This window comes from Pseudogemmobacter bohemicus (assembly GCF_003290025.1).
Classification (GTDB): domain Bacteria; phylum Pseudomonadota; class Alphaproteobacteria; order Rhodobacterales; family Rhodobacteraceae; genus Pseudogemmobacter; species Pseudogemmobacter bohemicus.
Map to the genome: position 1 here is coordinate 391,557 of NZ_QNHG01000004.1, position 54,309 is coordinate 445,865.

Annotated in this window: 62 protein-coding genes, 1 tRNA gene and 1 riboswitch (2 of these 64 running past the window's edge); of the genes, 16 read left to right on the forward strand and 47 right to left on the reverse strand. The window is 63.3% G+C overall.

All coding sequences use genetic code 11. The annotated features are described in order from the left end of the window. A protein-coding gene (locus DRF71_RS20905) for a GcrA family cell cycle regulator (protein ID WP_112312465.1) crosses the window boundary here: on the forward strand, positions 1-475 show its 3' portion. 149 nt of this gene lie to the left of the window's left edge; only the last 475 of its 624 coding nucleotides appear in the window; its start codon lies off the left edge, out of view; the stop codon is at positions 473-475. 188 nt (positions 476-663) lie between these two features. Here DRF71_RS20905 and DRF71_RS20910 read toward each other — a convergent pair whose 3' ends face one another. From DRF71_RS20910 to miaB, 11 genes are all read right to left on the reverse strand, one after another. Then, a complete protein-coding gene (locus DRF71_RS20910; RefSeq protein ID WP_157971215.1) occupies positions 664-1,245 on the reverse strand; it encodes a hypothetical protein in 582 nt (193 codons plus the stop codon). A gap of 107 nt (positions 1,246-1,352) precedes the next feature. Beyond that, the gene (gene aroA / locus DRF71_RS20915; RefSeq protein WP_112312726.1) at positions 1,353-2,699 is read right to left on the reverse strand and encodes a 3-phosphoshikimate 1-carboxyvinyltransferase; all 1,347 of its coding nucleotides are present in this window, start codon (positions 2,697-2,699) and stop codon (positions 1,353-1,355) included. A 176-nt stretch (positions 2,700-2,875) separates the two neighbouring features. Then, entirely contained in the window at positions 2,876-3,589 is a 714-nt protein-coding gene (trmB, locus tag DRF71_RS20920; RefSeq protein WP_112312467.1) for a tRNA (guanine(46)-N(7))-methyltransferase TrmB, read from the reverse strand. A gap of 121 nt (positions 3,590-3,710) precedes the next feature. Continuing rightward, the gene (gene metK, locus DRF71_RS20925) at positions 3,711-4,877 is read right to left on the reverse strand and encodes a methionine adenosyltransferase (protein WP_112312468.1); all 1,167 of its coding nucleotides are present in this window, start codon (positions 4,875-4,877) and stop codon (positions 3,711-3,713) included. A gap of 8 nt (positions 4,878-4,885) precedes the next feature. After that, positions 4,886-4,935: riboswitch (SAM-SAH riboswitch) on the reverse strand. Between the two features lie 33 nt (positions 4,936-4,968). Next, a complete protein-coding gene (gene lnt / locus DRF71_RS20930) occupies positions 4,969-6,492 on the reverse strand; it encodes an apolipoprotein N-acyltransferase (protein ID WP_112312469.1) in 1,524 nt (507 codons plus the stop codon). 12 nt (positions 6,493-6,504) lie between these two features. After that, positions 6,505-7,407, reverse strand: coding sequence for a transporter associated domain-containing protein (locus DRF71_RS20935; protein ID WP_112312470.1), 903 nt, complete (start codon positions 7,405-7,407; stop codon positions 6,505-6,507). Positions 7,408-7,446: 39 nt separating this feature from the next. After that, entirely contained in the window at positions 7,447-7,950 is a 504-nt protein-coding gene (ybeY, locus tag DRF71_RS20940; RefSeq protein WP_112312471.1) for an rRNA maturation RNase YbeY, read from the reverse strand. Positions 7,951-8,144: 194 nt separating this feature from the next. Further along, positions 8,145-9,149: a PhoH family protein gene (locus DRF71_RS20945; RefSeq protein WP_408634561.1), complete on the reverse strand. Its 1,005-nt coding sequence runs from the start codon at positions 9,147-9,149 to the stop codon at positions 8,145-8,147. Between the two features lie 274 nt (positions 9,150-9,423). Beyond that, positions 9,424-9,804: a hypothetical protein gene (locus tag DRF71_RS20950; protein WP_112312472.1), complete on the reverse strand. Its 381-nt coding sequence runs from the start codon at positions 9,802-9,804 to the stop codon at positions 9,424-9,426. Between the two features lie 12 nt (positions 9,805-9,816). Continuing rightward, on the reverse strand, positions 9,817-10,404 hold the full coding sequence (locus DRF71_RS20955; RefSeq protein WP_232831639.1) for an OmpA family protein: 588 nt from the start codon (positions 10,402-10,404) through the stop codon (positions 9,817-9,819). Positions 10,405-10,619: 215 nt separating this feature from the next. After that, positions 10,620-11,924, reverse strand: coding sequence for a tRNA (N6-isopentenyl adenosine(37)-C2)-methylthiotransferase MiaB (gene miaB, locus DRF71_RS20960; RefSeq protein ID WP_112312729.1), 1,305 nt, complete (start codon positions 11,922-11,924; stop codon positions 10,620-10,622). Positions 11,925-12,216: 292 nt separating this feature from the next. On the opposite strand from miaB, the gene DRF71_RS20965 reads away from it, so the two are divergent. Then, on the forward strand, positions 12,217-13,107 hold the full coding sequence (locus DRF71_RS20965; RefSeq protein WP_198672302.1) for a glycosyltransferase family protein: 891 nt from the start codon (positions 12,217-12,219) through the stop codon (positions 13,105-13,107). 195 nt (positions 13,108-13,302) lie between these two features. On the opposite strand, the gene DRF71_RS27655 is transcribed toward DRF71_RS20965, so the two are convergent. Continuing rightward, positions 13,303-14,781 (reverse strand): type ISP restriction/modification enzyme, encoded by a 1,479-nt coding sequence (locus DRF71_RS27655; protein ID WP_157971216.1) that lies wholly within the window; start codon positions 14,779-14,781, stop codon positions 13,303-13,305. A gap of 140 nt (positions 14,782-14,921) precedes the next feature. On the opposite strand from DRF71_RS27655, the gene DRF71_RS20975 reads away from it, so the two are divergent. After that, positions 14,922-14,997: transfer RNA gene (locus DRF71_RS20975), tRNA-Lys, on the forward strand. Between the two features lie 63 nt (positions 14,998-15,060). Here DRF71_RS20975 and DRF71_RS20980 read toward each other — a convergent pair. Further along, on the reverse strand, positions 15,061-15,291 hold the full coding sequence (locus tag DRF71_RS20980; protein ID WP_157971217.1) for a hypothetical protein: 231 nt from the start codon (positions 15,289-15,291) through the stop codon (positions 15,061-15,063). A gap of 80 nt (positions 15,292-15,371) precedes the next feature. Between DRF71_RS20980 and DRF71_RS20985 the strand changes: the two genes are divergently transcribed. From DRF71_RS20985 to DRF71_RS21015, 7 genes are all read left to right on the forward strand, one after another. Further along, positions 15,372-15,554, forward strand: a complete 183-nt coding sequence (locus DRF71_RS20985; protein WP_112312475.1) for a site-specific integrase — start codon at positions 15,372-15,374, stop codon at positions 15,552-15,554. 16 nt (positions 15,555-15,570) lie between these two features. After that, positions 15,571-15,843 (forward strand): tyrosine-type recombinase/integrase, encoded by a 273-nt coding sequence (locus DRF71_RS20990; protein ID WP_157971218.1) that lies wholly within the window; start codon positions 15,571-15,573, stop codon positions 15,841-15,843. After that, on the forward strand, positions 15,840-16,121 hold the full coding sequence (locus DRF71_RS27660; protein WP_157971219.1) for a hypothetical protein: 282 nt from the start codon (positions 15,840-15,842) through the stop codon (positions 16,119-16,121). Before DRF71_RS20990 ends, DRF71_RS27660 begins: the two co-directional genes overlap by 4 nt. 243 nt (positions 16,122-16,364) lie before the next feature. Continuing rightward, positions 16,365-16,907, forward strand: a complete 543-nt coding sequence (locus DRF71_RS20995; protein WP_112312477.1) for a hypothetical protein — start codon at positions 16,365-16,367, stop codon at positions 16,905-16,907. Between the two features lie 5 nt (positions 16,908-16,912). Continuing rightward, entirely contained in the window at positions 16,913-17,293 is a 381-nt protein-coding gene (locus DRF71_RS21000; RefSeq protein ID WP_232831618.1) for a capsid cement protein, read from the forward strand. A 13-nt stretch (positions 17,294-17,306) separates the two neighbouring features. Beyond that, complete coding sequence (locus DRF71_RS21005) at positions 17,307-17,498, forward strand: hypothetical protein (RefSeq protein WP_112312478.1); 192 nt, start codon at positions 17,307-17,309, stop codon at positions 17,496-17,498. 254 nt (positions 17,499-17,752) lie between these two features. Continuing rightward, positions 17,753-18,787, forward strand: a complete 1,035-nt coding sequence (locus DRF71_RS21015; protein ID WP_157971220.1) for a tyrosine-type recombinase/integrase — start codon at positions 17,753-17,755, stop codon at positions 18,785-18,787. Positions 18,788-19,024: 237 nt separating this feature from the next. On the opposite strand, the gene DRF71_RS21020 is transcribed toward DRF71_RS21015, so the two are convergent. The 34 genes from DRF71_RS21020 to DRF71_RS21180 all read right to left on the reverse strand — a co-directional run bounded on the left by DRF71_RS21020 (position 19,025) and on the right by DRF71_RS21180 (position 52,033). Further along, complete coding sequence (locus DRF71_RS21020) at positions 19,025-19,171, reverse strand: hypothetical protein (RefSeq protein ID WP_232831619.1); 147 nt, start codon at positions 19,169-19,171, stop codon at positions 19,025-19,027. 16 nt (positions 19,172-19,187) lie between these two features. Continuing rightward, positions 19,188-19,463, reverse strand: coding sequence for a hypothetical protein (locus DRF71_RS21025; protein WP_112312482.1), 276 nt, complete (start codon positions 19,461-19,463; stop codon positions 19,188-19,190). Continuing rightward, on the reverse strand, positions 19,460-20,011 hold the full coding sequence (locus tag DRF71_RS21030) for a hypothetical protein (protein WP_112312483.1): 552 nt from the start codon (positions 20,009-20,011) through the stop codon (positions 19,460-19,462). The genes DRF71_RS21025 and DRF71_RS21030 overlap by 4 nt, the downstream gene beginning before the upstream one ends. Positions 20,012-20,125: 114 nt before the next feature. Continuing rightward, positions 20,126-20,521: a hypothetical protein gene (locus DRF71_RS21035; protein ID WP_112312484.1), complete on the reverse strand. Its 396-nt coding sequence runs from the start codon at positions 20,519-20,521 to the stop codon at positions 20,126-20,128. After that, positions 20,518-23,313, reverse strand: a complete 2,796-nt coding sequence (locus DRF71_RS21040) for a hypothetical protein (RefSeq protein WP_112312485.1) — start codon at positions 23,311-23,313, stop codon at positions 20,518-20,520. The genes DRF71_RS21035 and DRF71_RS21040 overlap by 4 nt, the downstream gene beginning before the upstream one ends. Further along, positions 23,310-25,853 carry a hypothetical protein gene (locus DRF71_RS21045; RefSeq protein WP_112312486.1) on the reverse strand — a complete coding sequence of 848 codons (2,544 nt, stop codon included), beginning with the start codon at positions 25,851-25,853 and terminating at the stop codon, positions 23,310-23,312. The genes DRF71_RS21040 and DRF71_RS21045 overlap by 4 nt, the downstream gene beginning before the upstream one ends. Then, positions 25,850-26,467: a hypothetical protein gene (locus DRF71_RS21050; protein ID WP_112312487.1), complete on the reverse strand. Its 618-nt coding sequence runs from the start codon at positions 26,465-26,467 to the stop codon at positions 25,850-25,852. Before DRF71_RS21050 ends, DRF71_RS21045 begins: the two co-directional genes overlap by 4 nt. A gap of 11 nt (positions 26,468-26,478) precedes the next feature. Continuing rightward, positions 26,479-29,877: a nucleotidyltransferase family protein gene (locus DRF71_RS21055; RefSeq protein ID WP_112312488.1), complete on the reverse strand. Its 3,399-nt coding sequence runs from the start codon at positions 29,875-29,877 to the stop codon at positions 26,479-26,481. Beyond that, complete coding sequence (locus tag DRF71_RS21060; protein ID WP_112312489.1) at positions 29,867-31,954, reverse strand: hypothetical protein; 2,088 nt, start codon at positions 31,952-31,954, stop codon at positions 29,867-29,869. The genes DRF71_RS21055 and DRF71_RS21060 overlap by 11 nt, the downstream gene beginning before the upstream one ends. Positions 31,955-31,957: 3 nt before the next feature. Continuing rightward, positions 31,958-32,401, reverse strand: a complete 444-nt coding sequence (locus tag DRF71_RS21065) for a hypothetical protein (RefSeq protein ID WP_112312490.1) — start codon at positions 32,399-32,401, stop codon at positions 31,958-31,960. A 1-nt stretch (position 32,402) separates the two neighbouring features. Then, positions 32,403-34,874: a hypothetical protein gene (locus DRF71_RS21070; RefSeq protein ID WP_112312491.1), complete on the reverse strand. Its 2,472-nt coding sequence runs from the start codon at positions 34,872-34,874 to the stop codon at positions 32,403-32,405. Continuing rightward, positions 34,874-35,491 (reverse strand): hypothetical protein, encoded by a 618-nt coding sequence (locus DRF71_RS21075; RefSeq protein ID WP_112312492.1) that lies wholly within the window; start codon positions 35,489-35,491, stop codon positions 34,874-34,876. Before DRF71_RS21075 ends, DRF71_RS21070 begins: the two co-directional genes overlap by 1 nt. Before the next feature lie 10 nt (positions 35,492-35,501). Beyond that, positions 35,502-35,969 (reverse strand): hypothetical protein, encoded by a 468-nt coding sequence (locus DRF71_RS21080; protein ID WP_112312493.1) that lies wholly within the window; start codon positions 35,967-35,969, stop codon positions 35,502-35,504. Positions 35,970-36,047: 78 nt separating this feature from the next. Then, positions 36,048-36,977: a phage capsid protein gene (locus DRF71_RS21085; protein WP_112312494.1), complete on the reverse strand. Its 930-nt coding sequence runs from the start codon at positions 36,975-36,977 to the stop codon at positions 36,048-36,050. Positions 36,978-37,277: 300 nt separating this feature from the next. Further along, positions 37,278-37,646, reverse strand: coding sequence for a hypothetical protein (locus DRF71_RS21090; RefSeq protein ID WP_112312495.1), 369 nt, complete (start codon positions 37,644-37,646; stop codon positions 37,278-37,280). After that, positions 37,639-38,472 carry a hypothetical protein gene (locus tag DRF71_RS21095; RefSeq protein ID WP_112312496.1) on the reverse strand — a complete coding sequence of 278 codons (834 nt, stop codon included), beginning with the start codon at positions 38,470-38,472 and terminating at the stop codon, positions 37,639-37,641. The genes DRF71_RS21090 and DRF71_RS21095 overlap by 8 nt, the downstream gene beginning before the upstream one ends. Then, the gene (locus tag DRF71_RS21100; protein ID WP_112312497.1) at positions 38,469-38,705 is read right to left on the reverse strand and encodes a hypothetical protein; all 237 of its coding nucleotides are present in this window, start codon (positions 38,703-38,705) and stop codon (positions 38,469-38,471) included. Before DRF71_RS21100 ends, DRF71_RS21095 begins: the two co-directional genes overlap by 4 nt. Before the next feature lie 10 nt (positions 38,706-38,715). Then, positions 38,716-39,822 (reverse strand): M15 family metallopeptidase domain-containing protein, encoded by a 1,107-nt coding sequence (locus DRF71_RS27665; RefSeq protein ID WP_157971222.1) that lies wholly within the window; start codon positions 39,820-39,822, stop codon positions 38,716-38,718. Continuing rightward, positions 39,782-40,117, reverse strand: a complete 336-nt coding sequence (locus tag DRF71_RS21110; protein WP_112312499.1) for a hypothetical protein — start codon at positions 40,115-40,117, stop codon at positions 39,782-39,784. The genes DRF71_RS27665 and DRF71_RS21110 overlap by 41 nt, the downstream gene beginning before the upstream one ends. Then, on the reverse strand, positions 40,117-40,332 hold the full coding sequence (locus tag DRF71_RS21115) for a hypothetical protein (RefSeq protein WP_112312500.1): 216 nt from the start codon (positions 40,330-40,332) through the stop codon (positions 40,117-40,119). Before DRF71_RS21115 ends, DRF71_RS21110 begins: the two co-directional genes overlap by 1 nt. Continuing rightward, entirely contained in the window at positions 40,332-42,026 is a 1,695-nt protein-coding gene (locus DRF71_RS21120; RefSeq protein ID WP_112312501.1) for a portal protein, read from the reverse strand. Before DRF71_RS21120 ends, DRF71_RS21115 begins: the two co-directional genes overlap by 1 nt. Beyond that, complete coding sequence (locus DRF71_RS28785) at positions 42,023-42,634, reverse strand: hypothetical protein (protein ID WP_157971223.1); 612 nt, start codon at positions 42,632-42,634, stop codon at positions 42,023-42,025. Before DRF71_RS28785 ends, DRF71_RS21120 begins: the two co-directional genes overlap by 4 nt. A gap of 5 nt (positions 42,635-42,639) precedes the next feature. Further along, positions 42,640-42,813: a hypothetical protein gene (locus tag DRF71_RS27670; RefSeq protein ID WP_157971224.1), complete on the reverse strand. Its 174-nt coding sequence runs from the start codon at positions 42,811-42,813 to the stop codon at positions 42,640-42,642. A gap of 2 nt (positions 42,814-42,815) precedes the next feature. Then, positions 42,816-43,343 (reverse strand): hypothetical protein, encoded by a 528-nt coding sequence (locus tag DRF71_RS21130; RefSeq protein ID WP_112312503.1) that lies wholly within the window; start codon positions 43,341-43,343, stop codon positions 42,816-42,818. Continuing rightward, on the reverse strand, positions 43,340-43,756 hold the full coding sequence (locus tag DRF71_RS21135) for an ASCH domain-containing protein (RefSeq protein ID WP_112312504.1): 417 nt from the start codon (positions 43,754-43,756) through the stop codon (positions 43,340-43,342). The genes DRF71_RS21130 and DRF71_RS21135 overlap by 4 nt, the downstream gene beginning before the upstream one ends. Further along, positions 43,756-43,980, reverse strand: a complete 225-nt coding sequence (locus DRF71_RS28790; protein WP_112312505.1) for a hypothetical protein — start codon at positions 43,978-43,980, stop codon at positions 43,756-43,758. Before DRF71_RS28790 ends, DRF71_RS21135 begins: the two co-directional genes overlap by 1 nt. After that, complete coding sequence (locus tag DRF71_RS21145; RefSeq protein ID WP_112312506.1) at positions 43,980-45,662, reverse strand: hypothetical protein; 1,683 nt, start codon at positions 45,660-45,662, stop codon at positions 43,980-43,982. The genes DRF71_RS28790 and DRF71_RS21145 overlap by 1 nt, the downstream gene beginning before the upstream one ends. Before the next feature lie 279 nt (positions 45,663-45,941). Continuing rightward, positions 45,942-46,514, reverse strand: coding sequence for a hypothetical protein (locus DRF71_RS21150; protein ID WP_112312507.1), 573 nt, complete (start codon positions 46,512-46,514; stop codon positions 45,942-45,944). A 492-nt stretch (positions 46,515-47,006) separates the two neighbouring features. Then, on the reverse strand, positions 47,007-48,980 hold the full coding sequence (locus DRF71_RS21155; protein ID WP_112312508.1) for a hypothetical protein: 1,974 nt from the start codon (positions 48,978-48,980) through the stop codon (positions 47,007-47,009). Then, a complete protein-coding gene (locus DRF71_RS21160) occupies positions 48,977-49,672 on the reverse strand; it encodes a hypothetical protein (RefSeq protein ID WP_112312509.1) in 696 nt (231 codons plus the stop codon). The genes DRF71_RS21155 and DRF71_RS21160 overlap by 4 nt, the downstream gene beginning before the upstream one ends. After that, positions 49,669-50,889: a DUF7146 domain-containing protein gene (locus DRF71_RS21165; RefSeq protein WP_112312510.1), complete on the reverse strand. Its 1,221-nt coding sequence runs from the start codon at positions 50,887-50,889 to the stop codon at positions 49,669-49,671. The genes DRF71_RS21160 and DRF71_RS21165 overlap by 4 nt, the downstream gene beginning before the upstream one ends. Further along, a complete protein-coding gene (locus DRF71_RS21170) occupies positions 50,886-51,311 on the reverse strand; it encodes a hypothetical protein (RefSeq protein ID WP_112312511.1) in 426 nt (141 codons plus the stop codon). The genes DRF71_RS21165 and DRF71_RS21170 overlap by 4 nt, the downstream gene beginning before the upstream one ends. Beyond that, complete coding sequence (locus tag DRF71_RS21175; RefSeq protein WP_112312512.1) at positions 51,304-51,609, reverse strand: hypothetical protein; 306 nt, start codon at positions 51,607-51,609, stop codon at positions 51,304-51,306. Before DRF71_RS21175 ends, DRF71_RS21170 begins: the two co-directional genes overlap by 8 nt. 133 nt (positions 51,610-51,742) lie before the next feature. Continuing rightward, positions 51,743-52,033, reverse strand: a complete 291-nt coding sequence (locus tag DRF71_RS21180) for a hypothetical protein (protein WP_157971225.1) — start codon at positions 52,031-52,033, stop codon at positions 51,743-51,745. Between the two features lie 96 nt (positions 52,034-52,129). Between DRF71_RS21180 and DRF71_RS21185 the strand changes: the two genes are divergently transcribed. From DRF71_RS21185 to DRF71_RS21210, 6 genes are all read left to right on the forward strand, one after another. Further along, a complete protein-coding gene (locus tag DRF71_RS21185; RefSeq protein WP_112312514.1) occupies positions 52,130-52,729 on the forward strand; it encodes a LexA family protein in 600 nt (199 codons plus the stop codon). An 88-nt stretch (positions 52,730-52,817) separates the two neighbouring features. Continuing rightward, the gene (locus DRF71_RS21195) at positions 52,818-53,294 is read left to right on the forward strand and encodes a hypothetical protein (protein WP_157971226.1); all 477 of its coding nucleotides are present in this window, start codon (positions 52,818-52,820) and stop codon (positions 53,292-53,294) included. A gap of 111 nt (positions 53,295-53,405) precedes the next feature. Next, positions 53,406-53,660, forward strand: coding sequence for a hypothetical protein (locus DRF71_RS21200; protein WP_112312517.1), 255 nt, complete (start codon positions 53,406-53,408; stop codon positions 53,658-53,660). Further along, complete coding sequence (locus DRF71_RS27675; protein ID WP_157971227.1) at positions 53,660-53,836, forward strand: hypothetical protein; 177 nt, start codon at positions 53,660-53,662, stop codon at positions 53,834-53,836. The genes DRF71_RS21200 and DRF71_RS27675 overlap by 1 nt, the downstream gene beginning before the upstream one ends. After that, the gene (locus DRF71_RS21205) at positions 53,836-54,159 is read left to right on the forward strand and encodes a hypothetical protein (RefSeq protein WP_112312518.1); all 324 of its coding nucleotides are present in this window, start codon (positions 53,836-53,838) and stop codon (positions 54,157-54,159) included. The genes DRF71_RS27675 and DRF71_RS21205 overlap by 1 nt, the downstream gene beginning before the upstream one ends. Continuing rightward, positions 54,156-54,309: the 5' portion of a hypothetical protein gene (locus tag DRF71_RS21210; protein WP_112312519.1), read on the forward strand. It continues 68 nt past the right edge of the window; only the first 154 of its 222 coding nucleotides appear in the window; it begins with the start codon at positions 54,156-54,158; its stop codon lies beyond the right edge, outside the window. Before DRF71_RS21205 ends, DRF71_RS21210 begins: the two co-directional genes overlap by 4 nt.

Consider the following 54,309-nt stretch of genomic DNA (forward strand, 5'->3'; position numbering starts at 1 on the left):
CGGCAAGGAAGATGAAGAGGCCGCGCCGGCTCCGGCAGCAGCCGCTGCACCACCGCGCCCCGAGCCGGTCGCCGAGGCGCCCCCTGCCCAGCCGGCGCCGCCGCTGCGCGACGAGCCGGTACATGCCGCGCCGCGCAGCGCCGCCCCGGCGCAATCGGCGCCGCCGGTGTCTAATGTGACGCCGCTGCCCCTGCGCAAGGCCATTGTGCCCGCCGGTCAGCCGCTGCCGCCCCAGCCCTCGCAAAACGAGATCAGCCCGGAGGCGCTGGCCTCGGTGCGCGAGGTGGAAAAGCGCGCCCGCAAGCTCAGCCTGATGGAACTGACCGAACGCACCTGCAAATGGCCGATCGGCGACCCGGCGACCGATGATTTCTGGTTCTGCGGCCTGCCCTCGCTGCCCGGAAAACCCTATTGCGAGGCCCATGTCGGCGTCGCCTTCCAGCCGATGAGCGCGCGCCGCGACCGCCGCCGCTGAGGCTGAGGCTGAGGCTGAGGCTGAGGCTGAGGCTGAGGCTGAGGCTGAGGCTGAGGCTGAGGCTGAGGCTGAGGCTGAGAAAAGGGTAAAAACAAACGCCGCCCCATTCCGGGCGGCGTTTTCATTTGCCTGTCTTCTTTTTCTCGCCAGGCCGGTTCCCTATCCTGCCGGTCTCAGTCCTGCCGGTCTCAGAAGGCCTTATGCAGCGCAGACTCGAAACTGCCCGAAACCGGCTGGCAATTCGCCGGATCGGGCTCTTCCGAATCGATCCCCGCCACCAGACAGATCCGGCCCTGGAAGGTGCCACTGGCATAGCCGGACTGACCGTCGAATTCAAAACGGGTAAAGGTGATCTCCGGCAGATCACCCGGCGAGGTCAGGCTGGCCCAGAAGGGTTGCTCATCGCCATCCGGATACCAGACCAGCACCGGCGGATCGAACAGACCTCCGGTTTCACCGGCATCGGGATGCTCGCGATAGCCGATGCTCAGGTGAAAGGAATTGCCGCTGCCATCGGGATTGCCGAGCGCGCTGATGCCCAGGATATTGCCGAAACTGCCGCTGCCCTCCTGCACCGAGGCAGACCCGACGCGTACCGTATCGAACAGGTAGCTGACCGTGTGATAACGGTATTCCGTGCCCGCGATCGCGAAACTGATGCCGCCATCGGTCTGCAGGCCAGGGATCTCCTCCTCCGGTCTGTCCTGCGCAAAGGCGGCGGGTAAAGCGAGGCTCGTAACGCCCAGCAAAGCAGCAAAGAACGTCTTCATCATGTGATCCTGAGGCAATCTCCCTCCAGCCTGACCGGGCCCGGAGGGGAAGTAAAGCGCCGGGAGGGGCAGGAATTCCGCCCCCTTTCCCCTGGCCCGTACAAGGATCAGCCGCGACGGATCGCAGCCCCCAGCCCATTCATCAGCGTCTCGAAAATCGGGAAAGAGGTCACGATGGGCGAGCCGTCATCGACGGTGATCTCGCGCTTCGCGGCCATGCCGGCGACAAGGAAGCTCATCGCGATGCGGTGATCGAGATGGGTCTTGCAGGTGGCGCCGCCGGGTATGCCGCCCGCACCCATGCCATGGACGATCAGCGTATCCTCATCCTCTTCGATCCTGACGCCGCAGGCTTCCAGCCCGCGTGCCATGGCGTCGATCCGGTCGGATTCCTTGACCCGCAGCTCTTTGACGCCGCGCATGATGGTGACGCCTTCGGCGAAAGAGGCGACGACCGAGAGGATCGGATATTCGTCGATCATCGAGGGGGCGCGTTCTTCGGGCACCTCGATGCCCTTCAGGTCGGGCGAGAAACGGACGCGCAGATCGGCGACCGGCTCGCCGCCCTCTTCGCGCGGGTTCTCGAAGTCGATCAGGGCGCCCATCTCGACAAGGGTGATGTAAAGCCCGTTGCGGGTGAGGTTCTGGCTGACGCCGGGTACACGGATATCGGACCCCTCGGTGATCAGCGCAGCGCAGACCGGGAAGGCGGCAGAGGACGGGTCGCGCGGCACGGCAACAGTCTGCGGCCGCAGCTCGGGGCGGCCCTTGAGGGTGATGACATGACCCTCGGCGGTCTTTTCCACCGTAAGATCGGCGCCAAAGCCCAGCAGCATCCGCTCGGAATGGTCGCGGGTCGGCTCGCGCTCGATCACCACCGTCTCGCCGGGCGCGTTGAGCCCCGCCAGCAGCACCGCCGATTTCACCTGGGCCGAGGCAACCGGCAAAGCGTAGCGCACCGGCACCGGATCGGCAGCCCCCACTACGGTCATCGGCAGGCGGCCGCCCTTGCGCCCGTAAGCCTCGGTTCCGAAAAGGGAAAGCGGGTCCGTGACCCGCCCCATCGGACGTTTCCTCAGGCTCGCATCGCCGGTGAAGGTGGCCGATATCGGCGTGGTCGCCATCGTCCCCATAATCAGCCGCACACCGGTGCCGGAATTGCCACAATCGATCACATCGGCGGGCTCCTGAAAGCCACCGACGCCGACGCCATTCACCGACCAGTTACCCTCGCCATGGCGGGTCACGGTGGCGCCAAAGGCGCGCATTGCTTTCGCAGTGTCGATCACGTCCTGGCCTTCCAGAAGCCCGGAGATCCGCGTCTCCCCCACCGCCATCGCGCCGAAAATCAGCGAGCGATGCGAGATCGACTTGTCGCCCGGGACGGCGGCCTCGCCTTTCAGCGGCCCGCTTTTGGCGGAAATCATCCCCTGTGCTTCACCATGGCCCGACATGTCGCTCTCCCGTCCCGCAAATGCCCCCGCCTGATAGCGCAAGCAGACGGGGCGGTCCAGCATCGCAGCGGTGTGGAGGGTGGAAAGCGGGGAAGCCTCCGGCGGGAGTATTTAGATCAAGAGGAAATGCCGGCTTCCTCTTGACTTAAATACTCCCCGCGGAGCGTTCCGCAGGCTCAGTCCCGCCGGAAGGTCAGGTAATGCGGGAAACGGCCCTCACGAAAGGCCTTCTGCTCATAGCGCGTCGAGATCCAGTCTTCCCAGGCACCGCCTTCGCCTGCCTCACGTTCCAGCCGGAAGCCGGCAACGGGAACTTCCTCATGCGCCTGGCGGACATAGTCGGGAATATCGGTGGCGATACGGAACTCGGTTCCGGGTGCCATGACGCGGTGGAGTTCGGTCAGATAGCCTTGCGTCACGAAACGGCGGCGGTGGTGGCGGGCCTTCGGCCAGGGGTCGGGGTAGTTCAGGAAGGTTTTCGTGATCACCCCATCCGGCAGCACATCGAACAGGTCGCGCACATCGCCCGGGTGGATCGAGAGGTTCTTCACTCCTGCGGCACGGATCTTACCCAGGAGCATGGCAACGCCGTTCACAAAGGGCTCACAGCCGATCAGATGGATCTGCGGGTTCCGCACCGCCATATGCACCAGATGCTCACCACCGCCGAAGCCGACCTCAAGCCAGAGCGGGCGGCTGCCGAATTGCGCGAGGTCGATCCTTGCGCGCCCCGGATTCTCGTCGCGCGTCACGCCGCGCGGGCGCAGCGCGTCGAGGTCATTGGCGAGGTAATCTTTCTGGCTCGCGCGCAGCGTCTTGCCTTTCGAGCGGCCATAGAAGTTGCGGCGCGGCTCGGTTTGGGTCTGTTCCGGGGTGTCGGGTTCGGACATCGTGCCTTGCCTCTGGCGGTTGTCAGTCAGGGCGCGCGTCTATGGCGCCCAGGCGGGCGGGTCAAGCGCGGGCATGAAAAAGGGCGCCGCAAGGGCGCCCTTTTCCGAAAGAAGAAAGGTCTCAGACTGCGGCTTTGAGGGCGGCAACAAGATCGTCGCGCTCCCAGGAGAAGCCGCCATCGGCTTCGGGCGCGCGGCCGAAATGGCCGTAGGCCGAGGTACGGGCATAGACCGGGCGGTTCAGACCCAGATGGGTGCGGATGCCGCGCGGCGTCAGGTCCAGCACTTTCGGGATCGCCAGTTCGATCACCGCGTCCGGAACCGAGCCGGTGCCATGGGTATCGACATAGATCGATTGCGGCTCGGCCACACCGATGGCGTAGGAGACCTGCACGGTGCAACGATCTGCCAGACCCGCCGCGACGATGTTCTTCGCGAGGTAGCGCGCGGCATAGGCGGCCGAGCGGTCAACCTTGGTCGGATCTTTCCCCGAGAATGCACCGCCGCCATGGGGGGCTGCGCCGCCATAGGTGTCGACGATGATCTTGCGCCCGGTCAGACCCGCATCCCCGTCCGGACCGCCGATTACGAAAGACCCGGTCGGGTTGACGTGCCAGATGGTCTTGTCGGTGATCCAGCCCGAAGGCAGCACGTCGCGGATATAGGGCTCCACGATGGCGCGTATATCATCCGAGGACTGGCTGATGTCGGAATGCTGGGTCGAGAGCACGATCGAGGTCGCCTCGACGGGCTTGCCGTCCTCATAGCGCAGCGAGAGCTGCGATTTCGCATCCGGGCGCAAAGTCGGCTCTTTGCCGGATTTGCGGACCTCGGCGAGGCGGCGCAGGATCGCATGGGAATACTGGATCGGCGCCGGCATCAGCTCGGGCGTTTCCCGGCAGGCATAGCCGAACATGATGCCCTGGTCTCCCGCACCGTCCTTATCGACGCCCTGCGCGATATGGGCGGATTGCGGATGCAGCAGGTTGGTCACTTTCAGCGTGTTCCAGTGGAACTCGTCCTGTTCGTAACCGATATCCTTGACGCAGTCGCGCACGATGGTCTCGACGCGCTCCAGCATCGTTGCCAGTGCCGCCTTGTCGGTCAGACCGACCTCGCCGCCGACAACCACGCAATTCGTCGTGGCGAAGGTTTCGCAGGCAACACGGGCATTGGCTTCCTCGGTCAGGAAAGCATCCAGCACGGCATCGGAAACACGGTCACAGACCTTGTCGGGATGCCCCTCCGAAACCGATTCGGAGGTGAAGACATAATTCTTGCGGCTCATAGGGGAAGTGCTCCGTTGGAAAGGTCCGCGTCACGCCAGGAAGCCGTTGTGACGGTTGTGTCCATGCGCTTAGCGCCCATAGGGGGAACAATCAAGCGCCTGTTCGGATATCCCTGCGGCGATGGTCGGAAAACGCCAGGGTGAGAAGGGCCAAAAGCAGGAAAAGCAGCAAAGGCCATTCGCCGGCGGTCGCCAGCATCCGGGCATAGGGGGGGGGCGCCAGGGCGCCGGGCAGCTGCGCGTCGATCACGCCCTGCGCGCCCAGCTCAAGCCGCGCAGGCCGCCCCTCGAGATCCGGGGCCAGGAAACCGCGCGCGTCGATCACCGCCGAGATGCCCGTATTGGCGGCGCGGATCAGCGGCAGACCCTGTTCGACCGCGCGCAGCCGCGTCTGGGCAAAATGCTGGTAAGGGCCGGTCAGGGTGCCGAACCAGGCGTCATTGGTGGCCTGGAGGATCCAGTCCGGCCGCGCCTCTGTCACCAGATCGCCGGGAAAGATCGCCTCATAGCAGATCAGCGGCAGCGCCCGCCCGCCCGCGAGCCCGAAATCAAGAAGGTTGCGGCTCAGCCCCGCCGAATAGCCCGCCCCGACCTGGCTCGCGAAAGCGCGGATGCCGAAACGGTCAAAAAGCAGATCCCCCATCGGCATATATTCCCCGAAAGGCACCAGATGGATCTTGTCGAAGGTCTGGGTGATCTGCCCGCCAGGACCGAAGACGCCCAGCGTATTCCAGGCCGCCGCCCCCTCATCGCGCTGATAGCCGGCAACGACCAGCGCATCCCCGCCCGCTTCCGAGATCGACAGCGCGGCGCCGTCGCCCTCCTCCACCAGATAGGGCACCGAGGTCTCGGGCCAGATCACCAGGTCCGCCTGCGCTCCGGCAGTCATCGAGAGAAGGCGGGTGAAATTGCTGCGCGCCTCTTTCGGGTCCCATTTCAGGTTCTGGGCGATATTGGGCTGGACGACGCGAAGGGTCATCTCGCGCGGGGTGGGCTCGGGCAGCGAAAGCCGTTGCGCTGACCAGAGGGCGGCAAGCAGCAGGATCGCGGCAGAAACCGCCCCCCCCCGCCAGCGCCCCAGAGAAAACGGCGCCGCCAGCGCGATCAGCGTCAGCGTGGTCATGCCATAGCCGCCGGTCAGCGCCCCCATCTGGATCAGCGGCGTCTCAAGCCAGATATGGCCGGGAAGCGCCCAGGGGAAACCGGTCAGCACATGGCCGCGAGCAAGCTCGGTCAGCGAGAGCGCGAGGGCAAAGGCCAGGGCGCCGCCTCCTGCCCGCCGTGCAATCAGCCCGGCCAGCGCCCAGAACAGGCCCAGCCCGAAAGCGATCAGCAACAGCGCGAAAGGCGCCATCCAGCCATGCCGCCATGGATCGATGAGAAACGGCTGCACGATCCAGCTAAGCGAAAGCCCGAACCAGCCCGCCCCGGCGAAAAGCCCGCGCCAGAAGGCCTCGCGCCCGGAAGGCGCCGCGCCCACGCGTCGCAGGATCAGCGCCAGCCCCACCAGCGCCACCGGCCAGAGCCCGAAAGGCGCCAGCCCAAGTGCTGCAGCCGCCCCGGTCACAAAATCACGCAGCCTCTCACGCAAGAGGCGGGTGCGCACTGACTGCATGATGCAAGATCCTTATTCAGCCACCGCGCCGGCCTGAGGCAACCGCAGCCTGAGCCGCTTGATACGGCGGACATCGGCATCGACCACCTCGATCGTGGCGCCGTTTTCCAGCACCACCGTCTCGCCTTTGACCGGCACATGGCCGGTGCGCAGGAAAACCAGCCCGCCCAGCGTGTCGATATCGTCATCCTCCGCAAGGCCACGCAGACGAATGCCGTAAGCAGCCTCCAGATCCTCCAGCTCGGCGGTGGATTGCGCGAGGATCACGCCCGGGCTTTCCTCTTTCCACAAGAGGCCCGCGACCTCGTCATGCTCATCCTCGACCTCGCCGATCACGGATTCGATCAGGTCCTCGAAAGTGGCCAGCCCGTCAACACCGCCATATTCGTCGATCACCAGCGCCATATGGGCGCGTTCCTTCTGCATCTTCTGCAAAAGCACCGCCGCCGGCATCGAAGGCGGCGCGAAAAGGATCGGTCGCAGCAGGTCTTTCAACACAAACGTCCCCTCGGCGCCAAAGCCGAAACGCAAAGCGACATCCTTCAGCAGCACCAGACCCAGCGGATGGTCAAGGCTTTCCGCATAAACCGGCAAGCGCGAAAAGCCATGGCTTCGAAAGACATGGACCAGATCCTCCAGCCCGGTATCCAGGGCCACCGCCACGATTTCCGCCTTGGGAATGGCTACGTCATCGACGCTGACCTCGGCCAGCAACGCAAGCGCCTGCGATGCGCCCTCCCCCTGGCTCAGGCCCGCACCATCGCCATCGGTGCCGGAAAAGGCCGAGATAAGCCGGCCGAAAAAGCCCTTTGCTGCATTCTGGCCGCCCTGCCCCGCGTTCTCTTGCGGAACTGCCGCCCCTGATATTGCCGCCGCATCCTGCGCCGCAACCGGCCCGTCGCTGCTACTGCCCATCGTCCCTTTGTCCAGAGCCACCCGTGATGTGGGTGCGTTTCAGTATGGGTCAGGAATACCCAGCCCCGCAAGTATCCGCGTCTCGAGATTTTCCATCAGCGCGGCGTCTTCATCATCAATGTGATCATAGCCGAGAAGATGCAGGATGCCGTGAACCAGAAGATGGGTGACGTGATGGCGCGGATCCTTGCCCTGAAGGGCGGCCTCGGCCATGCAGGTCTCAAAAGCGATGGCGATATCGCCCAGCTCTTCGGGATCGTCCTGATCCCCAGGCTCCGGCAGGTCCGGCACGCCGCCCGGCTCTTCCGCCGCACGTTCGTCAGACGGCCAGGAGAGAACATTGGTCGGCACCGGCTTACCGCGAAATTCGGTGTTGAGCGCCGCAATGCGCGCATCATCGCAAGCCAGCAGCGAGATCATAAAGCCGGAACCGGCAAGCCCGAACGCCTGAAATACCGCATGCGCAGCCGCACCGGTCAGCGCCTCCAGCCCGAATGCCTGCCAGCGGTCATCCTCGAAAACGGTCTCGACACTTTGTTCCATGGGCATCGCGCTATCGTGACGCCGTGGTTCTGGCAAGGTCGAAAGAGAGGGGGCCAGCCCCCTCGCGGCCCTGCCGCTCACCCCCGGGATATTTAAGGACAGATGAAAACCGCTCACTCTTGCTGATTTCATCTGTCCTTAAATATCCCCGCCGGAGGCATCCCCGGAGCCCTGGCTCCGGGGAGTTCTTTTGTTCAGACCGAAGCCTCGTCCTTGTCCCAGGCCTCGATGATGCGGGCGACCAGCGGGTGGCGCACGACATCAGCCGAGTTGAAGTAGTTGAAGCTGACGCCCTTCACCCCTTTCAGAATGCGCTCGGCCTCGGCGAGGCCGGAGGTCACGCCGCGCGGCAAATCGACCTGGGTGCGGTCGCCGGTGATCACCATACGCGAGCCTTCGCCAAGCCGGGTCAGGAACATCTTCATCTGCATCGCGGTCGCGTTCTGCGCCTCGTCCAGCACCACGAAAGCGTTCGACAGCGTGCGGCCGCGCATGAAGGCCAAAGGCGCGATCTCGATGCGTTTCTCGGCAAAGAGTTTCTCGACCTGGCGCGCCGGCAGGAAGTCGTTCAGCGCGTCATAAAGCGGCTGCATATAGGGATCGACCTTCTCCTTCATATCGCCGGGAAGGAAGCCGAGCCTTTCGCCCGCCTCGACCGCGGGGCGCGACAGCACGATCTTTTCCACCGCGCCCGAGATGAACATCGTCACCCCCACCGCCACCGCGAGATAGGTTTTACCGGTGCCTGCCGGCCCGATGCCGAAACCCAGCTCATGTTTGAACAGGTTCGCCACATAGGTCTTTTGCGCCTCGGTGCGGGGCTCGATCGGTTTCTTACGGGTTCGCAGCTCCATCCCGGGCGAGAAAAGCTCGATCTGTTCCCCCTCACGCGGCTGGGCCGGCACCGAAAGACGCAGCGCCCCGTCGACATCGCCTGCCTCAACGCTGCGGCCGGCCTCAAGCCTGGCATAGAGCGCGCGCAGAACGGCCGCTGCCTGCTCCCTCGCGCCGGGTGCTCCCACCACGGTCAGGCGATTGCCACGCCTGAGCACATGGACCCCCAGCTGATGCTCGATCTGGGCAAGGTTGCGGTCATATTCGCCGCAAAGCCCGATCAGAAGCCGGTTGTCGGGAAATTCCAGGACGGTTTCCACCATATCCTCGGGGCTGGTCGGGGGGGTCAGCGCGCTGATGCCCAAATGGGCCTCCTTCCTGCAAGAGCCTTAATCACGATGCTGCGCCTGAACGCGGCATCTGGCAAGACTTTTCATCGCCACCACCACATCTTGCGGAGAATGATGAGAATTTGATGACAACTTGCCCGATATGGGGCGCCGGCCCCGTAAATGAAAGAGGACGGCACGGAAACGGGCCGCAGGAATGCCTGCGGCCCGTTATCTCTGGCTTCACATCTGCAAGAGGCCGCGCGCGCGGGCCTGGCCGTCTCGGTGCGGCCATCTCAGTTCGGCCAAATCAGTTCGGGCGGCGCACAACGACCGTCTTACGGCCGGGGCCGGGAACGCGGTCCTGGATGCCCGGATTGGCAGACTGGTAATCGCCCAGCACGGTGCCCGGCGGATATTTGTCATTGCATATCGGCAGGCCCGATACCGGATCAAAACGCGGCGTCGAATAGCCTTCGAGACCGTCATCAATGATCCAGTTCTGGCATCCATCCGGGTCATAGGCGATAGCGGCGCGGCCGTTTTGCAGCACACCCCGGTCACGGCCCTTGTCCACGCCGGTCGCGATCACCGAATCCGGACCGGAATAGCGGCCGGTTCCCTCGAAACTCTCGGCACAGCCTGCCAGCAGGCCGGCCCCGAGCAGCACTGTCACAAGTTTCACGCTCATGCTCATGCCCCCTTACCAGCGATAGCAGACGATTTCGACGCGGCGGTTCTTCGCCATGCCGCCAGCCGAGGCATTCGAGGCAATCGGGTTGCGCTCGCCAAAACCGATCTCGCGCTCGACCGAGGCGCCCACCGAACGGGCGACATCCGCCACCGCCTTCGCGCGGCGCTGCGAGAGGCTCATATTATACTCATCCGAGGCGCGGCTGTCGGTATGGCCGTAGATCGCATAGCCGAAAGCATCGGTCGAAGAGAAGAACTGCGCCAGGCGCTGACGACCGGCTTTGGTCAGGTTCGCGCTGTCGGTAGCGAAAAGCTGATCGGTATTCTCGGTCAGGCAGAGGTTCTTTTTCAGGCAGACCGGCATGCCGGTTTTCGGGTCGCGGCGCGGCACCATATAGCCTTCGAGACCGCCATCGGCCCACCAGTGCATACAGCCGTCATCATCGACCCAGACGCCCCATTCGATCTGGCCGGTCACGACCCTGCGGTCGATCGTGCTCTGGGACAACGCGGCTGTGCCTCCGGAAATCGCGATTGCAAGCGCGGTCGCAGCCGGCACCAGCCCGGCGCCCATCATCCGCGCGGCGCGTGAAAACATGTTCACAGCCAGCCCCCTATATGTCTTGTGCAGCAGGTGCAGATTTGACCCGGGGTCACGCGCAAGTAAAGAAAAATTTACCGCAACCGTTTCATTTATGTGGAGTTCAACTTTCAGTTGCACACAAGATGATGTGTTCGCGATGCCCCATTCGCGGGCCGGGAAACAATGGCACAGGCCGCTGGAAATTGTCGTTTTCACGGCACGGAGACCGTTCAGAAAAGCCGTTCGGCCGCAAGGGAGTTAGAGGACGAAGCTGTCACCCGCGCCCGCACAAGGTCTCCTATTCGTCCCTGTGAATCGGTAACGTGAACCGCCATCAGATGATCGGATTTGCCGACCATCTGCCCGGGCAGCCGCCCCGGTTTCTCGTAAAGGACGGAAATCTCGCGCCCGACCATCGCCGCCTGGGCCGCATGTTGCTGGTCAAGGATCAGCTTTTGCAGCGCCTGCAGCCGGGAATCGGCCAGGGCTGCCTCGACCGGCGGTTTCTCGGCCGCAGGCGTGCCCGGACGGGCGGAATATTTGAAGGAGAACGCCGCGCCATAGCCGACACGGGCCACCAGATCCATGGTATCGGCGAAATCCTGGTCGGTCTCGCCCGGGAAACCCACGATGAAATCCGAGGTCATCAGAATATCGGGCCGCACCGCCCGGATGCGGTCGATCAGGCGGAAATACTGATCGCGGGTGTGTTTGCGGTTCATCGCCCTGAGGATACGGTCCGAACCCGATTGCACCGGCAGATGCAGATAGGGCATCAGCTGCGGCACATCGCCATGGGCGGCGATCAGGTCGTCATCCATGTCATTTGGATGGCTGGTGGTATAGCGGATGCGATCCAGCCCGTCGATTTCCGCCAGTTCACGGATCAGCCGGGCCAGCGTCCAGTCCCTGCCCTCCCCCTCGCCGTGATAGCCGTTGACGTTTTGCCCCAGAAGCGTGATCTCGCGCACGCCGCGTTCAACCAGTTCACGCGCCTCGCGCATCAGGCGGGCGGCAGGCCGCGAGACCTCGGCGCCCCGCGTATAGGGCACCACGCAAAAGGCACAGAATTTGTCGCAGCCCTCCTGCACGGTGAGAAACGCCGTCGGGCCCCGATAGCCCTTCCGCTGCGGCAGATGTTCAAACTTATCCTCGACCGGGAAATCGGTATCGACCTGGGCACCGCCGGCCTCGACCATTGCCGGCAGCCGGTGATAGGCCTGCGGGCCAACCACGATATCGACCAGCGGCATCCGGCGACGGATCTCCTCGCCCTCGGCCTGGGCGACGCAGCCCGCGACCCCGATCTTCAGATCCGGCTTTTCCCGTTTCAGCGGCTTCAGCCGCCCCAGATCGGAATAAAGCTTTTCCGAAGCCTTTTCGCGGATATGGCAGGTGTTGAGCAGCACCATATCGGCATCATCCGCCGTTTCGGTCAGCACATAGCCCTTCGCGCCCATGGCCTCGGCCATGCGCTCGCTGTCATAGACATTCATCTGACAGCCATAGGTCTTGATGAAGAGCTTCTTCACCATTTCCGTGCCGGTTTCACCGCCCGTTGCGCCGCCGGCGGCGCTGTCTGCGGTCTGGGTCAGGCTTTCGGGGTTCGACATTGCGGGCCTCCTGGAGGGCGCTTTTACACGCGGGCAGCGGTCGGGGCAACGCCATGCCCGGGCAGCCCCGATGCTGCGCCCCGGTGATGCCCCCCCCGATGCAGCCCCGGTGCAGCCACAGCCAGACAGGCTTCGGCGCTCTTGTCTTCGACGCCGGGATAGCGGACTCTGCCGCAAGGCCCGAACGGTGCCGCCAAACCATCCCGGGCGTAAGATGCAATATAGTTCAATCAGCGAGTTTGTGGAAAAGGTGAGGCCCATTGCGGGAGGCGCCTCCGGCAAAGCGCTGAAAGGCCCGGTCGCCCTGATCCTCGCCGAGGATAATTGCGAGCTGGCGGCGACGTTGCGCCATCACCTCGATCTGGGTTTTGGCCGGGTTGTGTTGCTGGCCGGCGAGGAGATCATCGTCCCCCCCGAGCTGGAAGAGCAGATCGATCGCGTCCTGGCCGATGCCTTTGTCGAGGACGCGCTGGTCAATGCGGTGAACCAGATCGCGCTGGCGATCCCGGGTGAGTGGATCTTTTACTGCTACAACGCGGAATTCCTGTTCTTCCCCTTTTGCGAGACCCGCTCGATCCGCGATCTGACCACGTTCCACACCGAAGAGCGCCGCTCCGCGATGCTGAGCTATGTGGTTGATCTTTATGCCTGCGATCTGATTGCCCATCCCAATGCCGTGTCGCTTGAGGATGCCCATCTCGACCGTGCCGGCTATTACGCGCTGCAGCGCAAGGATCCCGAAAAGGACTGGACGGAAAAAGAGCGCCAGATGGATTTCTTCGGCGGCCTGCGCTGGCGGTTCGAGGAACATGTCCCCTGGACGCGCCGCAAAATCGACCGCATCTCGCTGTTCCGTGCGACGAGAGGCGCAAAGCTGCGGCCCGATTTCACCTTCTCGGATGAGGAGATGAACACCTATTCCTGCCCCTGGCACCACAATCTGAGTGCGGCAATCTGCTCCTTCCGCACCGCCAAGGCGCTGCGCACCAATCCCGGCAGCCGCAGCGAGATCCGCAGCTTCCGCTGGCACAGCTCGGAACCCTTCCGCTGGGGCAGCCAGCAACTGATGGATCTGGGCCTGATGGAGCCCGGTCAGTGGTTCTGACCGGCGTTGTTGCTGTTGTCAGCTGCGGGCTAACTTGCCGCAATTGACAGGTTTCGGTCCGCATTTGCCATTCACGGCGTCCGCAACGGTCTTTTCAGAGCTTTTGGGGATCTTCCAGCGAGCGGCAGACAGGTAATGGTCTCAAGTTGGGTGGAGAGCCGCTAGCCTCGTTGACGGAGGCTACTCGTCTATAATTTACCGCCCACATGACTTTGCATCGTCAAGATTTCCTGCATATAGCAAGCAGGTCTCGATTTCATCCAGGCGGGTGGCCATACCTCTCGCCAATTCGAGGTTCTCGTTGAAATCGTCGACCAGCTCGTTGTGCTTTCTCAGCAGTGCATCATGGGTCTCGGCACATTCCGTGACGTTCGATTTGCAGGTGAACCCCTCGTAGTTGCATTGATACTTGTCGAAACAGGCGGCGTTCTGATCGACGCACATACCGCTGCTTGAACAGACCTTGTCGCCATAGTCGAGGCAGGCGGGTTGCGTGCCGATCCGGCAGGAAAAGTTCTGGCCCAACGCGGGCGAGGCGAGCGTCAGGGCCAGCAGCAGGATCGGCAAGGGCACGTCCTGCATGGTGATGTTGGCGTTGTAGATAACGGTGGTCTTGTCCTTTTCCTTGCCGTTCTTGCCGAAGGCCCATTTCGTGACGCGGTAGAAGGCCTCGGGGTTCTTGATGTCGGCGAGGCGCAGATCGCCTTGCTTGATCGTGACCGGGTAGGGTTCGACGGTTTCATAGTTCACATGCAGGTCGCCGAGGGTGCGGCCCGCGCGGCTGAAGGCCCAGAAGTCGGCGGCGGTTTTCACGCGGGGGATGCGGGGCAGTTCCTTGGACAGGTTGTCGGCGTATTTCGCCCGGTAATCCTCGGAATGCAGCAGGCCATAGACGTAGTAGAAAAGGTCTTCCTTGGTGATCGCCTCGCCGGGGTAGGCGTCTAGGAAGTGCTTTAGGCCCGTGTCAGTGATCGCATAACGCTGTGTGGTTTTGCCCGACTGATCAGCGAAAAACCCGCCTTCATCGCCCTCTCCGCTATCAAAAAAATGGAGGGGAAAGCACTGCGTCCCTGCTTTGGCAGCGGTCACTGAAAGATCTTGCATTGAATCGGTCATGAGGGCCGAGAATGGGGTTACATTGCCCGGCGAGGGCACACTTATGATAAGGTTGGGGACATTTGGTTCAGGAAAGATGCTCGACATCTGTCCTGGGCGATGAATGAACATCTTGTCGTAGTAAATCCATGCCTTTTGGAACGGGCGATAGGTCGAAACGACCATGTTTTCGGTCGAAAAGACCCCCAGTTGTCCCCGTTCGAGACGAGAAACGAGGCTACTTGACCATTTTATTCTGCGCGGATCGGAAGTAACGAACTCGGCCGTCGCGAGGGCTTCAGGCTTGAGCGGCAATCTTGCGACTTCGGCGTTGTAGGTCGCAATCATCGACCGCATGTTTTCCCCGAGCAAATCGCGCGAGGAATTGTAGGCCCAAACATCTCGGTTTGAATTAACGCCCAGACGCGACCGTAGAGGATGTGTAGGCGAAGGCATCACGCACAACTTCCCACCTGTCCAGAAGTGGCGCCGCGGCCAGCCCGCCGTCACATTCAGCCTGAGCAACGGCGATGTCCGGATCGCCGGGCCTTTCAGGATCAGATGGAGTTCGAAGCACATGCTAAGCTGGCTTAACCCGCTGTCCACGAAACCGGCAGCAGCTCAAACCAACAAAAAACTGTGGTTCGGAAAAATGTTTAAAAAAGGCGCTGCGGGACTTGACCCTCCCGACGACCTTCCTTAAACGCCACAACCACGGTGGGCCCGTAGCTCAGTTGGTAGAGCAACTGACTTTTAATCAGTGGGTCACAGGTTCGAATCCTGTCGGGCTCACCACTGAAATAGAGTAATATCAGCCTGTTACGATGGACTGATCAAAAACCTATGTTATTCCCTGCGTTACGCCTGTGTTAAGGCGAAACCAAGACGTCGGCTTCTCGTTCCATTGCGCAGCTGAATGACCTTGTTCGCGCCCTCGTCGCGGCTCCGGATATAGCGCTCCGTCATCTCGAACCACTTATGCTTCGCGGCGTGTTGCAGATCCAGTTTCCCCGCCCGGTGCCGAAGTGCGTCGTTGATGGCGCAGGCCCGCGTGTCCATCAGCCAGATTTTATCCGGTACACCGGTCACTGGCGCGCCTGGCAAACCCACTGGAAGGGATCGAGAAAAGCACCGCGAAACGGCGGCTGGACATCTTCACCCTGGACGACATGGGCGCGCTCTCAGATCGCCTGACGGCGGTGCAGGATAAATATCCTGTAGGTGTTGCGCTGATCCGGTTCCTGATGCTGATCCCGGCGCGCGGTATCGAGGCGCGGGAGATGCGCTGGGCTGATCTGGATCTTACGGCGGCGACATGGACCATCCCGGCGGCGCGCTACAAAAACAGATGAGGACAAGGTTTTCGGGTTGCCGCCCTATGTGGTGCAGTTTCTCGCCGCCCTGCCCCGCCGCTCCACGATCTACGTCTTCCCAGCGCCGAAGGATGCCGGAGCGCAGGTCAGGAAAGAGCATCCGAGAGATGTATGGGAAAAAGTCCGGCCAAAGCCGCTGGGCGCTCACACGCTGCGAAAGACCATCGCCACCGCCATGCTGAACAAAGGCGTTCCGCTGGAAGCGGTGAGCAAGTTGCTCGGGCACCAGAGGCCGCACGGCTCTCGGGCGGTGCGGTGGACGACATGACCCTGTCGCTGATCAAGCAACAGGAAGAAGCCCAGCGGCTCAATGATCAACTGAAAGTGCTCGCCGCCGACCCTCTGCAAGAGTGGCTGGACGGTGTGCCCACCTGGATCGAGGCTGGGCAGCCACCATCCACCCCGGTCCCAAACATGGCCTTGCGCTCGGCAGGCGTGGCAGGGCGCAACCAACATTCTCGATCAGGAAAACGGCGGGCGAAACGGCGATCAGCCTTGCAAGCGGCTTCTAGACTCATGGGGGCGCCCTCTCTTGTCCTCACATGAAAACGCCCTCTCGAACTGACGGCCCCGTATTGCCGGATCGAGAGGGCGCTAACCGCCAGGTGTTCGGTGGAGGACGAAACCGCCCGGCAGCGTTGGTGGTAGGGGCGATCTGCAAACCGCCCCCGCCGTTTGCAAGGAGAAACTATGGAACCCACTTCTGGGATGTGAAGTGTATGGCAGATTATTCTGGACTCTACAACTCAAAAGTGAGATAATGAGCCAAGAAGCTGCGGAGTAGCACCGATGAACACTTATACCCTGGCCGACATTGCCGCGAAATTCGCACGGCTTGATGCCATTGAAGACGACACGCACGCCCAATTTGAGAAGGGGCTGCGCAACCTCGTGCAACGCCACTTCTTGCCCCCGACCTCTCAGCAAGGCCGCGTCTTCCTCTATGACGCTGCCGCTGCCGTCACCATCCGTTTCGCACAGATTGCCGCTGAATTCGGCCTGCCGCGTCCCACGATTGACACCTTGGCGCGCTGGCTCAGCGGGTCAGGCGAGCGGACTAAGAAGCAGGGTTCCGGCTTTCGTGGGGTATTGCGGAGCGAGGAAGCAATTGACCGCGTGGAAGCGGGCGAGACCTTCGCTGTCCATATTGTGATGCGCGCTGACGGCAGTGTCACCGTCAAATCGGACTGGCAAACCGACCGTGGTGCTGACGACCGTGTGCGCAATGCTGCGCTCAGCGCGGGGCTCGTAAATGTCAGCCCGGAAGTGGCCCGTTTCTCTCTGCCCGCTTCGCGCCTGATCGCGGAAATCCTGCCGCTGCTGAAAGGCTGATCTGCATGGGCCTGCTTTCGCGCATCCTTAACCGAAACACCACGCCACCGCGCCCCGCCGCCGTCCGAATGCTGGAAGGCGCTTCCGGCAAGCGGTGGAGCAACACCCCGGCTTTCGGTGCCACTGGTGCCGAGGTGCTGGCGGGTATCGTCGGCATCGCATCGGGTGACGCTGCCAGCGGTGCCCCTGTCGATGTGGCAACGGTCGGTGTGTTCGAACTGCCCAAGGTTTCCGCCAATTCCTTCGCTGTCGGTGCCGCTGTCTATTGGGACGCCACCGCTGAACTGGCGACCACCACTGCCACCAGCAACACCAAACTGGGCGTGGCTGTAGCCGCTGCTGCCGCTTCGACCGCAACCGTCACCGTCCGCCTGAGCGGCTTCTGAGGAGATCCAGACAATGGCGAAACTCTACGCAAAGCATCAGATCGTGCTACCCGATGAGGTGATCGTGCCGCCGAAATCGGTTTTCGATGCCACCCCGGCCCAAGCCAAACAGTTTGACACGTTGGGCGCGGCACGGCCCGCCACCGCTGCCGAGATCAAGGCGGCAGAAGTTGCCGAAGCCGCAAAGAACGGCGTGGCAATCTGACCCGATGGAGACTCAAGTTCGCCCCTCTTCGCCGATTGCACCGCCCACTCGGCGTGGGCTGTCGCGTGGAGAGGCGGCGGCTTACATCGGAGTCAGCCCTTCCACCTTCGATAAGATGGTGCAAGCTGGCGAAATGCCCGCCCCCAAGCGCGTGTATGCCCGGACAATCTGGGACGTGCGCGCTTTGGATCTGGCGTTTGATGCCCTTCCGGGTGACGATTCAGCCCCCGAAACCAATGACTGGGACTGAAAGGATGAAACTCTTACGCAAACCGCCCCGATACTGTCAGGGCTTCGAAGATCGCCACGGCACGTTCCGCTGGTATTATCGCCGCCCTGGCTTCCCCCGTTGCGCGCTTCCGGGCCTGCCATGGACGCCAGAGTTTATGGCGGCATATGAGAAGGCCGCAAATGGCGAGAAGCTGGAAATCGGCGTGAAGCAAACCATTGCGGGCAGTGTGTCCGCGCTTGTGGTCAGCTTCTACAAGACCAGCGATTTCACCGGCCTGAGTGATTCCACCAAGGCGACATATCGCGGCATCATCGAACGCTTCCGGGCTGAACATGGTGACAAGAGAGTCGCCCACATGGAACGCAAGCACCTGCAAAAGTTGGTCAGCGACAAGGCGGCAACGCCCGCTGCTGCGAACAACATGCTGCGAATGGTGCATCTGCTGATGCGTCACGCTGTCGAACTGGGCTGGCGTGGTGATGATCCGACTCAAGGTGTCAGGAAGGTACGCAACAAGACTGAAGGCTTCCTGACATGGGAAGAGGATCACATCGCCGCCTTCGAAGAGCACCACAAACCCGGCACCCGCGCGCATCTGGCGCTAATGCTTTTGCTCTACACCGGGCAACGGCGCAGTGATGTTGTGCGCATGGGGCGGCAGCATGTCCGCAAAGGCATTCTGTCGATCACACAGCAAAAGACGGGGCAGGATGTGCATATCCCGCTTCACGCTGACCTGCGGGCAGTTCTCGACGCGCTCCCCCTCGATAATCTTAGCTTCCTGATGACTGCTCAAGGCCATCCATTCACCCCGCCCGGTTTCACGAATTGGTTTAGGGCAATGGTGCGCGAAGCCGGATTGCCGGACGGGCTGTCACCGCATGGGCTGCGCAAGGCGACTTGCCGCAGGCTGGCGGAAGCGGGGTGCTCTGAGCATCAGATCATGGCTATATCCGGCCACAGATCGACTGCTGAGGTGAACCGCTACACTAGGGCGGCAAGCCGAAAAGAACTCGCTGCGCAGGGAATGCTTGCGCTCGAAAGAAAAGAAGGATGACTATCAACTGTCAAACCTTCTAGGATAGTTTGACAAACCGCCCCGCAGGGCTTTGACAAATAACAGATATTTTATGGAAGTGGCGGACCCAGAGCGATTCGAACGCCCGACCCCCAGATTCGTAGTGTTGGGTCACCAGAACAATAACAATCTGTTATCGGAATTACAGCAACCTACACACACTATATAATTCAATAAGTTAGAGAACCAAACGGCCCCAAGTCGGACAGCGTCCGATCAGTGGCGCACCGATTCGGCGGCGGTTTCCAGCTTTTCATTCGCACAAAGCCGCCCGGCACGCTCTGCAGAGGCAGCCCGGGCCAGCTGCCCCTCTGTCTCGGGCGCCGCGCCCATCCAGCCAGGGCATGGTGCAAGGTCAAGCATCGACAGCGCCGAAGGGTCAGGGCCACAGCCGGCGAGCAGCATCACGCAGATAATCAGACAGCGCGCCATCGGCACCCTCCATTGTTGACAACTCCTGATCAAGCGCCACCGCCTCACGCCGCAGCGCCTCCTGCCGGCGGTCCTGATCGGCGCGCATCCGGGCCGCTTCGGCATAGGCTGATACCTTCGCCTCGGCCGCCTCAGCACGATCACGCGCCAGATCGAGGCGCCAGCTCTGCACGCCGGCAGCCAGCGCAGCCAGCAAGGCTACTGCTGCAAGGATCCGGATCATCGCAGCGCGGCCTCGAAGAGACGGGCGCAGCGGGCGATCTCGGCCGCACGGTCGAGGCCATTCACGATCCGGCGGGCGTTGTGATAATCTGGCTGCGGCCGGTCGAGGTAATCCGAAAGCCGCTTGCCGGTGAACCAGCCATCCACGCAGCCCTGCACGAGGATGCGCCCGGCCAGAACCGGATCCAGCGCAAGATCCGGCTCTGCGATCAGATCGAGGCCCAGAAAGCGGCCGGCACGGAGATAGTTGCCCCTGCCCGTGATCTGCACATAGCCGCGCCCCCGGAACAGATAGCCATCGCCTGGGCGGGTATTGCCCAGCCTTTTCCCGATCGGGGTGCCCGGTTCGTATTTGTTGAAATAGCTGCATCTGCCATATTCGGTGATCGGCTGCATGGTGAGGTCTGTCTCGACCACGGGCGTTGCCAGCAGATAGGCGCGCCATGGGCGTGGCAGCCCCTCGGTCACGGCCAGCAGCGCGCCGATACCATCAACCTGTGACTGGCGCAGCCGGCCGCCGAAAATAGGCCTGATCAGTGCATAATCCATCGGATCACCCCGGAAATGAGAAGGATCAGACCCGCGCCGATCAGCCCGACACGGATCCGCTGAAAGAAATCGGCCATCGGGCAGCGGCTTTCCCGCCGCAGGATCTGGTGCGGCTTACCCATCGGCATCACCCTCGCTGCCGCCCGGAGGGCGCCGGCCCATGATACGGCGCAGGATCATCTCAATGATTGCGGGGCCAAAGACGCCGGCGAAGTAAGAGGCACTTGCGCCGGCGCCGATAGCCGGGATCAGATCCGGCGGCACATCAGCGCCTGTCAACCAGCGCATACCAACCACGACGCCGGCGGTAGCAAACGATCCGCTGCCACCCGCTACCAGCGCGCCCAGGGCGATCTGTCTCAGGGCGGAACGCGCCGGCACCTCGACGGCAAGTGCAGATGTCGCGCCGCCAGCGGCCCCCCATGCGGCGGTGGTGATGACGCCGGTGACGGCGCCCGAGGCGAGAACGCCGCGCCAGATCTCCTGCCAGATCGTGAGCTGATCCGTCACAGCGTCCACCCCACGATCATGCCATCGACGACATTCAGCACCGCGGCTGCCGGGATCGCGCCACTTACCGGCGTCTGGCGCTCGCGCGTCTCAACCGCCAGATTGCTGATCCAGGCCGTGAAAGCCCCGAGCGTGGTATTGTTGCTGGCAATACCAATCGCCAGAAGCGTGTCATCAGCGCGGGTGCTGTCCGGGATGACCAGCGGCGACGCCATAAGATCACCATCCAGCGAGACCAGCGCCCGCCCGTCAGCTTTACCAGGCGCACTTTCACGCACCGCGTCCAGCCTGACACGGTAAAGCCGACCCGCCGCCAAAGGCAGGCGCGTCGCGGTGCCCGTGACCTGCGTTGCAGGATTGCCACTCTCACCGCGCACCAGCGCACGCAGGCGCACTTCGGTCGTGGTGATAACCAATTGCAGCCCGGTATGGATCACCCCGTCTCCGATGGTCACAACGTTGATCGCGGTCGAAGAACCGGAGGCGACCAGCCCCACTGTGGCAGGCAACAGCAGATCGAATTCGGCCCTGACGCCCGAACTGAAGGCCAGCGCCCGCGTCAGATAGGACTGGGCCCCGGCAGCAGCCTGGACCCTCAGGGCATTGCCCTGCGGCCCCCCCGCGATCACCGGCGGGGTGCCACCTGTGGTCCAGCCGGCAAAGGAGGCATCAAAGCTTTCCGAGGCCAGCACCGACCAGGCAGCCATGCGCTCTGCGACCGGCACCATACCCTTATCCATATCAGACCAGCACAGCAGGGCCTGATCCGGAACCGGTTCATTCGGGCGCGCCCTGATCAGATAGTGATCGGGGTTGATCGTCGGCACGACGCCGCCTTGCAGCCACTCGCACCAGATATTCGCGATCACGCGGCGGGACGCATAGCTGGTCGCGTGGGTGCCATCCTCAAAATAGACCGGCTGGTCCTCAAGCTTCATTCGCATGGCGACGGCGGCGTCAAAAACCGCAAACCCGCGCGCCTCGCCATATTCGAGGACGGCACTGTTTGCCGCCCAGATCCCGGGCTGCGCGGCCAGGCTGGAAAACTCGCTGGGCGCGGTGGCGAGGATGAACACCGGCTCGCTGGCGCCAGCACCATAGCGCAGCGCACAGTTGCGGTTATAGGCGATAACGAAATCCCAGCCGCCGAAGATGGTGCTGCGGTCAAGCCTGGTGATCACGCCGGCGGTAAAGGCACCGGCCAGCCCCGCGCTGTCATAGGCGATGGTGACATAGTCGCCGGCCACCGCCTCAACCCGGCCACAGGCATAATCAAGTCCGGCAATCCCGGTCACCCGGATCATCGCCGCTTCATCCACTGCAAAGCTATGACCCGGGGCATGGATGGTCGTCTGGGCGCCGATGGTCACGCCGCTTATCGCCCAGTTCGGCGGCGTCAGCGTGCCGGCAGCCTGGAACTGATCATTATGCGCGTGGTCCAGCACCACGAAATCAAACGGCGCCGCCTGCCAGGGCGCCCGGATCCGCGCCTCCACCGTCTGGGCCTGCGCGTGCAGCGGCGCCTTGGCAGGGTCAAAGACCGATCCGGCACCATAAAGCGCGAGACCGGCCGCCACATCCGCATTCGTCATCGACAGGCTGAGGATCTGCGCCTGCACGCCGGACGGGTTGATCTGGGCCAGCGGCAAACAATACACGTGCGACGATCCGAAAGACATATTGACGATCTCGCAGCCAAGGATGCTGGCGATCTGCGCCGGATAGCTGTCCACCGTGCCGCCCTGTGCCGGGATCGAGGTGCCAAGGTGCAGCCCACGCTTGCCCCGAAAGGAGATGATCGGTGATTTGCGCCCGCTGCGCAGGATCTCGCCCTCAGAGTAAGGCGCACGGGTCTTCACCCGGATCGGGCGGTTCAGGTGGTTGCGGGCATAGAGCCTGCCTCCGCTATAGGTATTCGCCAGAGACCCGGCTGCCAGCGTCGTCTGATAGCTGCCGCCCTGCAGATCGACATGCAGCGGGCCGATGGCCTCCAGGGCGGTGATGGTCGCGGTATCGCCCCCGGCCGCAGCCTGCGACGGGAAAGCTCGGGCCGGCTCAAACGGGATCACATAAAGCTTCACACCGCCAGCCGTGACCAGCTGATGGTTGACTGCGCCGGCAGCTGCGACGCGATAGGAAAAGCCCGGCGCCCGCGTCATAACGATCTGCCCGGGCAGGACCTGCGCTTCCGAAACCGCATAGGTCATGGTGCTGTCAGCCAGCAGCGCGGCCAAATCATTGAACAGCGGCCCCCGGTTGAACTGCGCCGCCTGGTCCGCTGCCACCCTTGCGATGGTTGCGTTTTCCGACGCCTCGGCAATGTCGGTGCCATCCGGCCCGGCGACAAACATATCGCCATCCCACATCAGCAGCGCACCGGCATCGCCCGGCACGAAGGGCGGCTGCAACGTGGTCGATCGCAAGCTGCGTTCCAGCCACCAGACCGCCTCCTGCAATAGCAGAGTATGGCGATCCAGCGATTTCTCGACCCCTGTCGCAGCCGGCGGTGCGAGATAAGGCTGGCGGGCAGTGGTCTTGCGCCAGAGCCGCATATGCGTCGCCTCCTCCGGTGGCGCACGCAGCGGCGTCACGGTGCCGGTATTTTCCAGCACATCACCCTCGGGCCAGATCGCGATGTCGATCCCGATCACCGCCGCCCCGAGATATTCGCCATCTGCCAGCCAGTCGGCAGAGTGCTCAGCAATGGCCAGATAGCGCCAGGGGATGGTCGCAGCCCCGGAAAGAGGCAGAGTGAAAACCTCGCAAATATCCGGCGACAGATCCTGTGTCACGGCGCCCCTCCATATCCATACACACTCGAAAAATCGGGCAGCCGCACTGGGCCGCCCGGCGGCGCCCAGCTGCGATTGCCATAGTCCTTGACGCGCTTCTTCTCAGCGGTGGCAAAAGCATCGGCCGCGCCGGGATCCAGCCATTCGGTAATTGTGTCCCAGACCATGCGGTCGATGGCCGAGTTGACCTGCCACAGGTTCGTCGGGCCCCCATAGCGATTGGCGAATTTTACCGCCGACTTCGCCGCCGTTCGGGCGGACTTCTCATCGCGGTTCCAGATCGCACGGGCAACATCCATGGTCAGAAACCCGGTATCAGAAACCAGACCAGCCACCGGCCCGGCCGCCGTCGCGGCAAAACCACCGCCAAAGCGGTTCTCGGATGATCGGATGAAATCGCCGAAGATCCCCAGCCCGCCGCCTTGAAGCAGCGCCTCGGCCCAGAATTCGCCCTTCGTCATGTCACGCGGATCGCGGCCCCTGGTCAGAACCTCTTTCATCTGGATCGCGACAGCGCCGCCGATCACCCCGACCGCCGCGAAGGCCAGCACATTGCCCAGCCGGCTGCCATTGACCTTGTGGTACAGCACCCGGCTCATCAGGTTGAACATCAGCGTCAGCGGGTAGCTTTTATACATCTCGACCGAACGCAGGATCTCGCCGCCGAATGTCCCGGCCGGCGCATTGGCCCGCAACGCGGTCTTGCCCCGCAGCGTCATGGTCGGCACCGCGAATTCCAGTTGCTCCTGGATCGCAGCGCCGATTTTCAGCGACAGATCCAGCGCAAGATCCGGATCGATATCCGTCCGCCGGGCGATGTCGCCCGGAATAAGAAAGGAAGCTTTCGGATCCGCGGCATCGCGGTAAAGATCGGTAGCCCGGATCATGTCCCAGTCAGCGGCCGTGATCCCCCGCGCCTCAAAGACCAGCTCGCGCAGCGACTTCGGCAGATCCGCAAAGGCAAGATGGGCGTTGTCGGCAAGATGGCCATAGAATTCCAGCTTGAACACGCCGCGCGCGATATCGGTCCAGGCCGTCAGGCCCGAGGCCCGCATGACGAATTCCGACAGGTTCGCCATCGAGGCGCCGTTGAAGGTCTCACCGAACATCCGCGCCTGGATCACCCCGGTATTGGCGGCGCTTTCGGCAATGATGCCGGCCCGGCGCAGCTGGGCGCGATTTTCGGGCTTTGCCAGCGTCGCGACAAAGCGCGTCAGCACCTTCTTCGGATCCATCCCGACATGGCGCGAGGCGGTGGCCATGAACCCGACATCGCCCGTCGAAGACAGCATCGCCCCACCCAGTTGCGACGCGATCAGGAAATGCCGCGTCTCCGCCATGACCCCGGCAAAGAGGTCGCTTTCCACCTGATTGGCCGCGCCATTGATCAGGCCCAGCATCCGCTCAGCCTGTGCCGCGACCCCGCCCACCTCCTTTTCGGCCGTCGAATACCAGGGCAGACCCTTGCCCAACATCGTGATCGGCTTCGACGGCGTCCAGGGGCGTTCAACCGCCAGCTTCAGCGCGGTCTGCTTCAGGAATTCCAGGCCCGCCGCCGGATTGGGGCCAAGCACCCGCATCTGTGCCGTGTCGCGCGCCATCCCGTCCAGATGGTTCAGCACCGCCGAAAACGGATCGGCGGTGCCGAATTCATCATTGGCCTTCAGCCAGGCATCGGCGTTTTTGAAATGCAGCACCCGGTGATCAGCGCGCGATTTCGCGACCGAACGCCCGCCGCGCTGGCCCGAAGGCTCGCGCCGGTTCAACCCGCCGGTGCGGATATTGTCATGGATCTGTTCCAGAAACCCGATCCGCCGCGCCCGGCTCGACTGATCGAAGGACAGGCCGGTTTCCCGATCGACGATCCGCGCCCAGTCCTGGGTATCGTGCATGCGCTCGGCCCATTCGCCGCGCGGCACCGCACTGACCTTGGCACGGTCCCAATGCTGTGGCAGGCCGTAGCCTTCCAGCTTGCGGATATCGCCGCCGGCGGCGTTGAACTCGCGCCGCGCGCGCTCGATCGTCTCGCGCGCGGCTTTTGCATTGGCCTTCGCCCGTGCGTCTCCGCTCGCCTCGCCATAAAGCTCGCGCACCATATTGATCAGGCTGGCTTTTGATCGCACCCGGCCAAAGATATTCCGGCTGTGATCCTCGATCAGGCCGCTGATATCGCGGCGATACTGGCTGACCAGCTCGGCAAAGGTGCTCTGCACATTGCCGAACCCGGCATCCTGATCCCATTCGATATGGGCGCGCACCGCCCGGGCACCGTTCGCAACCCCATCAGCATCGCGATAGGCAGCAGTATCCCGCACCATGCGGATCTGCGCCTCGGCCTGCATCAGCACCGACCGCTTCGCCAGGATATGGCGCTCGCGCAGCATCACCCAGACATCCTCGGCCGCCAGATCCGCCGCAGCGGGGCCGGCGCTGGCATGGGCCTGCATCCGCTCAGCGAACAGATCCTGCGCCGCGCGCGCGCGTTTGGGCGGCAGATCGCCGCTGTCAATCGCGCGCTGAATGCAATCATGCAGGCTCATGCCGGATCGACCGGATCAGGCTGATCAACGGGGTCAACCTGATCGAGCGGCTGGCCATCGGCGCCCATCGGGATCACCTGCCAGTCCTGCGCCAGCAGTTCATCTGCCATCTGTTTCGGCTTCCACTCGATCAGGCCCGAGCGTGATCCGGTGATCATGAATTGCAGCTTCGCGCCCGTTCGCCCGCCGGCATCCGCAACCAGCAGCGCATAGCCAGGTGCCCAGGACATCCGGCGCGCACGATCCCCGGAAAGCAGGAAGGCGGCGGGGAAAGAGCCAGTGCCGTCCGGGTTATAGCTCACGTCTTCCGCCTGCCCCGGCAGATCAGCATCGGTCTGGGCGCCGGCATCGGTCTGGTCGCCGGCCTCGGGCTGGTCGCCGGCCTCGGGCTGGTCGCCGGCCTCGGGCTGGTCGCCGGCCTCGGGCTGGTCGCCGGCCTCGGGCTGGTCGCCGGCCTCGGGCTGGTCGCCGGCCTCGGGCTGGTCGCCGGCCTCGGTGACGAGCTCCTGCGTCGCCGTCACCGATGCCTGATCCGCCGTGCCGGCCGCGACAACTTCATTCTCATTTTTCAAAGTAGCTTCAGAAACTTCTTCACCGATCTTCTTACGGCTCATTTTCCTGTTCCTCACAATTTACAGATGGTTTTCAGCGCATCGACGAAATCGGCCTCCTCGCTCAGCTCCGCCATGAACTGGCGCAGCGAGACTTCCGGCGGCAGGATACCCGCCGCGTCATTTTCGCCAGGGCGGATGCGCATATCGAATGCGGGGTCTGCCAGCGCGCGCCCCAGATCGCGATCGAGACGATCAAGGCGCGCGATCTCGACCGGATCATTCAGCGGATCATCGAACTGGCCGGGCTTAAGGCGCACCTGCGCCGCATCAGCGCCAGCGTTGACACCGGGCGCCGAGGTGCCCATATTGAAACTGTCCACTCCAGGAGGGACATCCCCCATGAAACTGCGATCATATTCAGACTGGGATGGCCGACCGGCCGCCCTGTTCTCAACGCCCGAGGGCGGGTTGTTCGCGCTTGCCCAGCTTTCACCCGGCGCCCCCTGGGTGCCAGTCGATGCCGGTGACGTGTTTACCACGTCCGGTTTGCTGTCCGATACGCCCGACGAGGCGGTGCTGCGGCGCGAATTCGGGTGGAGCATCGGCGATGGAGAGGTGCCGACCGAGGCGAATGTCTCGGCATTTTTGCCCGCAGCCGCAGCGGCAGAATAAATCTCGATCTGCCGCGCAAGCAGTGCATCCGCTTCAGGCCCCGCTCGCAGGCTGCGCCACTGCGTATAAAGCGCAGTGCCCAGATCCTGCGCGGCCAGCATCTCATCCGTCCAGATCTGCACCTCCGACAGCATGCCATCCGGGTGGCGGATCAAAAGCTTGCGGTCGATGTAGCCCGCTGGCGCGCGTTTCCATCCCTCATCGACCAGATCAAAAACCCCGGAAAGACGGGCAATCAGATCATCAGCCTGCGCCGCATCAGCGATGACGAAACCGCCGCGCGACACATCGGTCATATTGCGCGGGCTCGCATAGCCCTTGCGCGCAATCTTCTCTTCGACCGTCGGGCGCCTTTTCAGACCGGGGTTCTTCCAGGTCAAACCCAGATCAGATGCGATAATCCGGGCCTCGGCATCCAACCGCGCCTGCGCCGGTTCAGCCTTTGCAAACAACTGGTCAACATCATCAAAGGGCTGATCCAGCGCCAGCCGCGAGACATAGCGCCGCGGCGGAACATCCTTCAGCACTTCAGCCATCGGCGCAGCACCACCCGCTGGCGGCGCAGCACCCCCCGCATCAACTGCACGAACCACCTGCCGCGCTGGCAGCAGCCCAAGGATACGCGCCATGCCCTCGATCAGTGGATCCGCATTCGCCGGCGCCGGGCCCGTCTCGATATCCACCGGCGCACGCTCGGCAAGCTCGCGCCGCGCCTCCGCCCTGGCTCGCCCGATGCGCGGCGCAAGCGAACGCGCGGCCTCCCCCTCCTCTGCCAGCCGGCGCCGAACGATTGCAACATCACCGCCGCTGGCCTTGCGAGGCAGCGACGCCGCCTCTGCCAGCGCCCGGTCGATCTCTTTCAGCTGCTGGCGCAGCCGACCCTTGCCGCCTGTTCGATTGCTTCGGATCTGATCCTCGACATCCGCGCGGCGCTCGCGCAGCTGGCTGACCACCTGATCAACATCGCGCGCCTGCCCGGCATCGAAATCATCAAGCCAGCTGCGAAAACTGCCCTCCCGCGCGGCCGACCTGTCCTGCAGGCGAAAAGCCTCAGGATCGATCTCACGCGCCCGCGCATCGACCGCGATGCGTTCCGCACGACCGGCAAGATCCAGGCGCGGCATGCCGGCAGGAGCCTCGAAGATGGCAGTATCCCCACCGCGCGAACCACGCAAAAAGACGTCTTCATTGGCCCGGCCACCGTCCAGATACCGCGATCCGACCTGCGCAGTGTCGCGCACGGCCTGCCCAGCAGGCCGCAGCAGATCGAAAAAATCCCCCGTCTGCATAAAATCAAACAAAGCGTCTGAGTTACGGGCCACCAACCCGCCAGGGCCAAAGCCCAAGCCCGCGCCGGGACCAGCGCCGGAATAACCCCCTCCGGATGACGGTGTGAAGCTGTCGCGCGGCCCGCGATAACCCTCCCAGGCGCCGGTTCCCTGCTGCCGGTAGATCCATTGGCCCAGACGCTCCTGCGTCTCGATCGTCATCACCTCATTACCGGTCAGACGCAGCCCCTTTTTGGCCGCGCGCAAAGTGGTGCCGACAATCTGATACCCCCCCATAGGGGTGGCCACCCGGCCGATCTGCGCCTTGACCCATTGGCCGTAGGGGCCAGACGGTGCCGAGAAAGCGATGGCCTCATCCACCGTCATCTCGGTCAGCTTCACATCGGCAAAAGGCCCACCCTGCCGGTTCGAATATCCGAACAGCGCATCGTAATCCCCGCCGCTTTCGCCCGCTAAAATCCCGTTCCTGATCCGCGACCAGTTGGCCGGCGCATCCGGCCCCGGATCCGGCAACACCACATCCGGCACCGCCGGCGCATCTGGCAGTCGGTCAGCTATCAGGGCGGCTTCGGCGGCGTCCAGCGCCCCATCCGGCGCAATATCATCACTGACCACTTCACGCGCGAGCGCGCTCCCTGCGCCGCGTTCCAGATCCGTCGCCTCTGGCCGCGCAGCGAAGCCCAGCAATTCCCAATTCTCGGCCCGTCCTTTCGGCGTGAACACGTTGCCAGCAACCTTGACGCCGCGCCCGGCCACCGGCAATGCCGCCCCGACCAAGGCGCCGAACAGGACCTCATTCACAGGATCCGGGCGCTGCCAACCCGCCCAGTCCGCCATCGCATTTGCCTTTGGCAGGTCAACGGCAGATCCCACGCCGCCCACCATCATCTCGTAAAGGATCATACGGCCAAACGAGGCGCCGCTGGTCGCGGGCACAGCCAGAAATGCGGCCTGCATAGGATCGGTCAGCATAGATGAGGCCCCGCCGATAAAGGCCGCGACCCCTCCCATAATCGACGGATCGGACCGATTACCGATCCGGTTCTCGACCTCATTCATCTCATCATTGACCTCAGCCACTGCCCGCTCATAGGCTAATTGGCGCAGTTCCTCGTAGCTGGAAGGCAGATTTGCGACCTCGCCCGGCGCCCTGATCCTTAAGCTTTCCACCGCTTGAAGCATGACCTCGACGGCCGAACGATTGAGGCCATCCGGAAATGCGATGCCCTTTGCCTCAAGCTCAAGCGCCCGGTCGGCATTCGAATTGTTCATAAACGCCAAACGGTCGCCATAGATCTGCTCCGACATCCCGAAGACCATCTCATCCTCGATCTGGCTCTGTCGCCGCTCCGCTACACCTGTGCGATTTCGGCGAAGCTGGTCTTCGTTGAACTGGGCGGGCAACATTTCCCACCAGCTGCTTTCCGGCCCGTCGAATTCCAGCATCGGCAGAGGATCAGCATCGCTGGCCAGCGGGGCGATTTCGACATCTTCATCCTCACTGGCCATCGATCTGCCCCCACCGGCTTGTGCCCAGGGCGAATTCCTCCAGATCGAAAACGAAGATCCCCTGGGGATGACCGGGATCGAACAGGTATTTCACCTCATTATTTTGCTGCCGGGTCCCAAGCGCATAACGGCCATCCCCGACTGGCAGAACCACAAGGTTGCGCCTTTCATCCGGAGAGAAATCGGTAACAGGATATTGCCCCTTCTGGGCATAGCGGCCATAGCCTTTAGGCCTTTCCCACAAGGGCAGATTGCCGGTTTCCGAGGCGCGCTTCCATTGGCTTTCGTCGAAATATCTCAGCGCCTGTTCAACCAGTCTCGCGTCAAGACGCGCCGGCAAGACCGTATCCCGACCATGAACCGTCTGCACCCCGCCAAAGGCCTGGCCGCCACGATTGGTTCGGCTGGCAACAGCCTGCGCCGAACGCCAGACGGCAGCCTTTCCCTCCGCCGATTTCGGATCGGCGATATCCAGCGCGGTCGCAGCATAGTGGTCATCGACCGCCTGCATGAAGGTGGCGAGGGCCTCACTGTCAGACCCGATAATACCGTCAGGCCCCATCCTCGTACCGAACAATGCAGACATTTCGGCCTGCACCGCCGCCCGGTACTCCGACGCCATTTTTGCCTTCGATCCCGGCTCCATCGCCCGACCGCGCAGGATCGCCCGCGAGGCCGCCATGTCGCCAGTATCCAGCGCCAGCCGGCCCGCCAGATGGGCGACCGGATCCTTTTCCCCCAACTGGTCCAGGGCCAGCGGCGCCAGGTCACCAAAACCGCGATCTATGGCTGCGATCACCGCGATAGCCTGGTCCGGGTCTTTTCCGGAAAGAACCGCGCCGAATTTCTCGGCCTCTTCGGCGGTAAAAAACTTCACCGTGGTCGCGCTTGGCGTCCATTCCTGATAGACGCCAAGCGCCATCTCCCGCCGCTCTTTCATGCTGGCAGGATCGGCAAGATCCAGGGTTCCCATATCCACGCCGGACACAGCCGCGACATGCCCCAGCGGATCGCGCGCCAGGGCCTCGACCGTCGCAAGACGCGCTTTTTCCAACCTGTCGCGACGTGAGGGATCATTCGGATCAGTGGTCGGGCGCGCGTCGAACTCAGCCAGCATGGCCTTTTGCTCGGACGGAGTGCCATGAAGGAAGGCGCTTTCCTCTTCGGCAAAGACCACCGCATTGCGCAGTCGATCATATTCCTCGGGATTGCCGCGCGCACGATCCGCCAGATCCATCAGGCCGTCATATTCCAGCCCGGCCTCGATCACCTTTATCGCACTGTCGATATCTGATTTCAGCTTCTGCGCTTCTTTGGCGCCCAGCACCTCAGCCTCTTTCGTCAGCCTGATCTGCTCATCAGCAATTCCCTTGCGCGCCAGCATGCCAAAATCTGACGCCTCTGCCGGGTCCAGAACCGCCTCGAACTCTTTCGCGCGATCAAGATAGGCGGCAGGGTCATCAATGATCAGGCGGCGCGCCTCGATCCGGGCCGTATTTGCCGGCAGGTCCGCCATGATTGCTTCGGCCTCGACCGCCGACAACAAACCGGCATCGACCTGGCGCTGAAGATCACTTTCCACATTGCGGAACACCGCATCCCGGCTCTCGCCATCCGGCGCCGTAGCCGCCAGCCGCTCATAATCCCTCATCGAGGAGTTGAACGCCGCCCGCTCGCGATCCTGGAAAAGGGCGAATTCGCGCCGGCGGATGGCCGAGGTCTGCGGCGCAATGGTTTCGCGCAGACCGATATTGAAGTCTTCGCGCAGATACTCCGGCAGGGACTGGGCGTATTTATCCGCGATGCTACCAGCGGTAGCTTCCCAGCGAGAGGTCAGGCCTTCCAGATTGCCATCGGTCTCGAATTCCAGCCGGGCCTGATCCATGTCATTCATGGCAGAAAGCCGCGTCTCGCGCACCAGACGGTCATTCTCGGCCTGCACTTTGCGGGCCGAGAAGGCGACGAAGTTATCCGCAAGCGCACCCAACCCCTCAAGGCCTGTGGGCGCATTCGGGTTCAGCCGCGGCTGTTCGACCATGCTGAAAGGGGTCTGGGCTTCGGGGATCGTCAGTGCCATGGATCAGGCCCCCAGCTCGGGCCAGAGCTGCAGCGCCTGGGTCATCGAATTGGCGGCGGTGCCAAACATGCCATTCAGGAAGCCGGTACTGGCCTGGTAATCGCTGATCGCGGCTTCGTTCTGTTTCGCGGTGACGCGCTGATTGGTGTTGAACCGGCTGGCCTGTGCCTCAGTAAAGCGCTCATAGGCAGCCTCCTCCCCCAGATCGAGCGCAGATCCGGCGCTGCCATCAACGCCGCGCGCCGCCAGCTGGCCGCGCTGGCGGGCGATCAGTCTGGACATCTTGTCCCGCCCCCGCATCTCATTGAAGGCGCCGATCTCGCGCGTCTGCGCCGCCTCATAGCGCGACATGGCGGCATTGCTTTTGGCCATATTGCGCGAACTGAAAGCGCCGTAGATGCCGGTGACGGCCGAGGTGGCAAATGCAAGAGGAGCAAAACCGCACATATCAGTCGTCCGTGATCATCATGGTGGGGGTGCGGGTCGAGATCGTCAGCGGCGCACCCGGCTCGGGCCGGATCCGCAGCCAGCTCTGATGCGCCCAACCCTTATGGCCGCCCAGCTCCACGACGCCGTCATAAAGGGCCGGCGCTCCGAACGGGTCATCAAGACCCGGGAACAACCGATCTTCACCGGTATCCTCGATCTCACGGCCGTCGAGACTGCGCCGCACCTGGAAAGTGCCGCCGGCCGAGCGATGCACCCGGATCCCGCTCACCCGATGGGTGCGCAGCCGCCCGTCATCGCCACCATCGGGCTGGCCGATCACCACATCCAGCGTGTCGAAATACTGCCGATCGGTTACATCCAGACCGATCCCGGCCCATGTCACGGGCCGGGGAAACGTCACCGAGCCTGCCGGACTAACCAGAAGATCCGTGACCGCGCCGATATCGGTCCAGGCTGTCACCACGGATCCTGCCAGATGATCCAGGCCCGAGACGGTCGACGAGGCCTCGCCCTCCCAGCGAATACCGCACATCTGGAACCATGCTGTGCACAGATCAGCCGGCGTACCGTCCAGGTCGACAAAGGGCGGTTCCATCCGCTCGACACAATGACGGATGACCCCGCCCAACTCGCGCCGAACCACAAGCCACAGGTCCTGTGAGGTGCCGTCATCCGAAGGCAAAATCTCGATATCGGTCACCATCCCGCCCAGATCGTGACGGCTGAACCCAACCACCTGCTGCCCGGGTTCGAAGGTGCAGCAGGCCAGTTGCCCCCCGGAAAGCAGAACCCACAGCAGCGGCAGTGGGGCGGTCTGGCGCACGATCTTGATCGCGCCGCCACCGAAAATATGGCGCGATATCGCCGTCAGATTTTCCGGCTTCAGACGTCCGGTAGCCTGCTCGACCTGCTCGTAAAGCAGCCGGGCCCCATCTTTCGAAAGGAAAACCGGCAAGCCATCAACCAACTCGGGCTGGGCATCAAAGGATCCATGCTCGCTGACGATGGTGTATTTCGCGGTCTCGCGCGCGAAAGCCCGATCCGCATCCGTCGCACGGCCGACGATCTCATCCGCATCGGTCAGCACAAACAGCTCATCCGATCCTTCGACAATAGACCGGATCATACCCTGTTTCGAACGGTTCGCGCTCAACCGGTAGCTGAAACCATCATCATCATTCGGGCCAGTGGCAAAATCCGTGGTGCCGTTGATCACACCATGCCAAAGGCGCCGGGGCTCCATACGCGTGCCACCATAGATATGGCGCTGGCCGAAAGCCCCGATAGCCCTTGGCCAGCCCTTCACATCCGACCAGGCCTGATCCGCCCAGCGATAAGTAGCCTTGTTCACGACGCCGGACGGAATGGCCCGCTCAACCGTTCCGGTAGCGGATACGGGCGAAGCAACCGCCGTGATCCTGATATCGCCAGCACCGTTATGCAGATATCGCCAGATTGGGCCACCCTTGCCCGAAAGCCAATCGCCCTCGGCATGTGTCGGCGCGTTGACACCCGTGGTCTTACCTGCGGACGATGTATAGATGGCAACGCATTCATAGGAGGCAACCCAAGGGTCATTACCTTCGTCGCCGCCACTGCCAGCGTATCTCAGATTGATCCTGTCGCCCAACCTGTATTGGCCGCCATCGACACGGCCGGCGTAGTAAGCGTCATATGTGATCTGCGCCCACTCGATCTCAAAATCGCGAAACGAAGCCGGTGGTGAAATAAAGATGCTGAAACCTGTCCTTACAGTTCCGACCGATCCATCCCAGGCGACGATCTCGTAGCATTTTCCGTCGTAATAGACCCGGTCGCCAATGGCGGCGGCGATGTCCGATGTCCAGTAAGGCGTATCGACAGCGTCAGTCTCGACCACCTGAAACAGGGTCCCGACATGTTCGGCCCCAAATATTGCCCCCGTCGCGGCAATCGTCACCTCACCCGAGGTTCCCGAGACCTGCACCCGCAGATCCTGATCGAGGTTGCGATCCGAGAACGGGCCGCCGTTGAATTGCGTCTGATCGAGGCTCCAGCTGGTCAGGGCGAACCGGCTCAGCGTGCGGGGCGCCAGCTCTCCCTCGGCCAGGTAAATCCTGTCGGACGACTGCAGGCTTTGCAGGCGCCTCGCCTGAGAAAGGGTATAGGGCGAAATGATCGAGAATGGCACACCGCCATCCAGCACCAACACCCCCTGCCGCCAGAAACGCAGCAGGCCTGCCGTCCATTCCAACAGCACCGCATCCTCATCACGAAACACGAAAGCCATGATCCGCGCATCGGCACCGCCCGCTGCAAAGCCCATGAAACGGGTTCCCGGCAGCCGGGTGACCGGCCCTTCAGGCAGCGGGATAAAGCCCCGGCAGGCTCGCGCACCATTCTGAAACCGGGAGAAATCCCGGCGGCCGTGCATCAGCTCGGACAATTCACCGGAAGAGGATGACAGCGCCGGCGGAGAGACCCTGACCATCAGCGCGCCCCCATCCAGGGAAAACTGATCGCATCAGCCCAGGCGCCAGCCTCATAGGCCTCACCGATGTTTGACCGCTCTGCCGCTTCAAGTGCATCGGCCTCCTGCATGACCGCGCGGAAATTCGACAGCATCACATCGGCACGGTTCACCGATCGCGCGAAGACCATGCTGAATTCCGAAGCCAGCAGGAATTCCAGCGCCTGCGTGAAGGCCGGCGCAAACAGAACCGGATTGTGGATATCGCGGGTAAAAACGATCTGAACCGGGCCGTGATCCTCGGTATAGACATATTCCTCGCGACTATGCCGGATCAGTCTGTCGCAACCCATCGGATAGACCGCCCGGATCCGCAGGCATTCCGGCGGCAAGGCCCAGGCGCGCGGCAGCCCGGGCGGGGTCGCCTCTCCGGCCACGTCCTGTCCGACCACACGCCGGCGCGCGAAACCCCAGTCCAGAGCTTCCAGCACCGAGCGCCGACGCGCATCATAGCGCAACCGGGCCTCCTGCGCCTCGCTGGATCTGTCCTCAAGACTGGTGAAACGATTGCGCGCCTCTGCCAGCCCAAGCGCGCGCTGGCAGATGACAACCGGACTTTCAGCCGTGAGGACAGACATGGATCAGCCCTCAGATATGCAGGGCGTAGCGGATGTCGAAATCCGCAGTACCAGCGCCGGTGGCATCGGCTCTGGCAACGAACATCAGCTCGGCAAAGGGCTTGTTCGGCATCTTCGCAAGGCCCAGCTGCTTCCAGAGTGGCTGGTTCCATTTCGCGGTGAAGACATCGAACAAAACGACGCCGGTGGCGCTGGCCCCTTTCGCCGCGTCATAAAGCCCGTCCGGATCCTCCGGCGTGCCGACGACAGCCTGCGCAAAGCCCCAGGCATCGGTGCGGATCCTGCTGTCATGCAACAGGATCGCAGCCCAGGGGATCTGAGCGATCAGATAGGTGGATCCGGTATTGTCGGTCGCGCCATTGGTGACGCGGCCGGCGACACGGTGAAAGACCCCCTGAAGGGCAGAAGAATCCGGGGCCTGGTAGCCATTGACACCAGTGACCCCGAAGATCGTGGATTTAAGTTTGACAACGGCCATGCGGCCCTCCTGTCGCTATGATGCGGGGATCGGGCCGGGCGGGATCCGCCCCGCCCGGATCATTCGGGCAGGTGCGGGTCAGGCCGCCTGCAGATCGCTCTCGATCTCGTTGACGCCGGTTTCATCCAGACGGCGGCAATCCATATTGGCGCAGATGTTCATGTAGAGTTCTTTGAACTTGCCGGTATCCTCCCAGGCATCGGACTTCACATCCTGCCAGACGCCCAGCATCAGATCCGACTTGAAGTAAGCCGGATTGCGCTGCACCAGGCGGTTACCGACGATTTTGGTCGGCAGGTCCTGGTATTCCAGCAGGAAATGGTTCCAGACCTTCGACAGCTTGCCATCGCGCGAAAAGGCCGGCCCGGCCTCCTGGCGGTAATCGGTGCTGGTCAGCTCGATCTCATTCGAGAGATCATCGATCTGCTCGGCCGTCACCAACAAAAAGGGCGTCTCGGCATCAAGGTCCTTCTTCGCGCCCGCGAACTTCTTGCGGCTGGCCTTGATCTTTTCCAGGTTCATCCCGACGGGGCCGGAACCAGCACCCGCCTGCACCCCCACGCCAATCAGCTGGGTCGCCGGGAAGGTGATGACCGTGCCTCCAAGCGCACCCTCATAGGCCTCGCCAAAGATGCCTTCGATGATCACATCCTGGTCGATGAAACGACGCACATTGCCAAAATGGTGGTTCATCAGGGGCGACTGGAAATTCACCATCCCCTGGAATTTGTCGTTGCTGTCGATATATTCGCCGCTGTCAAAGATCGGCTGGTATTTCAGCCAGCGGCGGCGACGGTTCGCCGGATTATCGCGGTTCGACGGCGCGCGGCCCTCACGACGCTGGGCCTTGCCGCTGTCGTAATAGGTCACAGGCGAGGATTGCTCGCCTTCGCAAGGCTGCTCAGAAACCGTATGGCGCAGCCTGCTGTCATTGTAATCGGCCGCCAGACGCGAGGCGTCCTGAAAGTTGATCCTGTGGGTCTGGGAAAATCGTTCAGCGTAGCTCACTGGCCCCTCCTCTGAACATGTTGCGGACAACGGTGTTCGGAGGACCCCCCGGCGAGACGCCGGACCCGACCTGTGCGATGCTGCCCGAAAAAGGAACAGCCGCTCGCGTGAGCGTGAGGACTTTCCCCCCGGTCAGCGGACCCCGGTTTATCGAGACCACCCGCCTTTACAGAATCAGTATTTCTGGCTGGACTTGAAATCTGTCAAGCCCTAAATCTTGATCACTGATCGCGGACCTGTGCAGGGTGTTGCGATCACCGCGCCGGCGAAGCCTCCCCTGGCCCCGCCGGCGCAACCATTTCAGACAGGATCAATCCGGGTGAGCCCCAGCTCTGCCAGTGCGGCAGACACATCCTCGCCGATCACGGCGGTGATCTGGCCCGGGGCTGCCGGGCCGCCGATCCGGATCAGCGCCTGGGCGCGGGCGGCGGCGGCCATGTCGGCGCCCCATTCGGGGGCGGTCAGAGGCGCGGCGGCGTTTGCGGGGTAGACAGCCGCCACCAGTCCAGAGGCCACGCGGTAACGGTTGCCGGCCGCATCCCGATATTCGGGCGAGATCGTAAATGTAGCCTCGTCTGCCGCGCTGTATCCCGTGGCCCGCGAAAACTGCGCGGCATCGTCCAGATGCGCGAGCGGACATGCGATGGTGATGCGGATCTGATCAGGCATAGAGACCCCCCCAATATGCACGGATCTGCGCCTCTTCGGTTGACGTGAACGCCCCCTGGCGCAGGATCACATCGGCCTGTGTCGCGCCCACGGCGGTCGGGATCAGGGCGTTGGTCGGGTTGGTGACCGTATCGACCGTGACGACGCCGGCAGCGCTGACCCAGGCGCGGCCATAGGTGCCGGCGGGCAGCGTGATTGACAGACTATCGCCGCCGTCTGTCTCCAAACACCATTTGCCCCCACTCTGGCTCAGCGTTGGGCGAGCCACCGCGACCTCCTGAGAGGCATGGTTGCCCGCGATCAGCCGCAGCGTCGGACGACAGACGAGGCCTGTCGCCGCATTGGTGTTGATCCGCAACAGGCTGCCCGGGCGGGCGATGACATCGGCCTCCAGAAGTGCGGGGGCGAAACTAAGCGTGTGTGCGATCGAGGGCATAGTCCCCTGCTGCCGCGCCCGCCCGTCACCGCTGACAATCTCCATGTCAAAGCGATAGAGGCCCTCGACTGCCGCCGTATGGACAGGCTGATTGGCGGTACTGATAGTGTATTCTGCGGCAGACAGCTCCGGCCCGAGGGCGCCGCCCTGCGAGCGGTCCGGCACAATCGCAACCTGCTGGCCTGCCGCCGCCACCCGCGCTACCACGCCAGTTGCAGTTTGCCATAGCCTGGCCTGGGTCGGATCGTAGCCGCCCGGCCAGTGACCGGGCTGGCCGGCCGCGAAAAGGTCGGATGGGTGGAACGGCAGAGGCGAGAAGACCCCCCTCTGCCCCAAACCACGCCAGCCCAGATGGCCCTTCTGGTGGCCAAGGTGGCGATCATGCCTCATGCCAGAGCCTCATAATGCACCAGACAGTCAGCACCTGCCCGCAGCCGCACCGTCTTGCCGGAGCCGACCGTCCAGGTCTCCCCCTCACGCCGGTCAAACCCGAAATCGGTATCGGCACCCGGGGCCTCCGTGGTGAACAGACAGGCACCCCGCCGCACCTGAAAATCCGAAGTGGCGGCAAGTGGGCCGATCACGACCCAGCCCGAGGCACTGGTAAGAGATACTTTCGGCATAGGATCCTCCTTATGCGCCGTATTGCGCGATGACGGTATTCAGGCCGTTCAGCTCTTTGGTCAGCTCGTTGATCCGGCGCTGATCCTGGGCACGGTTCGCCGCAGCCATCTCGCCGGTTTGACGAGCCATGATGACCTCTTTGCGCTGCTGCGCCTCTGCCAGCGCCAGCGCCGGGGCATTGCCGCCGCGTGGGATCGCCAGCGTGTCCTCGCCCAGCTTCTCGCCCAGGCTATGGAAGAATTTCAGCAAGGTCGCATCGCCCATGCCGGCATTCAGCTTCTCTGCCACCAGCTTCGCGGTCTCCGGCGCCAGTTTCATATCCGCCGCCAGCGCCTGGAAGGTGCGAACCGCCAGCTGCTGGTTCTGTTTCCAATTGCCGCCCCAGGCGTTCTGCAGATCCTTTGTCAGGTTCTCTTCCGCCGTCGCGGCGCCGGCGGCCAGCGCGGTAAACTTGCCGCCCATCGCCTTCGCCCAGAAATCGACATTCGACTGCACCAGTGCCGGTGGCAGACCACTTTCCAGCGCGAAAGCCCGGTAATCACTCAGCAGCGCGTCGTCGATCGGCATGTCTTTCGGCAGGCCATCGGGCAGCTTGACGTCGTATTTGTCCACCGCATCCGGCACACCGAAGCGAGATCCGTTCGCCTTCAGCCAGTCGCCAAAACTCTGCCCCTCGGCCGGCGCGTCCAGCAGCTGGCCCGGGTTCTTGCCCAGCCGGGTGACGGCCGAGATCTCGCCCTTCAGCGCCTTTTCCAGCGCTTCTTCGGCGGTGCCCTTGTGGTAGCCCGATTTGATCAGGTGCTGCTGCAGGGCGGGATCGGACCAGGTGCGGCCTTCATACCAGGGCCTTTCGCCACCTTCGCCGCCGCCAGCCGCGCCCGTTCCGCCCTCGCCAGCTCCTGCGCCAGCGTTCCCGCCGGCGCCCTGTCCGCCTTCAGCTCCAGCACCATTTGCGCCACTTGCGCCTTGAGCATTGCCAGTCGCTCCGGCTGCGCCGCCTTGCGCTCCTCCCTGAGCTGCAGCTGCACCGCCCTGCGCACCACCGCCAGCGCCATCGGCCTGAAAGAGACGGACATCAGCGGTAGTCCCCATCAGCATCGCCAAAAGTCTGTTCATATCCCTCGTGTCCTTCCCGGATCATATTGAGTTCGTCATGGGTGATTTCCGCCCGGGCCAGCAGGCCCAGGGCAAAGCTCTTGCGGGCGGCGCGCGCGATCAGCTCATCTGTCGGGTAAAGCCGCCCGGTTTCCGGATCGATATCCGGCTCGAACAGGTGACCCAGGACGCAAAGATCCCGGATCACCTGCGGATGCTGGCGCATGCGCCGCCAGCCCTCGGCCAGCGCCGTGGTGGCGCGGCGACCGAAAAGCGCCTGATACGCGGCCATGTATGCAATGCGGATCGCGCGCATCAGAACGGACCCTGATAAGGCAAGGACTTCTGGACGATATAGCCGTCAGAAATCCCGAATGAACGTAGCTTGGCCGCCAGATAAACGGGCAGTATCAGCCCGGCGCCACCATTCAGGTCCGAAGTGGAGGAAACAAAGCTCCTGAGCTTTTTCGCCTCGGCCTTCCTCAGGCGGGCAGCTTGCAGCTTCTTCCGCTTGTTCAGCTTCCTCGGCATCACATCCCCCCTTCCGGCGGCATCATCTGTGCCATGGCCGAGGCCGCATCCTTGCCGGTTGCCGCGAGCTGCTGCGCCATAGCCATCTGCTGCTGTTGCGCGGCGGCCTGCGCCCGCTGTTCGCGCCGGGCCGCGACGGCCTCGGGACTGCGCAGCATCACCGTGGGCGCGCCGCGCGCCTCGGCCAGCACCCCGAGCGCCCGATCGGTATCGACATTATCCCAGATCTCGGCCGCAGCCGAAGGATCAGACTGCGATCCGGCCAGCTTGTAGGTGTCTTCCAGCAGCCGCGCGGCCGCGACGCCCTCCTGCGCCCGCTGCGCCAGTGCCGCCACGCTCGTGAAGCGCATATCCAGCGGCTGGCCGGCCATTTCCTTCGGCGGCGGCGGAAACTGCCCGGCGCGAAACAGCAGCCCGAACCGCCGCTCGAGGAGGACCGACAGCCCTTCGGTCTGCGTCCGCCCGAGGTAGGGTGCCTGAAGGCGAAGCCGCTCTTCCATGCGCTCGATCACCTCGAGGTTCCCGAGGCCGGTGCGCCCGACCAGCGTCAGGAGCTGCGCATGCCAACCGTTTTCAACCTCCTCTTTCGCCTGCCGTTCCATATCGGCGCTGATCGGCAGGCCGTTCGAGGTAATGATCGGGCGCATCAGCTGCTGGCCCTGATGGCTGACAGCGCCATGCAGGAACGCCCCCGGGGCCATTTTCATCCCCTCTTTCACCGCCCGCGTGCCCGTGGTGCCAATGGGCGGGCGCGCCGCCAGCGCGCCGGCGGTGAGATTGTCGCGCGACATCGCCTGCAGCTTGCGCCCCGAGGCGAGCGTCAGATAGCCGAGACCCCTGCCCCAGGGGTTCGACCCATCGACATCCCATCGCGGCACGGCGAAGGGCTGTTCCCGCATACCGCCCTGGCGCACCACCGCCTGCCCCTCTTCCGAGACATGGGTGGAAACGAAAGGCATGCCTTTGGTGCCAAGCCGCCCGGGCGTGAAATCGTCATTCGGCTGCATCGCCTGCAGGAAACGCGTTCGACCATCGGTCTTGCCACTGGCGGCACGCTCGCGCAGCTTTGGCGGCAGCGCCTCTGGCCCGTAATACCGCGCTGCCTGCACCGGGTTCAGCCAGCGTTCAACGATCAGTTCATCCGCCATCCCGTCGGCATCGACCGAAAACACCGCATCGGCGGGGCTGATACAGGTATCGATCAGCTTTTTGCGACCCCGCCCCTCATCGCTGATCATGAAACCGGTGCCGAGGATCGGCACATCGGCAAGCCAGGTCACGGCCGAACTGTAGAAATTCGACACTGCCGGCGAAAAGCTCGCCAGCATCCGGCGCGACACGATATCCAGCCATTCCTTGACCGAGTGCCATTCCGCCAGATCCTTATCGAGCGTCGTCGCCTGGAACCAGTCGTTCGCCGGGTTGCAGAGCGTCGAATAAAGGCTCGAGGTCAGGTTGCCGGCCGCGACCAGCGTGGTCGAATTGAACAGCTCATGCAGGTTCCAGGCGTCCCGCTTTTCCCCGGAAGAAGAAAAGCCCTGGCGCTGCGGCCGGTAGATCCGCGCCACCGCGTCCAGCTCCTGGGCGCGGCCATTGCGGTCGGATTTCATCTCCTCGTATCGGGCGAAGATCTGCTTCGCCAGCGCCGACCCTTCCGAGCCGATCGAGGCAGAGAGGCGGACAGGGGCGTTCATTCGCCACCACCTTTCGCCGCGTCCAGCTCGAGGCGGTCGAGACGGTCGATTTCCGCGATAAGAAGCGCCGCAGCCTTCACAAGATCACGCCGACGCGTCGTCGGCTTCCACCAATCCTGCCGCCACGGCCAGATCAGCTTTGCCATCTGATCGCCCATGACGGTATCGGTCGCATATTGCGAGCGATAGACGGAATAGGCGGCAGCGGCGCCCGCAAGCTCACCCTCGCTGTGAGCGTCATCATGCGCCGCCGTCCAGCCTTCTAGGTGATACTGGCGCTCACGCTCGAAGATGACATCAACCGTCCCCATGGAAAGCTCGCCCGGATTGAGCTCCCAATCCTTTTCCCAATTTGCCGCAGCTGATACAGTCGAGCTGCGCGGCTGCGCACCAGCCCGCTCCTGGATCAATGCCAGCGCGAGCCGCCACATGGCTGGACCAAACCCGCTATCCTCCACCGAAAGCTCAGCCACCCGCAAAGTGTCACCGGTGTCAGGATCATTCAGCGGAAAATCCAGCCCGCATCCCTCTTTCAGGCTGTCGAACAAACGGATGCGATGCGCGCCTCGAGACACCAGCGCATCGGCAGCGTCATAAATCTCGCGCATACCCATCAGCCCGCGCCCCCCACAACGCCCAGGGGCGAGGTCAGCACATCGGCGGCAACGCCGGCGCGCTGGCGGCGGAGCGTCCGTTCCAGCTCGCCCTCACGGCGGGCAATGTCCGAGGTCGGGGCGGCCATACGCTGCACCGCGGGCGTGGAAATCTTCGGGGTCGAGAGGCACATGCTCATTCTCCTTTCGGTGATGTTTCAGGGGGTTGCAGTTCGTCTTTCAGCCAGACGAAACACTGGAAATCCTCGCCCGCACGGCCAAGCGCACGACGCGGCGGGCCTTCGGGCCGCGCGCCTGCGGATTGCAGGAAGCGATGCGCCCAGCGGTATCTGGACAAAGACAGCGCCTCGACCCGGTGCAGGCCCTCGGCAATCATCGCCGGGATAACCAGCAGCCGGATCCGGGCCGCGATCTCGCGCGCCTCGGCCAGACCCAGGTGCTTTGTGCCCACCAGATGCGCGATACCGACCCCGGGCGAGGTAGCCATCACGCCGAAGAAGGCCAGCGGCACCAGCCCGCCAGCAGGCCGCGCGACCTCGAACCACAGATGCGCCGGCTGCGATGCCGCCAGATCGCGGTAGAGCGACCATGCGTCCATATCCGGCCGCATGGCGAAGATCTCCGCCGCGTCCGAGGCGCGCATCTGCTGGCACAGGTAAAGCACCATCAGATCAGAGAAAGCCTCGAAGGAAAGCCGCTTCATGCCGCCACCCCCTCCGCCGGCAGGTTCCGCCGCCAGTCGAAAAACCCGAGCTCGCCCTTGACCGGGATCAGAGCCACCGGCCGCGCATTGCGCAGCACGAAACCCCAGGCACCAAAAAACCACTTACTGCGGCTCTCGCTTACGCAATCGACGATCTCGACCACGCCCACGATCCCGCCACGCGGCAAGTCGCTGTAATCGGCAGGCACCCCGGCCAGATCGAAGCCGAAAAACCCCTCAAATTCGCCGATGTCGCGCCCGGTCATACCCTTGGCGGCATGCAGGCAGACAAGCCCGCGCACCTTTGTCGGCCAGCTGCGGTTTTCGATATCCTTGCCGGCGTTGAACATCGCCCAGATCCAGGGCTGCCGCACAGAAAGCGCGAGCTTCGGAAGGTCGGGATAGGCCTGCATCACAAGCCCTCCGGCGGAAGCGCAGGGCACCCCGCGAAATGCGCATTCCCGACCCGGCCACAATCAGGGCAGGCAGCCCCTTTGCGCGTGACTTTCGGGATCGAGGTCTCGCGCACGATCGCAAACCCCGGCACGGGAACAACCTGCCGTCGCAGCGCGTGTAGCTGCGCCACCCGCGCCTCATGCTGCGCAAAGGCAGCGCCAACACCACCGAAACCGCACATCAGAACCCCTCCAAAGGATTGAAATCGTAACTCTGAACACCCGCGCCGCCCGACCAGCCGCCATCGGACGGGGAGTGATCCATCGCGGAAACCGCCTCCTCGGCCAGCGCGGCGGTCAGCGGGCGGCCATCGGGCAGGCTTTCGGCCAGCATCATGTAGCCGCCGGCGTCGATCACATCGGCCGCCCGGTTGCCGCGCTTTTTCGGCACCCGCTCGGCATTGCCGGCCTTGTCGACCTCCTGCGCCCAGACGTAATCGTTCTCCAGGCCGCGCCGGATCATCTTGCAGCTGGGGTCGATCAGCAGCCCGGGCTCGCCGAAATGGTTGAAATCCATCGCCGCCCGCCAGACCGACAGGCGCGGCTTCAGCCGGTTGCCGCCAAGGCGCTGCGGCTCGATCGGCAGGCGCGCAGCGGCGGAAACCTCGTTGATCCAGGTGACATCCTCGAGGCTTTCATTCGCGTTGCCGGCCAGATCGCAGAAAGCCGGGTCATAGATCGGATGGCCCGGGAACCGCTCATCCAGCAAAGCCCGCAGCGCGCGACCGAAATCCGGCGCGAAGACGCTTTTCTTGAACCAGAGCTCCGCCAGGATCCGCCACTGGAAGGGCGCGAGGAACTGGCCGATCACGGCCGCCCCGAATTGCCCCTGGTCAAGGCCAATCCGCAGCGGCACCCCCGGGATCGCCCGCAGCGGCACCGGCGAATTATGGATCCGGGGCTTGAAGTGATCGAGGAAGACAGGATCCCCGATCCGGATATAGCCGATCTTGTTATAGATCAGCCGGTCAACATCATTGCCCCGCCCCTCGGCCTTCATCGCGGCGATGGCGCGCGGGTAGTATTTCCCCTTCAGGTTATCGAGGTTCTCGCAGCCATCCTCACCAAAGCCCGGCTGCCGGAAAAAGGTGATCTTGATCCCCTGCTCATCCAGCTCGCTGCGCACCGCCTTCGCCTGATCATCCATACCCTCGGCTTCGATGACCCGGACAGTCCAGTTTTCCTCATCCGGCGCGTTGTAGCTGGCCGAAACCTGCCCATAGCTGCGCATTTCCGGCGGCAGGTGCGCAAAATGGTCGGGCGGCGGGTAGCGGTCGATCCGGGTGATCCCTTTGGTGAAAACCGCGACCGGGTTTGTATCGGCCTCCTCCATTGCCAGATCAGTGACCTGCACACCGCGCACATTCGCGTCGATCTCGGCCGGTGCCGATCCGAAGGCCATGAACTCTGCAATGAATTCGATGGGGCCCCACTGATCCTCGAACCTGATCGAGTGGGTCACCGGATCGCCGCGACCGCCAGCCCAGGAGCCGAGCTTCTTCGGCATCACTTCCCACCAGCTGGGGATCGTGGTCGACCAGAGCTGCCGATAGGTCTCGCGCACGATGGCGACCTTGTAGCGCCGGATCCCGTCGATCCCCGAGCGCGGCATCATCTGGGCCCGGCGGATCCTCGAGCGCAAATGCGCCGTGGTCTTGCCAGAGCCGACAGGGCCGCGTATGCCTATGACATCGTCGTCGCAAAGGAAAAACCGATGCGCGACCGGGCCGGGGGGCTTCCACAGATCAACGCGCGGGAATTCACGCGCCTCAGTGACCCCCTGGACAAATGCGTCGAGGGCTTTCGCGCCGTTGAGATCGCGGAAATCCTCTTCCTGCCGCAGCGTGAAAAGATCAAACGCCATAGGCCATACCCCCCACCCCATTGGCCGGTCGGAAATTTCGGCCCATACCCCCCTGCCCTGGCCGCGCCGCGTCCCATTTCCTGAATGGGGTCGGAGGCACGGGGATACGATCAAAGGCGTGGGGGCGCCCCCCGGGTCGGGTCGAGGTCAGGCCCCGCGCGAGGCAAGGCAGGGGGGGGGTGGTCGCGCCGGCACGGCCGAGGATCAGCCCCAGATTTGCGATCTGGGGGGCGACCGATTTTTTACCCTGCCATTTCAGGCACTTAATCATTGCGTCCGTCACTCATCATCCGACGCCGCAGCATCGCCCCCGCTAACCTGTTGATTTTGCTCGATCTGCATCATGCGCACGTCCAACGGCGCGAAGCCCGCGCCAGCGCCAGGCATCGCGCCCTGCACCGCGACCGCAGCCGCATCGCCGGCCATCAGGATGTTGACCGCAGGCGCCTGCACCGCGATGTCAGGCGTGATCTTGGCATGCCAGTAGGGCATCAGCTCCGCCGCAGCCTGCCGCATCTCGCGCGCCACCAGCATCACCGGCTCGCCCAGCGTCGCCGCGATCTGCGCCGCATAGCCCAGCGGATGCAGATCCGGCCGATCGAGGCCCGCCAGCATCGCCAGCTGTTCCGCCGGATCGCGGTAGCCGCGCGCCGCCATCAGCTCGCGGATCTTGCCGCGCAGCTTGTTCGAGGATCCGGCAGGCCTGCCCGGCCCGCGCCGATCCTCGACCGGCACTGCCTCACCCTGATCACCGCCGAACATGTCGAGCTGGCCGCCCGCCTCACGCTCAGCCAGCAGCGCCCGGCCTGCCGCCATGGCGATTTCGCGCGGATCCGGCTTATCACCAGCCATCGCAGGCACCCCGCGACGCAATAAAACCAGAATATTTTATTGTTTTCAGCGGCTTGTCCGAAATCGGCAGGGTCAGAGCCAGCCCAACTACTACGTTGTAGGGGCGACGTAGGGGGCGGCGTAGGGCTTTTTCTTTCTTTTTCTCTTTCAGGAACAAAGAGATAAGAGAAGATACTACGCCACTACGCAAAAAACAGGTGCATACGTGCGCGCATCCGCGCCCGCCTGTGCACACACATGTATATGGTGAATTTTGGCGTAGGGGCGTAGTGGACGGGTCTAAGCCGTTGAAACAGCAGACATAAAAGCCACTACGTCGCCCCCTACGTCCGACGCCCGAAAACGTAGGGGCGTAGGGGATGGATACCGGGAAATTATCCCCCGAACCCGGGTCGAAAGCCCCGCCCTTCGCGCTCTTAATGGCAAGCGTCGGGTGCGGGTCAGGGCAGACACTACTCCGCCGCGCTATGGTCGGGCAAGCCTCCAGCATCGTCAGTAATGATCCTCCGGAATATCGCCGGTATCGCCGCCGGCAACGGGTGCGGGGGCAGGCACAAGGCCGCCATCCTCACTGTCGAGGGCCATCAGGCCCGGAATGGACGAAAACGGGATCTCAGAGCCGCGCGTCTGGATCCCCTCGAGGTAGCGCGAGGTTGCCGAGGCCGTGGCGCCTGGCACGCGCTGCAGGGACTGCGTCCAGGCGCCGCCCGCCCAGTCCGACTTCTCAAACAGCGCCTTCAGCCCTGCCAACTGTTTGGTGGCAACGAACAGGACAGGCTCCTCGGCCGAGCCGATCACCCGTAAGCCGAAGGGCGCCAGATAGCGGTTAGCGATCTTCGCCCGATCAGCATCACCCGCGAAAGCATCCTCGCCAAACATGCGCCGCGCAGCACCAGGGCGCTGCCCTGCCACCTTCAGCCAGCTGGCAATGGTGTGGGCCTGCCCCTTGCGCATCGGGTCGATCATCTGGGTCAGGAGCCATGTGATGACATCATCGGCATCCGACCCGATCTCGGTCAGATCGTTGCGCACCGCCTTAGCCACCTTCAGGGCCCATCCGGCCACGGCCTCGGGTGCGGGGAGATCGGCATTCTCGGCCATATCTGCCATCGCCAGCACCGTGGCCCAGTTGTCGCCGCGCCGGCCATCGATGCCCTTTGCCGCCAGCCCGACGCGCCAGCGATCCAGCCGCTCCGCCCAGGTGGGCCAGCGCCCGATCAGCAGCCGCTTCAGCGCATGACCGCGCTTCGTCCAGATGTCAGATCGCAGGATCGGCGGTGCCTTATGGCCTTCCGGGAAGGGATCGAGATCGAGGATCAGGATGCGCGAGCGATCCTGCGGCTTCAGCTTGCCCGGGATCAGGATCGAGGAGGCGACAAAGGTGGAGCGGATCACCGTCTCAGTGGTGGACTGATCCGGGTTCGACCGGATCCGCCGGCCGCCGGAGCTGGCGATCCGCATCAGCTCGATAATCGCGGCCTCTTTGGTCGATCCCTGATCGCCCGGCTCGAGTTCGTCGAGCGCCACGGGAAGCGTGGACAGCCGCAGGAAGTTCGAGATCGAGGCCGCAGTGGCGTTTTCCGCCTTCAGCAGCCCCTTCTCGCCGCCCATCAGCAGCATGATCAGCCGCTGCAGCCGGCTCTTGCCCGTAGAGGCCCCGCCGGTGAGCCAAAAGCTCGGCCGCCATTCCAGCGCCCCGCCCAGGATCATGCAGCAGATCATCCCGATGGCAATTTGCGCATCCAGATCACCCCGGCGCCAGCGCCAGCTTTCAAACTCTTCCCGGATCGCAGGCATCGGCCCGGGATCTGTCACCGCCGCCGCAGGGTGCGGGATCGGCGGGGCGGCGGGATAGATCTTGCCGCCCATGGCCGAGGGCGGGATCTCATCGCCACCCTTCAGCAGCACATCGCCGCAATGGTAGATCAGATTGCCGTCATCATCGGACCAGGCCCCGACGCCGCGCACCGTGCCGACCGGATCAAACATGCCCTTGTCGGCACAGGCCGAGATGATGTCCGAGGCCGCCGTCGTCGCATCAAACCGCATCGGCTGCGGCTTGTCGCTGCCCCGCGCAAAGGTCGGGTATCGGTGCCACAGGAGGTGCTGGCGGTTCCCGAACAGCTTGGCGATCGACTGAATATCGATCTTCACCAGCGTTTTCAGCTGGCCATGCAGATCGATCAGATACATCCGGTCATCATTGAAACCGAGCGGCGTGACCGGGCAGCCCTTCCAGATCTCGCCCGGCGGCCGCTCGCTGTTCTTGCGCGCGCCCGGCAGGGTTTCCTTCTCGGGCTTCGGTGCCTTGCCTTTGCCGCCATCACCGCCGCCCCCCGAAGGCCGGGGAGGATCCTTCGGCGGCGCGCCGGCGCCACCGCCAGCCCCATCGGCCAGCGGAGCCTGATCGAGATCCCGCGCCAACTGGTCAACAGGGCGCAGCTCGCGGACATTGTCCTCGTTCATGCTGCGCCGCCCTCTGTCAGGGCGGCGCGGATGCGGGCGGCGTAGTCGGCTTGGGCGGCGTCGTGAGCCTCGCCGGGATCTGGGAAAATGGCATCTATGCCGTCAGATGTCGAAAGAAACTCGTCGCAGGTGTGCCACTCGATCCGCACTTTGAAGCCGTCGCCATCCTCGCCGTCGATGGAATATCCGATAGGCAGGCGCGTACTGGCGTAGCCCGTAGACATGTCCAGCCCCTTTACCTTCATCTCCCCGACACGGGCCAGCGCGGCGTCACGCTCGGCCAAGGCAATCGTCAACTCCTCCTGCTTTGCGTCCGCCTCCAAAACGTAGGCATCACGCTCGGCTTCCACCCTCGCGACACGAGCGTTGAGGGCAACCACCTCCTGCTCAGAAGTCAGGATGCTTTCACCCATGATTTTATGAGCATCCCACTCGTCTCTCAGGTCACGCAGCGTATCCGCGTCATTGCTACTCCCGAAAAACTGGCGATCTCCATCATCCTCGATCGCCCCAGCAACCACGGCGACGCGATGATAGACCTTGGCGATGACATTTCGCGCGGTTTTCAGTGCTGCCCTGGACGTTTCAGCGCGACCTTCGGCAACCTCAACGGCGATTTTCTCTTGCCGCAACTGCCCTTGCAGACGCTCGACTTCCGCAGTCAAAACTGCGCTCCGGACAGCTTCGCTCACGCTACCCCCTCCATTTCCTTGAGAACGCGCCGCAGCGCATCATTCAGATCCTCACCCGGGATCCGTGATTTCCAGACCCGCACCACCCGGCCGGCCCGCTTGTGTTTCGCGACCGCCTCGGCCAGCTGCGCCTGCGCCTGGGCGCCCTGGTCATTGTCGGCCGCCAGGATCACTTCCGAGACATTCGCCGGCAGCTCGACCTCACCGAGGTTCCAGATCGACCCCGCCGCGATCACCCGCTCAGGATCGAGGCCGGCCAGATGCCGCAGCATCACGCCTGAAAGCCCGTTCTCGATCCCCTCGGCTATGAAAACCCGCGTCCCGGGCGGGCATTGCGACAGCGCAGCCCCCCGACCACCGCGCGGGCCCAGCCCGTTGCACAGCCGGATCGAGCCGCCGGTGTAATCCGAGAACACCTTTTTCGCGTCCGGCAGATCCGCCTTGACCCAGCCCCGCTCGCCCAGGGCCAGATAGGTCCGGTGGCAGTCGATGATCCGACCCTTCAGCGCGATGGCCGTCAGCATGGCCGGCATCCTCACCGCCTTGCCTTTGACCCGGCGGAAGGAAACTTCACCGCTGTCCGGATCAACATGCTCTTCGCGCACATCCGGCACATAGAAGCATTCCGGGTGATACCGGATCGCGCCCGGGGCATGGCCCAGAAGGGAGAGATCTATCCCCCTGCCTTTCAGGTAGAGATCCACCGGCGAGCCGCGCAGCTCACGCTGGCCCGACAACCAAAGCGCCTCGGCCTTCTTCTGTTTCTTCAGGAGCTGCGCCGCCCGATCGACAACCTGCGCCTCGCGCTCGCGCTTCAGCCGCGCCGCATGTTCCTCGCGCTGGCGCCGGGTGGCAGGATCCTCGGTCTCGAGGCCCAGAAACCGCCGCGCCTCGGCCAGCGCATCCCGCGCATGCGTCAGGCCCAGCGACATCCCGATCAGATCGATCAGATCGCCGGTCAGATATTTGCCGCGCCCGCTGCCCGCCGGCGCACAGGCGAAATCCACCCACCGCCCGGCATCAGGCCCGGACATATGGATGCAAAACGAGCCCACATTATTGTCGACCCGCCCCGGGTTCAGCGTGAAATAGAGGCTTCCCTTGTGAAACGCCCCCGGCGCCTCGGGCGCATAGCGCGACACGACGCTGTCGATCTGCGCCAGCAGCCGATCCTTGATCGTCTCGATCGAGACTTGCTGGCGGGGCTCATAGCTCATCCCGCCTTGCCCCGCATCTGCACCACCTGCCCGGTGGCCTGCGCCTCTTTCATCCGGGTGGCGGTTTGCAGGTCTTCCCAGGCACAGCCGAGCCGCATCACGAAAAACGGCGCCAACACCCGCCACAGGGGGGTATGAACAAACCACCAGTCGCGCGAGGCGGCCAGATCAGCGCCATGCGTCTGCCGGTAGCCCGCGACGATATCCGCCGCGTCCAGCACCTCCTCGAACTTCTGATCCTGGCTCAGCTCGCGCCGCGCCTTCGGCAGCGCCTCGACCAGCAGATCCAGCGCCAGCATATTTGTGCTGTCATCGCGACCGAGCGCCAGCACCGCCAATGCGTTCACCACGACCTGCTGCGCCATGCTCAGCCGGGCCGGGCGCGGATGCGGGATCAGATCTTCTGCACCGACATCAGCCATCGACATCGCTCCGGTAGCGCGCCGGCGCTGTAGCCTCGGGGTTCAGAACCACCCGCAACGCCACCCCCAGCTCCTCGCCCAGCAGGCGCAGCGCATAGGCATCGCGCTTCAGCGCCGGATATCGATCAGCAAAGCTGAGCACCGCCTGGCGCAACGCGTCACCGGGCAGAAGCGCATCCATCGCGCGCTCCTCCATTTCATCGACACGCCAAGGCGAAAGGTTGTTCTGCCGCGCCAGCATCGACACCGACAGCATGGCCGTCATCACACCCACCCGGGCATGAGCTTCATTCGTCATGCAAGACACCCCGCAAAGAAAGGGCGGCGGCCGCAAGGGAGAGCCACGGCCGCCGCAGGTGTCACCCCTGGGATCGACGCAATGGCAGCGCGGATCCATACAGGCTTCTGGGCAGTTACAGGGGCGATTGAATTCATTGCGCCGCCACCTTTCCGGCAGCGCGGTCGGCAAGGATCGCGGCAATATCTTCCTCGCGCGCGCCCCAGATCAGGTGATCCGGGGTCAGGCCGAGACCGTGGCGAGCTGAGTGCGCCAGCAGCAGGCGCATATGGATCGCAGAGGTGATGTCCCCTGCCGCCCGCCCCTTCGCCGGGTGACGCCAGGCGAAAGGAACCTTATCGGCCACGCCGATAGCAGCAGCAATCTGCTCGGGCTTACCGATCAGCGCTTCGCATACTTGCATTGGTGTCAGGTCGCTACTCATGACGCAACATCTAGCGCCGCAAGATTTGCCCCCGCAAGTCATATTTTGCGATTTCGGCAATATGAATTGAGGTAGCAAGTCCCTACTTCAAACCGCATGGATGATAAGTGGTTCAAACAGCAGCAAAAGAAGGCCGGCGTCACGGCAGATCAGATTGCCGCCAGACTGGGCCGCCACCCCTCGGTGGTTTCGAAAATCCTGAACGCAAAACAGAATATGACCCTTGACTGGGCCAAAGCGTTCGCGGACAGCCTCAACCAGCCGCTGGCTACCATCCTTGAAAAGGCCGGCGTCACAGACGAAGCATCCGCCCGACAGATCATACCCGGCTTCGCAGAGAGCGATGTTGCCCCTTTCATATCGCAGGGTGCGGAACAGCGCGGGACCGTCACGATTGCCGAGGCCTTCGGCGCGAAACCCGGGATCGACATCTGGCGCGTAAAGGGCGACGCGATGGCCCTGGCCGGCTATCGAGAGGGCGATTTCATCCTGGTCGATACCTTCCAGGCCGAACGCGCGAAAGCCGGCGATGTGGTGATCGCCCAGATCTATGACCGCCAGGGCAGCGCGACCACGGTGCTGCGCCAGTTCCAGCCACCAGTGCTTGTTTGCCCGAAAGATCTTTCAGTTCATGTCGTTGACAACAACAATGTAGTGATCATGGGCAAAGTCACCGCCAGCTGGAGGACAAATTGAGAGAGGCAATACTCTTTTTTCTATACCCGGCCGGCAGTCTGGGAACCGCGATCTATCTCACGTTTTTCAACGGAGACACATACAACTGGTGGAACTGGCTCATCCTGGTTCCGATCAATCTCTTTCTCGGATCCATCTGGCCGATCTACTGGACTGTGCTGCACTGGGCATTTTGACCTGCAGCCCTCAGCACGCTCAAACCATTCGCCATCAAAATCACCGCCATCCGGAGGAAGGAATGCCCATACTTTTCGAAAATGACTTTATTCAAGTAAAACAACGATTTATTTTTGGATCTTGGCGCGTAGTCAATAAGCGCTCCGGAGCCACCATAACGCCGGAACGCTTCCTCATGGAGAAAGTCGGCCTCACTTGGCCAAAAATTCGCCTTCGCAAGGACATCGACGACGAACTCAGGCGCACAGCAGAAAACTACATGTTTTTCTCATTCGGGATGGCTTCAATCGAGCCTAACGGCCCCGTTGCACTCGTCTTCAGAAAAGAACCGCCCGAAGACTTAGCTATAGCCATCATCCTCCAAGCTCAGGCCGAACTCGGACGGTGACACTCTCGACAGGCGTGATCGGCAAAATTTGCGATTTTGTCAATTCTTGAGTTGACAGTCGCAAGTCGCAACCCCTAACTCTTGTGCATATCCCCTGCACAGGAGTTGCGCATGTCTCAACCTGCCACCCGCAGCATCCCCTCTGCCCGCGCAAGCGCGCAGATCACGGATGCCATGCTCTGCGCCGCGCTCGACGCCGCCCAGATCCTCCAGACCCGCCCCCTCAGCAACGCCGAAGCCGCGCTGCTGGAACTGGTGACCGGCCCCGCACTCGAGGAGCTGCTGCTCCGCCGCGCCCATGACAGTTTCGGCCGCCCGCTGGCCCTTGGCAGCAACGTGATCCCGCTACCCGTGGCGGTGCGCTGATGCAGGTCTCTGTCTCCACCATCCTGCATGTCGCGCGCGGTCACCTGGCAGCGGAAAATCCCGACGCCTATCGCCGCATCGTCGAAGGCGCGATCCGCTGCGCCCACACGCCCCGCGCAGAAGAACAGCTGCGCGAGGCCATGGCGAAGGATCTCCCGGAAGAGGAAGAGGTCTGATGGCCGCGAAACCTGATCTCGAAGGCGCACAGGCCTTCCAGGACGAACTGCGCAAGGCTATGGCCAACATTCCCTTCCCGGATGCGGCCTGTGTAGAACAGTCGATCGAATACACTGAAAGACGCACCCTCGCGCTCAGGGCACTGAAATCGGTGATCGAGAACAATGGTGGTAAGGTGCATGAAGGCTGGGATGGCGCAAGCATCCGGATCTTCGGCCTGCGCGCCACCTCCACCTCGAGCCTCTACCAAGCATGCCGCAACTGGCTGAACCAGCTTACAGTCAAGTCGATGGGCCAGAATATGAAGGGCCCATACACATGACCGACCTCACCAACCTCCTCCCCAAACTGCCGGCACAAGACCTGACCGAGGAACAGGCCTGGGGCTTCCGCCTCGCCTGTTCGATGATGGTGACCGTCGGGCGCCAGCTCGAAAGCGCGCCCTCGCTCGCAGGCACCCCGCCTTATCTGC

What these genes read in the sequence shown, in the direction of transcription:
- DRF71_RS20910 (WP_157971215.1), bottom strand. Translation starts at nt 1,245, where the DNA reads ATGAAGACGTTCTTTGCTGCTTTGCTGGGCGTTACGAGCCTCGCTTTA.
- aroA (WP_112312726.1), bottom strand. Translation starts at nt 2,699, where the DNA reads ATGTCGGGCCATGGTGAAGCACAGGGGATGATTTCCGCCAAAAGCGGG.
- trmB (WP_112312467.1), bottom strand. Translation starts at nt 3,589, where the DNA reads ATGTCCGAACCCGACACCCCGGAACAGACCCAAACCGAGCCGCGCCGC.
- metK (WP_112312468.1), bottom strand. Translation starts at nt 4,877, where the DNA reads ATGAGCCGCAAGAATTATGTCTTCACCTCCGAATCGGTTTCGGAGGGG.
- lnt (WP_112312469.1), bottom strand. Translation starts at nt 6,492, where the DNA reads ATGCAGTCAGTGCGCACCCGCCTCTTGCGTGAGAGGCTGCGTGATTTT.
- DRF71_RS20935 (WP_112312470.1), bottom strand. Translation starts at nt 7,407, where the DNA reads ATGGGCAGTAGCAGCGACGGGCCGGTTGCGGCGCAGGATGCGGCGGCA.
- ybeY (WP_112312471.1), bottom strand. Translation starts at nt 7,950, where the DNA reads ATGGAACAAAGTGTCGAGACCGTTTTCGAGGATGACCGCTGGCAGGCA.
- DRF71_RS20950 (WP_112312472.1), bottom strand. Translation starts at nt 9,804, where the DNA reads ATGAGCGTGAAACTTGTGACAGTGCTGCTCGGGGCCGGCCTGCTGGCA.
- DRF71_RS20955 (WP_232831639.1), bottom strand. Translation starts at nt 10,404, where the DNA reads ATGTTTTCACGCGCCGCGCGGATGATGGGCGCCGGGCTGGTGCCGGCT.
- miaB (WP_112312729.1), bottom strand. Translation starts at nt 11,924, where the DNA reads ATGGTGAAGAAGCTCTTCATCAAGACCTATGGCTGTCAGATGAATGTC.
- DRF71_RS20965 (WP_198672302.1), top strand. Translation starts at nt 12,217, where the DNA reads ATGCAATATAGTTCAATCAGCGAGTTTGTGGAAAAGGTGAGGCCCATT.
- DRF71_RS27655 (WP_157971216.1), bottom strand. Translation starts at nt 14,781, where the DNA reads ATGTGCTTCGAACTCCATCTGATCCTGAAAGGCCCGGCGATCCGGACA.
- DRF71_RS20985 (WP_112312475.1), top strand. Translation starts at nt 15,372, where the DNA reads ATGGGCGCGCTCTCAGATCGCCTGACGGCGGTGCAGGATAAATATCCT.
- DRF71_RS27660 (WP_157971219.1), top strand. Translation starts at nt 15,840, where the DNA reads ATGACCCTGTCGCTGATCAAGCAACAGGAAGAAGCCCAGCGGCTCAAT.
- DRF71_RS20995 (WP_112312477.1), top strand. Translation starts at nt 16,365, where the DNA reads ATGAACACTTATACCCTGGCCGACATTGCCGCGAAATTCGCACGGCTT.
- DRF71_RS21000 (WP_232831618.1), top strand. Translation starts at nt 16,913, where the DNA reads ATGGGCCTGCTTTCGCGCATCCTTAACCGAAACACCACGCCACCGCGC.
- DRF71_RS21005 (WP_112312478.1), top strand. Translation starts at nt 17,307, where the DNA reads ATGGCGAAACTCTACGCAAAGCATCAGATCGTGCTACCCGATGAGGTG.
- DRF71_RS21015 (WP_157971220.1), top strand. Translation starts at nt 17,753, where the DNA reads ATGAAACTCTTACGCAAACCGCCCCGATACTGTCAGGGCTTCGAAGAT.
- DRF71_RS21020 (WP_232831619.1), bottom strand. Translation starts at nt 19,171, where the DNA reads ATGCTTGACCTTGCACCATGCCCTGGCTGGATGGGCGCGGCGCCCGAG.
- DRF71_RS21025 (WP_112312482.1), bottom strand. Translation starts at nt 19,463, where the DNA reads ATGATCCGGATCCTTGCAGCAGTAGCCTTGCTGGCTGCGCTGGCTGCC.
- DRF71_RS21030 (WP_112312483.1), bottom strand. Translation starts at nt 20,011, where the DNA reads ATGGATTATGCACTGATCAGGCCTATTTTCGGCGGCCGGCTGCGCCAG.
- DRF71_RS21045 (WP_112312486.1), bottom strand. Translation starts at nt 25,853, where the DNA reads ATGAGCCTGCATGATTGCATTCAGCGCGCGATTGACAGCGGCGATCTG.
- DRF71_RS21050 (WP_112312487.1), bottom strand. Translation starts at nt 26,467, where the DNA reads ATGAGCCGTAAGAAGATCGGTGAAGAAGTTTCTGAAGCTACTTTGAAA.
- DRF71_RS21055 (WP_112312488.1), bottom strand. Translation starts at nt 29,877, where the DNA reads ATGGCCAGTGAGGATGAAGATGTCGAAATCGCCCCGCTGGCCAGCGAT.
- DRF71_RS21060 (WP_112312489.1), bottom strand. Translation starts at nt 31,954, where the DNA reads ATGGCACTGACGATCCCCGAAGCCCAGACCCCTTTCAGCATGGTCGAA.
- DRF71_RS21065 (WP_112312490.1), bottom strand. Translation starts at nt 32,401, where the DNA reads ATGTGCGGTTTTGCTCCTCTTGCATTTGCCACCTCGGCCGTCACCGGC.
- DRF71_RS21070 (WP_112312491.1), bottom strand. Translation starts at nt 34,874, where the DNA reads ATGGTCAGGGTCTCTCCGCCGGCGCTGTCATCCTCTTCCGGTGAATTG.
- DRF71_RS21075 (WP_112312492.1), bottom strand. Translation starts at nt 35,491, where the DNA reads ATGTCTGTCCTCACGGCTGAAAGTCCGGTTGTCATCTGCCAGCGCGCG.
- DRF71_RS21080 (WP_112312493.1), bottom strand. Translation starts at nt 35,969, where the DNA reads ATGGCCGTTGTCAAACTTAAATCCACGATCTTCGGGGTCACTGGTGTC.
- DRF71_RS21090 (WP_112312495.1), bottom strand. Translation starts at nt 37,646, where the DNA reads ATGCCTGATCAGATCCGCATCACCATCGCATGTCCGCTCGCGCATCTG.
- DRF71_RS21095 (WP_112312496.1), bottom strand. Translation starts at nt 38,472, where the DNA reads ATGAGGCATGATCGCCACCTTGGCCACCAGAAGGGCCATCTGGGCTGG.
- DRF71_RS21100 (WP_112312497.1), bottom strand. Translation starts at nt 38,705, where the DNA reads ATGCCGAAAGTATCTCTTACCAGTGCCTCGGGCTGGGTCGTGATCGGC.
- DRF71_RS27665 (WP_157971222.1), bottom strand. Translation starts at nt 39,822, where the DNA reads ATGAACAGACTTTTGGCGATGCTGATGGGGACTACCGCTGATGTCCGT.
- DRF71_RS21110 (WP_112312499.1), bottom strand. Translation starts at nt 40,117, where the DNA reads ATGCGCGCGATCCGCATTGCATACATGGCCGCGTATCAGGCGCTTTTC.
- DRF71_RS21115 (WP_112312500.1), bottom strand. Translation starts at nt 40,332, where the DNA reads ATGCCGAGGAAGCTGAACAAGCGGAAGAAGCTGCAAGCTGCCCGCCTG.
- DRF71_RS21120 (WP_112312501.1), bottom strand. Translation starts at nt 42,026, where the DNA reads ATGAACGCCCCTGTCCGCCTCTCTGCCTCGATCGGCTCGGAAGGGTCG.
- DRF71_RS28785 (WP_157971223.1), bottom strand. Translation starts at nt 42,634, where the DNA reads ATGCGCGAGATTTATGACGCTGCCGATGCGCTGGTGTCTCGAGGCGCG.
- DRF71_RS27670 (WP_157971224.1), bottom strand. Translation starts at nt 42,813, where the DNA reads ATGTGCCTCTCGACCCCGAAGATTTCCACGCCCGCGGTGCAGCGTATG.
- DRF71_RS21130 (WP_112312503.1), bottom strand. Translation starts at nt 43,343, where the DNA reads ATGAAGCGGCTTTCCTTCGAGGCTTTCTCTGATCTGATGGTGCTTTAC.
- DRF71_RS21135 (WP_112312504.1), bottom strand. Translation starts at nt 43,756, where the DNA reads ATGCAGGCCTATCCCGACCTTCCGAAGCTCGCGCTTTCTGTGCGGCAG.
- DRF71_RS28790 (WP_112312505.1), bottom strand. Translation starts at nt 43,980, where the DNA reads ATGTGCGGTTTCGGTGGTGTTGGCGCTGCCTTTGCGCAGCATGAGGCG.
- DRF71_RS21145 (WP_112312506.1), bottom strand. Translation starts at nt 45,662, where the DNA reads ATGGCGTTTGATCTTTTCACGCTGCGGCAGGAAGAGGATTTCCGCGAT.
- DRF71_RS21150 (WP_112312507.1), bottom strand. Translation starts at nt 46,514, where the DNA reads ATGGCTGGTGATAAGCCGGATCCGCGCGAAATCGCCATGGCGGCAGGC.
- DRF71_RS21155 (WP_112312508.1), bottom strand. Translation starts at nt 48,980, where the DNA reads ATGAACGAGGACAATGTCCGCGAGCTGCGCCCTGTTGACCAGTTGGCG.
- DRF71_RS21165 (WP_112312510.1), bottom strand. Translation starts at nt 50,889, where the DNA reads ATGAGCTATGAGCCCCGCCAGCAAGTCTCGATCGAGACGATCAAGGAT.
- DRF71_RS21170 (WP_112312511.1), bottom strand. Translation starts at nt 51,311, where the DNA reads ATGGCTGATGTCGGTGCAGAAGATCTGATCCCGCATCCGCGCCCGGCC.
- DRF71_RS21175 (WP_112312512.1), bottom strand. Translation starts at nt 51,609, where the DNA reads ATGACGAATGAAGCTCATGCCCGGGTGGGTGTGATGACGGCCATGCTG.
- DRF71_RS21180 (WP_157971225.1), bottom strand. Translation starts at nt 52,033, where the DNA reads ATGAGTAGCGACCTGACACCAATGCAAGTATGCGAAGCGCTGATCGGT.
- DRF71_RS21185 (WP_112312514.1), top strand. Translation starts at nt 52,130, where the DNA reads ATGGATGATAAGTGGTTCAAACAGCAGCAAAAGAAGGCCGGCGTCACG.
- DRF71_RS21200 (WP_112312517.1), top strand. Translation starts at nt 53,406, where the DNA reads ATGTCTCAACCTGCCACCCGCAGCATCCCCTCTGCCCGCGCAAGCGCG.
- DRF71_RS27675 (WP_157971227.1), top strand. Translation starts at nt 53,660, where the DNA reads ATGCAGGTCTCTGTCTCCACCATCCTGCATGTCGCGCGCGGTCACCTG.
- DRF71_RS21205 (WP_112312518.1), top strand. Translation starts at nt 53,836, where the DNA reads ATGGCCGCGAAACCTGATCTCGAAGGCGCACAGGCCTTCCAGGACGAA.